The sequence below is a fragment of the Metallococcus carri genome (genome assembly GCF_011440275.1).
GTDB lineage: Bacteria > Actinomycetota > Actinomycetes > Actinomycetales > Dermatophilaceae > Metallococcus > Metallococcus carri.
Genome location: NZ_JAAOIV010000011.1, coordinates 112,375 through 157,331, shown reverse-complemented (window position 1 = coordinate 157,331; position 44,957 = coordinate 112,375). Strand labels below are relative to the sequence as shown.

Sequence of the window (44,957 nt, the reverse complement as noted above, 5' to 3'; positions counted from 1 at the left end):
ACCAAGTGCGCGGCTTCCTGCCGGTACTTCGGGGTGTAACTCTTCCTCTTCGCACCCATGAGGGCATCCTTCCCTGCCAGGCCGAAACCTGACGATCAGGATGTCCACCGAACGGGGTCAACCTCACGCTCTCATGCTTCACGCGGTGGTGGTGTTTGCACAGTAGTTGCAGGTTGGCTGGGGTGGTGTGGCCTCGGGGCCAGGGGGTGACGTGGTCGGCTTCGCAGGCTCGGGCGGGGGTGTCGCAGGTGGGGAATCGGCAGTGTTGGTCTCGGATTTCGAGGAATCTGCGGATCCGGACCCCGGGCCGGTAGGCGTCGCTGCTGGTGTCGTGCAGGACGCCGGTGGTCGGGTCGGTCAGGGCGCGCACGAGGGTGGTGTCCAGGTCGCGGGTCAGGCGGGTGATCACCTCGGCGGGGATGTGCCCGATGCCGGGAATGGTCACATCGCCCAGGGCGCGGGTGCAGGTGGTGCCGGTGGCGCGGACGGGGACGTGGAAGACCAGGGTGGTGGTGACTTCGGCCTGGTTGGTGATCAGGTCGGCCAGGGCGTCCACGCGGTGTTCGGCCAACGGTTTTGGGGTGGTGGACATGTCCCGCAGGTGGTGGGCGTGTTCTTCGATGATGCCGTGCACGGTGGCGGCCAGTTCGCTGGGCAGGGTCGCGGTCATGCTGGTCAGCCCGTGGGTGTGGTGGGGGGTGAACCAGACCCCGAGTTCGCGGCGGCGTTCGCGGGTGGCGGCCTGGCGGGCGGCGCCGGTTTCCCATTTCAGCACCAGGGTGCGGGTGCGGCGGGCGGTTTGCCGGGTGGTCCAGCCGGTGATGCCGGCGCGGATGACGTCGTCTTCGACGACGGCGCAGGTGGCTGGGGAGGCGTTCAATAGTTCGTCACCGACAGCGCGGACTTGAGCCATCCCGACCTGGCCGTGGCCGGCCATCCGCAGCAGGCGTGGGGTGCGTTCGGCGGCGGTGACCGCGTCACTGAGCCGGCCGGAGGCGGTGCGCGGTGACCAGTTCAGCGCGGCGCCCAGGTCGGTGTCGGCGAACTCCTCGGCATGACCCAAGGGATGCTGGACCTCGGTGGTGTCACCGGTGACCGGGTCGATGGACTCTTCAATGGCGGCGTACCGGGCCATCGCGACCACCTGGGTGGCTTCGATCCGGTGCCGCAAGCCTTCACAGTCCCCGGCCAGGGTCGCGAAATCCTCCCGCGCCAGCCCGGTCGCGCCCTCGTCGTTGGCGAGCAGTTCGAAGGCCTCGCTGACCAGCCGGGCCGCGTCCGCGAGCAGACCGGCGGACCGGCTGGCGGGAGCGGTGACCGTGGCGGGCGACATACCTGATTGTATCTGTGTTCGAACGCCTGATTCAAGAGTTTCGGCGATCTTGTGGAGAACGTATTCGCCTGGGAGACAACACAACTGATGCCCATGCACTGTCAGTGCTCAGTGCTATAGAGCGGCCTCTTTCGCTCGTCCGATACGACCCATGGGCGCACACCGGACGTCGTGGCTACGGGTTGCTGGCGGCGAGCTCGACCTCGAAGCCGTCCGAGTTCGCCAAATACGCCGCGTAAGTCTGCGGAGCGCCCGCTACGACCACCTGGCCGCTCTCCCTGCCGAACGGATGACAAAAGGGCTCTGACCTGCGAGAACAGGTCAGAGTTCGCCTGGTCGGGCTGACAGGATTTGAACCTGCGACCCCTTGACCCCCAGTCAAGTGCGCTACCAAACTGCGCCACAGCCCGATGCCCCGGAGGGCGTCAAGAAGCCTAGCCGACCCCGCCGCCGCCGAAGAAATCGGGGGTTCGACGCGCTCAACCATCTAGGGCGAGGGCGTGCAGCTTGCGCACCGTGTCCCAGTTGCGAGCCGTGCCGGTCGCGCCAACCGCCTTCGACCCCAGCGCACGGATGACCTTCGCATCATGTATGCCGCGCGCCGTCCAGGTGTAGACCTCACGCCCGATGACGGCCCACTGCTCGTCGCCGAATTCGCCTGTCTCCAAACGCTTTTGCCCATCCGCCGACAACGGCGCGTCGAGGAAGGTCACCAGATAACACCGCGGATCGGCCGATGCCCCCGGCAGCGGATCCGCCGCGAGGACGGCGCCTAGTTCGGACACCGTCCGAGTGATCACCGGGATGTCCAGCGACCACTCCCCCGCGATCGCCGCCCGCACGTCGGCCGCCACGCGCGACCCCGACCGTCGCGACGACAGCAGGACGTTCCCGCTCTGCAGGAAGGTGCGCACCTCGGCATACCCGAGCTCGGTGAGCAGCTCGCGCAGGCGAGCCATCGGCACCTTGTTGCGCGCCCCGAGGTTGACGCCGCGCAACAACACGACGTGGGTCGGCATCAGCGGCGCCGCTTCTCCCGCACCCGCACCGACATCTCGATCGGCGTTCCCTCGAAGCCGAACTCCTCACGCAACCGGCGCTCCAGGAATCGCCGGTACTGCGCCTCGATGAACCCACTCGCGAACAGCACGAACCGCGGCGGCTGGGTGGACGCCTGAGTCGCGAAGAGGATGCGCGGCTGCTTGCCGCCGCGCACCGGATGCGGGTGTGCCGCAACGACTTCGCCGAAGAACGCGTTGAGCCGTCCGGTCGGGATCCGCTGGTCCCACGAGTCCAGCGAGACCTCCAGCGCCGGCACCAGCCGGTCGACATGGCGACCGGTCAGCGCCGAGATGTTGACCCGCGGCGCCCACTGCACCTGCACGAGTTCGCGTTCGATCTCGCGCTCGAGGTAGTAGCGGCGCTCCTCATCGAGCGTGTCCCACTTGTTGTAGGCGATCACGAGCGCGCGCCCGGACTCGATCACCTGCGAGATCACCCGCAGGTCCTGCTCGGCGATCGCGTGTTCGGCGTCGATCAGGACGACCGCGACCTCGGCCTTCTCGATCGCCGCCTGGGTGCGCAACGAGGCGTAGAAATCGGCGCCGCGCGTCTGGTGCACGCGACGGCGGATGCCCGCGGTGTCCACGAAGCGCCACATCTTGCCGCCGAGCTCGATCAGCTCATCGACCGGGTCGCGCGTCGTCCCGGCGACATTGTCGACCACCACGCGGTCCTCGCGCGCGAGCTTGTTGAGCAGCGAGGACTTGCCGACATTGGGTCGCCCGACGAGGGCGACGCGCCTGGGGCCGCCGCGCGGATAGGCGCCGGCCACCGAAGTGCGCTCAGGCAACACATCCAGCAATGCGTCGAGCACATCGCCCGATCCGCGGCCGTGCAACGCCGACACCGGCCACGGCTGCCCGAGGCCGAGCGACCAGAGCATCGCCGCCTCCGCCTCGCCGCGCAGATCGTCGACCTTGTTGGCCACCAGCACAACCGGCTTGCCCGAGCGCCGCAGCAGCTTCACCACGGCCTCGTCGGTGTCGGTCGCTCCGACCGTCGCGTCCACGACGAAGAGCACCGCGTCGGCGAGTTCGACTGCCACCTCTGCTTGTTCGGCCACGCGCAGGTGTATGCCGGACGCGTCCACCTCCCAGCCGCCGGTGTCCACCAGCGTGAACGGTCGCCCCGACCATTCGGCGTCATAGGCGACTCGGTCGCGCGTCACGCCCGGCACGTCCTCGACCACGGCCTCCCGCCGGCCGAGGATGCGGTTGACGAGCGTGGACTTGCCGACATTGGGCCGCCCGACGACCGCCACCACCGGCCGCACCGACGCCTCGTCGACGCGCTCACCACCGGCACCCTCCTCGCCCAGCAGTGCACGGTCCTCGTCGCTGAGCTCGAAGTCCTCCAGCCCGACCCGGAGCGCCCGCTCCACGGCCTCGTCGTCGCCAGGGGGCGTCGTCTCGTCAGTCATGCCCGCCATTGTCTCCGACCCCGGGCGCGAATCCCTAACCCGTATGCCGAGCGTTCTCGCCCGGGAACGTCAGCCCGGTCCCGCACCCGTATGCCGAGCGTCCTCGCCCGGGAGCGTCAGCCTGGTCCCTCACCCGTATGCCGAGCGTTCTCGCCCGGGAGCGTGAGTCCGGTCTCGCTGATCGCCGCTCGCACCTGCTCAGCAAGGCGCGTGCGCACCAATTCCGTTGCGAGTCGGAGACGTTCGCGACCGGTGACCCCGGCATACGGCGGGAGCTCGAAGGGTTCGCCGAAGACCACCCGGATGGGCGAGCGGGGACGCGGCCAGGAGTTCTTGCCGCGCCGGCCGCGGGTGCCGAGGGTCGCGGCGGGCACGATCGTGGCTCCGGTCTGCAGCGCCAGCCAGGCGGTGCCCTGCTGCGCGGCCGAGACCGCTCCCGCACCGCGCGTGCCTTCGGGGAAGATGCCGACCGCGTGGCCCCGGGTGAGCAACGACCGCGCGTCGGCCAGCGCCTGCCGGTCGCCGGTGTTCTGCGAGATCGGGATCTGGCCCACGCCGCGCAGCAACACGCCGACCACCGAGGTGAAATAGGCACGTTTGACCAGGAAGTGCACCGTGCGCGGCGCCAGGCAGAAGATCACCGGACCATCCAGGAAGCCGGTGTGGTTGGAGACGATCAGCACCGGGCCGGTCGCCGGAACCCGTTCTGGGTGAACGGCTTTGGCTTGATAGACGATCCGGGCGAGGTTGCGTCCGAAGACGTGCCCGGCATCGGCATACCGTCGCTCGAAGTCAGTCACTCCCTGCTCCTCGCGCGATCGCGAGCACTGCCTCCACCGATTCCTCGAAGTTCAATGTCGTGGTGTCCACCGTGACCACACCGTCGGCCGCGGTGTGAAACTGCGAGACGGTCGAGTCGATCCGGTCGCGGTCGACGATCTGGGAGCGCGTCGACTCCGCCTCGACCGCCAACTCCTTGGAGCGCCGCGCCATCCGCGCTTCCTCGGAAGCGGTCATCAGGATGCGCACCTGCGCATCGGGGGCGACGACCGTGGTGATATCGCGTCCTTCGGCCACGACTCCCCCTGTGGCAGAAGCGATTTGCTGCATCAGGGCGTGCTGCTTGTCGCGCATCAGCGCCCGCACCTGCAGGTTGGTCGCCACCTGCGAGACGGCCGCCGTGATCCGCCCCTCACGGATCTGCGCGTCGATCGCGCGGCCGCCGACCGACACCGACGGCGCCGCCGGGTCGGTGCCCATCTCGAGGGGATAGCTCGCCGCCTCCCGGGCCACCGCTGCCTGGTCGCTCAGGTCGATGCCCTGGTCGAGGCACCACCAGGTGAGCGCGCGGTACATCGCACCGGTGTCGAGATAGCCGACGCCCAGCGCGCGAGCCACGGCCTTCGACACGCTCGACTTGCCCGTGCCGGACGGTCCGTCGATCGCGATCATCAACGGCTGGTCACTCATGCACGCTCCATCCCTTGTGCGACAACACTTCTCGAAGGCGTTCGGCCACGGCCGGCAGCACCGACAGCTCGGCCAGGCCGACCTGGGCACCCACGCCGTGCTCGAGTCGGAGGTCCTCCAGGTTGATGCCGGCATCGCCGACATCCTGGAAGAGCCGGGCCAGCGCACCGGCCCGGTCGGGCACCACGGCGATCACCGTGGCGTATGCCGTCGGCGCACTGCCGTGCTTGCCGGGGATCCGCGCGTGTCCGAGTTGCCCGTCGGCGATCGCCTTCGCCACGACGCCCCTGGCACCGTCGGCGCGACTCTCGGCCCCGAGCGCCGACACCGCCTGCCGCACGGCGTCGAGGTCCGCGGCCATCCGGTCGAGCACCGGGGCCACCGCGGCGGCATTGCCCGCGAGGATCTGGGTCCACAACATCGGGTCGCTCTCGGCGATCCGGGTGACATCGCGAACTCCCTGACCGCACAACGCAAGTGCGTCATCGGGCAGGTCACGCAAGCGCGCCGCGACCAGGCTTGCCGCCACCTGCGGCAGATGCGACACGGCCGCCACCGCCTCGTCGTGCTCCTCGGCCCCCATCGTCACCGTCGCCGCCCCAGTGGCCCGCGCGATCTGCTCGACCTCCGCGGCCGCGCGCGGCGAACTCGCCGGCCCCGGGCACACCACCCAGGTGCGCCCTTCGAACAGATCCGCCCGTGCGGCGACCGCACCGGAGCGTTCGCGCCCGGCCATCGGGTGGGAGCCGACATACCGGGTCAGGTCTGCACCCGCCTCGGCGACGTCATCCAGCACCTTGGCCTTCATCGAGGCGACATCGGTGACCACTGCCGACGGGTATGCGGTCAGCTGGTCCACCACGACGGAGGCAGCGACATCCGGTGGCGCAGCGACCACGACGACATCGGGTGCAGCGTCAGCGGCCGAGGCCGGCATACCTGCTCCGAGATCGCGGGCGAGAGCGACCGCGGTCGGCGAAGCGTCACTCAGCGTGACCTGAAAACCCTTGCGGGACAACGCCATACCGATCGACGTGCCGATCAGCCCACATCCGACGACATGGACGCGCGTCCTCATAGACCGGCCGCCTTGTAGAGGCCTCCGACCTCCGCCTTGGTGAGCGGCCGGGTCTTGCCCGGGCGCAGCTCGCCGAGGTTGACCGGGCCGACATCGGTGCGCACGAGCGACTCGACGGGGTGGCCGACCTCCTCCAGCAGCCGCCGCACGACCCGGTTGCGGCCCTCGTGCAACACGATCTGCACCATCACCCAGCCGGGCCGCGAGTCGATCACCTTGAAGCCGTCGACCTTGACAACGCCGTCCTCGAGCTCGACCCCCTCGCGCAGCCGCCGGCCGAGCCCGCGCGCGACCGGCCCCGGCACGACCGCGACATAGGTCTTCGGGACGCCGTATGACGGGTGCTGCAGCCGGTTGGCCAACTCACCGTCGTTGGTGAGCAGCAACAGGCCCTCGGTGTCGGCGTCGAGGCGGCCGACGTGGAACAGCCGCTCCTTGCGCGCACCCAAGAAGTCGGCGACCGACTCGCGGCCCAGCTCGTCGCTCATGGTCGACACGACGCCCAGGGGTTTGTTGAACGCGAGGTAGACGCGCGACTCGTCCAGCACGACGCGCTCGCCGTCGACGTGCACGGTCTGGCGCACCGGGTCGACGCGCACGCCGAGTTCGCGCACCACCTGGCCGTCGACCTGCACCCGGCCCTGGCTGATCAGCACCTCGCAGGCGCGACGGCTGCCGACGCCGGCGGAGGCGAGCAGCTTCTGCAGGCGCACCCCTTCGGGATCGTGCACGTCGTGCGTCTCGGCCCCCTGGGCCGGCGCGGGCTGGTTGGACGGGCGGCGTCGGCCGCCGCGGCGTGGCTGGTTCATCCGTGTCCCTGCTCGATGAGTTCGTCGATGACGTCGGTGTCGGGGAGATAGGGCGCGAGCGCCGGCAGTTCGTCGAGGCTGCTCAGGCCGAGACGCTGCAGGAAATAGGGCGTCGTGCCGTAGAGCATCGCCCCTCCCTCGCCGTCGGCGCCGATCTCGGCGATCAGCCCGCGAGTGGTGAGCGTGCGGATCACGCCGTCGACATTGACCCCGCGCACCGCGCTCACCCGCGACCGCGAGATCGGCTGCCGGTAGGCGATCACCGCGAGGGTCTCGAGTGAGGCCTGGGTCAGCTTGGCCTGCTGGCCGCCCATCAGGAATTTCTCCACCGCCGGGGCATATTCGGGGCGGCTGTACATCCGCCAGCCCCCGTTGATCTCGCGGAGCATGAAGCCGCGGCTGGCGTCGGCATATCCCTGCTCGAGGTCGGTGAGGTGCGCGGTGACGTCGTCGACCTCGAGCTCGAGCGCGTCGGCGAGGTCAAGCGCGGTCACCGGCTGGTCGACGACCATCAGGATCGCCTCGATCGCGCCGCGCGCTCCCCCCGGCATCGCCTCGACGTCGAACGCCTCCGGGTCCTCGACCGGCACATCCAAGGTCGGGTCAGGCATCCTGCGCCTCCTCCTGTATGCCGGCCTCGGCCGGCTCGGTCTGTTCACTCACGTCCACGGGCGGCTCGTCCGGCTCGTCCGGCTCATCGAACTCGGCACCCACATCAATCGGCGCCTGGTCGTCACCGGTCCAGCGAACCGTCAACTCTCCCAACGCTTCTGGCTGCTCGAAGGCGATCGCGGATTCCTTGAACAGCTCCAGCAACGCCAAGAAGCGCGCCACGATCACCAGCGTCGACTCGGCGTCCCGCACCAGCTCCCGGAAGCCCGCGACCCGCTGCTCGCGCAACCGGCCGACGATCACCTCGGCCTGCTCGCGGACGCTGACTTGGGGAGCGTGCAGATGGGTCAGGCCGACGGTCGGCTCCGGCCGCGGGATCATCGCCTTGGCCGCGATCATGGCCAGCTGCTCGGGCGTGATGGTGATGACGAGCTCCGGCAGCAGGTTGGCGAACCGCTCCTCCAGGCCCGCCTGCCGCGCGGTGATGCGCCCGTGGGTCTCCATCCGCTCGGCGAAAGCACCCGCCACCTGCTTGAACGCGCGGTATTGCAGCAAGCGCGCGAAGAGCAGATCGCGCGCCTCGATGAGCGCCAGGTCTTCCTCGTCCTCGGGGCCGGACTGCGGCAGCAAGCGGGCCGCCTTGAGGTCGAGCAGGGTTGCCGCGATCAGCAGGAACTCCGAAGCTTGCCCCAGGTCCCAATCATCCTGCTGCTTCTGCGCCGCCCGGATGTGCGCGATGAACTCGTCGGTGACCTTGGCCAGCGCGATCTCGGTGACATCGAGCTTGTGCTTGGCGATCAGGCCGAGCAGCAGGTCGAACGGCCCGGAGAAGACCTCCAGATGCACCTCGAAGGGCGTGGAGGCGGCGCGCCGGGTGAGCACGCCGCCCGGAGTGGCGTCCTCGGGCGCGACCTCCGCAGCCGGCCCCTCCACGGCGGCACCCCCGTCCGCCGCTGCCGGCTGCTCCGGTGCGGGACCCCCGTCCGCCTCAGGCTGCGTCGCCGCGGGCAATGAGTTCACGAGCCAACTGACGGTAGGACTCGGCCGCGCCATGGCCGGAGGCATAGGAGGTGATCGGCTCGGCGGCCAAGGTCGCATCGGGGAATTTCACGGTGCGGTTGATCGTGGTGTGAAACACCTTGTCACCGAAGTGATCGACGACGGAACGTACGACGTCACGGCTGTGCAGCGTGCGCCCGTCATACATCGTGGCGAGAATGCCGTCGATCTCCAGGCGCGGGTTGAGCCGGTCGGTGACCTTCTCGATCGTCTCGACCAGCAGCGCAACGCCGCGCATCGCGAAGAACTCACACTCCAGCGGGATGATCACGCCGTGGGAGGCGGTGAGCGCGTTGACCGTGAGCAGGCCGAGCGAGGGCTGGCAGTCGATCAGGATGACGTCGTAGTCGTCGGCGACCGGTCGCAGCACCCGCGCCAGCACCATCTCGCGGGCGACCTCGCCGACCAGCTGCACCTCGGCGGCGGACAGGTCGATATTGGCGGGCAGCACGTCGAGGTTGTCGGTCGAGGTGTGCTGGATGACGTCGTGGATGTCGTGACCGCGCTCGACCAGCAGGTTGTAGATCGTGACGTCGAGGTCATTGCTGCGCACACCGAGGCCCACCGAGAGCGCGCCCTGCGGGTCGAAGTCGACCAGCAGCACCTTGCGGCCGTATTCGGCGAGCGCGGCGCCGAGGTTGATCGTGCTGGTCGTCTTGCCGACGCCGCCCTTTTGGTTGCACATCGCGATGATGCGGGCCGGCCCGTGTCCCTGCAGCGGTTTCGGGCTCGGGAAGGACGGCAGGGGGCGGCCGGTCGGGCCGAGTTGCGGCTGCTGGCTCACGGTTCTCCCGGGGTTGACGTCGGTCGGGCTCTCGCCGATCGCGCGTCAGTCTAAAGCCTCGCCTCTGCCGCCGCTGGGGGACGCTTCACCGAGCGCGGGGATGCGAGCTGGCGAAGACCTCGCGCAGCCGTTGCACCGTCACCATCGTGTAGATCTGCGTCGTGGTCACCGATGCGTGCCCGAGCAACTCCTGCACCACCCGCACGTCGGCCCCGCCCTCGAGCAGGTGCGTCGCGAAGCTGTGCCGCAGGGTGTGCGGGCTGAGATGCGCCTTGAGGCCGGCTCGCTCGGCGCAGGTCTGCAGCACCGCCCACACCGACTGCCGCGACAGCCGGCTGCCCCGTTGATTGAGGAAGAGCGCGGGCGTGCCCTTGCCGTTGATCGCGAGCGCGGGTCGCCCCCGCACGAGGTATGCCGTGACCGCCTCCTTGGCGTATCGCCCGAGCGGCAGCACCCGCTCCTTGTCACCCTTGCCGATGACGCGGACGCTGTCGGAATCGAGGTCGACGTCGTCCAGATCGAGCCCGGTGGCCTCGCTGACGCGCGCGCCCACGCCATACAGGATTTCCAGCAATGCCCTGTCCCGCAACGAGATTGCGGTGTCCCCCACGCTTGCTGCCGCGAGCAGACGCTCCACCTCATCGACGGCGATCGCCTTCGGCAGTCGGCGGCCGGGACTCGGCGGCGCGACCCCTGCGGCGGCGTCGGTGCTCGTGTCACCTTCGAGCGCGAGGAACTTGTGGAAGCCCCGGACCGCAACCAAGGTGCGCGCGGCCGAGCTCGCCGCGAGCGGCTGGTGCTCCTCGTCACCGGTGCGCAGCTGGGCCAGGAACTCACTCACCTGCTGCTCACCGATCGCCTCGGCACTGGTGATGCCGCGGGAGGCGAGGAATTCGGCATACCTGCTCAGATCGCGGGTATAGGCGGCGAGCGTGTTGCGGGAAGCACCCTTCTCGACGCGCAGGTGGTCCAGCCAGCCGCGGATCGACCGCTCCAAAGGGGTCACCTCGACAGTGTGCCCGGCCGGTTCCACTCGGACGGTAAGTTCGGCGGCATGTCAGGGGGACTCGTGCTGTATGCCGACCGCCGCGCCCGCCGCACGCGGCAGATCGTTTTCGACGTGGTCGTCGCAGGGTGGTTGCTGCTGTGGTGGTGGGTCGCGGTGCGGGTGCGCCACCAGACCGACGGTTCGCGCGCGAACGCGCTGGGGCTGTCGAAGAACGCCGACGGGATGGCGACGCAGTTGCGGGACGCCGGAGCTCGGCTGCGCAAGGTGCCGCTGGTCGGCGACACGCTGGATACGCCGTTCGTGAAGGCGTCCGGTCAGGCGCACGGCATGGCGCTGTCCGCGCAGGACCTCGCCGGCGGCGTCGACCGGCTCGGGCTGTTGCTCGGTGTGCTGGTGCCTGCCGTGCCGATGACCGTGGCGGTGCTGGTGTGGTGTTATCTGCGGTTGCGGTACGCGCGGGCGGCGGGAGCGGCACGGACCCTGTCCCGGCGGGACGGCGGCCGGGAGTTGCTCGCGCTCCGGGCGCTGCATTCGGCGGCGCCGGAGCGGTTGCTCGCCCTCGGCCCCGACCTCACCGAACGCTGGCGCGCGGGCGACGCCGACACCGTGGGCGCCCTCGCCGACCTCGAACTCGCCCGCCACGACCTCTCCCCGAAACGTCACTAAATCCCCGCGAAACGTCACTTATGCCTCGCGAAACGTCACTAAATCCCCGCGAAACGTCACTTATGCCTCGCGAAACGTCACTAAATCCCCGCGAAACGTCACTTATGCCTCGCGAAACGTCACTAAATCCCCGCGAAACGTCACTTATGCGCCGCGAAACGTCACCAGCGATCTGGTGCCGGATCAGCGGCGAGCGAGCGCTCCCCGACGCCGCTGCTCCACCTCTCGCTCGGTAATAGCCTCGTCGAGGCGCCGCAGCCAGCGCTCGCGCGCCAGCCCGGACAGGTCCGCCTTACGCACCACGATGACCAGCCAGCCTTGGCTTTTCAGCCAGGCCCGTCGTTGCTGGTCGTGGGCGTCACGATCAGGCCCGTGAAACTCCTCTCCGTCGTACTCGACGGCAATCAACAGATGCGGATAGGCGTTGTCCAGAACGTACGTCCCTCCGTTCGGCCGTGGCACCACGTGCTGTGCGACGGGTACGGGCAGGTCCCAGCCGACGATCGCCATACGGCAGAACGATTCACCGGTCGACTCGACCAGTGGATCGGCGATGCCGATGACTGTCCGGGCCTGACGCACACCGCGTCGGCCCGCGAACCGGGCGAGGACTCGGAGGAGCTCAGACTTCGTGACCAGTTCGCGATGCAGAAACTGCTCGACGGTCGCCAGCGCGCCGAACGGGCCCAGGCCACACGCGAGATCGACGGCGGTGCGCGCCGCGGTCGTCACTCGGAGACCGTGAATCGTCGTGATGTGGTCGTCCGGGATGGCGCGGACGCCGCCGTTGACGGCCCCAGCGCGCGGCCGAGCCGTCCCGGGTGGCACGACGCAATCGATCACGCCGCGGTAGATGTCATCCAATCCCCGGTATGCGTCGATCCCGTGGAGGTAGGACGCAGATCTGTCGCAGACGATGACACCCGAGGGCAGCACCAGCCCCAGCGCGGCCGCCCTCGCAGGGATGTCGTTCACGAGAGCCTTGGGCATCAGCAGCCCCCGCGCGACTCGAACCACGCGGCCGTCAGCCAGCGCTTGCTCGATGCTGACCCGACTTGCTCCACGCTGCCGAGCCATCGCTGTGGTCAACGGCCCCTGCCCGATCCAGTCCATGCCCGCAGCCTGCACCGATCGCACGGTGGTCCGCCGACGATCGCGCTCCGGTTGTGGATAACAGGCTGCGCCCTTCCATCCCCGATGACGTCTCGTGAGGATTTAGTGACGTTTCGCGAGGATCTAGCGACGTTTCGCGAGGATCTAGTGACGTTTCGCGGGGATTTACTGACGTTTCGGGGAAAGGGTTGGGTGGAGGTCGGTGGGGTCCGCGGGCAGCCAAGTCGCACGATCCGCAGGGACCTGCTCGCCGGTGCGGATGTCTTTCACCTGATCACCGGTCTGCGCACCGGATGCCGCCTTCACCTGGTCGCTGGACTCCCCAGCTGCACCCTCGCCAGCCGCGCCCTCGCCAGCCGCGCCCTCGCCAGGCGTGCCCACGCCAGCCGCGGCGGGGAACCAGACGAACGGTATGCCGCGCCGGTCGGCGAACTGGATCTGCTTGCCGAACTTCGCCGCTTTCGGAGCCACCAGCGTCGGTATGCCGCGCGCCCTCAGCGCAGCCGCCACCCGCATCGACTCCGGCCTGGTCTGTTCGTCCGTGACCGCCACCAGCACACAGACCGGGGTTTCCCGCGACGCGGTCAACCCCTGTTCGCCGATCAGCAGGCCCAGCAACCGGGACACGCCGATCGAGATGCCGACACCGGGATAGGTGCGTTTGCCGTCGGAGGCGAGCGCGTCATACCGCCCGCCGCCACCGACCGACGGGGTGCCTTCGGGCTGGTCGAGCAGCCGGATCTCGTAGACGGTGCCGGTGTAATAGTCCAGGCCGCGCGCGATCATCAGGTCGGCAAAGAGCAGCCCCGGCGCGTGCTCAGCCGCGGCGTCCATCACCGCCTTCAGCTGCGCGAGCCCCTCATCCAGCGTCGGGTGCGTCACCCCGAGCACCCGCACCCGCTCCACGAAACCGTCGTCCACCGAGTTGATCTGCGCCAGCGCGAGGCACTGCTCGGCCTGCGCCGCGGTGAGCCCCGCCTCGACCAGCATCGACCCCACCGCAGCCGCCGGCAGCTTGTCGAGCTTGTCGACGATCCGCAGCACGGCGGTCACATCGGAGATGCCCAGCCCGCGATAAAACCCCTCGGGGATCTTGCGGTTGTTGACGTGGATCCGGAACGCCGGCACCGGCAGCCGGGAGAACGCATCCGCCACCGCCAAAGGCAGCTCCACTTCGTAGTGGAAGGGCAACTCCCCCACGTCGACGATGTCGATATCGGCCTGGGTGAACTCGCGATAGCGCAGCCGTTGCGGCCGCTCACCACGCCAGGCCGGCTGGATCTGATAGCGCCGGAACGGGAAGTTCAGCTTGCCGGCGTTCTCCAGCACATACCGCGCAAAGGGCACCGTGAGGTCGAAGTGCAGCCCGAACTCCGCCTGTCCGCCCGCATCGGCCAACCGGCGCACGCCATAGATCTCCTTGTCGGCGTCCTCACCATTGCCCGCCAGGCGATCGACCGTCTCGACGGCACGCGTGTTGACCGAGGCGAAGCCGTGCAACTCGAACACCGCGCGCAGCGTGTCGAGGAAGTGTTGCTCGACGATCCGTTCGGCAGGCAGCCATTCCTGAAAGCCACTGATCGGGGTGACCTTGTCGGCCATGAAAGTCCTTACGTATCAAAGGTTTTGCAAATACGGGTTGGTCGCGCGCTCCCGGCCGATTGTGGTGCCGGGCCCGTGTCCGGGCAGCACGAGGGTCGGGTCGGCCATCGGCAGCACCACCTCGCGCAGAGACTTGTTCATCGCGTCCATGGAGCCGCCGGGCAGGTCGGTGCGGCCGATGGAGCCGGCGAAGAGCACGTCGCCCGTGAGCAGCGTCGAGGTGATCTCGACGTCATCGGGCAGGCCCTCCGGCACGTCGTCCAGCGCGAACATCACCGACCCCTCGGTATGCCCTGGCGCGTGATGGACCGATAGGCCGAGCCCGGCCAGGTCGAGCGTCTCGCCGTCGCGCACGTCCACGACCCGCTCCGGTTCGGTCCAGGTGACCTTCTTGCCGAACTGCTGCTCGAACATCGCGAGCAACGCCGGGTCGAGCGAGGACAGCGGGTCCGTCAGCCGGTAGCGGTCATCGCCGTGGATGTATGCCGCGAGCGTCCCCGCGCACACCGGCGTCACCGAGTAGACGTGGTCGACATGGCCATGGGTCAGCAGCACCGCCGACGGCCGCAGCCGCAGCCCGCTCAGCACCTCGCGCAGGTTCTCCTCGATGCCGATGCCGGGGTCGACGACGATGCATTCTTCGCCGGCCGCGGGGGCGAGCACATAACAGTTGGTCCCGAACGCGGCGGCAGGGAAGGACACGGCGAGCACGGTCGCGAGCCTAACGTCCCTTCCCTCCCCACCGAGACCGTGCTGCCTAGACTGGCGGGCGTATGCCGTCAGCCCGGCCCCCCAGCGCCGGTCGCCGAACCGAGGAGTCCCGTGTGCCGAAAGTCGTAGGACGCGCCGCAGCGCTTGCCGCCGTGGTCGCTCTCGGCGTGGCCGGCTGCGGGAAGTCCGACTCCGGCGACGGTGGCCCGGCCGCCACGGCCACGGCATCCGGGTCCGGCTATGCCTGCACCACGCCGCCCAAGGCTCCCGATGAGGCGCAGAGCCAGGCGCTGCCGGACAAGGCGAGCGCCGCGGGCAAGACCTTCGTCGCCACGGTGACGACCAATTGCGGCGACCTGGTGCTCGAGCTCGACGGCGCCAAAGCCCCCCAGACCGTCGCCTCCTTCCAGCAACTCGCCAAGAGTTATTGGAAGGACAGCCCGTGTCACCGGCTGACGACCAGCGGCATCTTCGTCCTGCAGTGCGGTGACCCGACCGGCACCGGCTCGGGCTCCCCCGGTTACGGCTTCGGCATCGAGAACGCACCCGCGAGCGGGCAGTACCCGCGCGGCACCCTCGCGATGGCTCGCACCAACGACCCGAACTCCAACGGTGGCCAGTTCTTCATCGTCTACAAGGACACCGAGCTACCCACCGACGGCGGCGGCTACTCCATCTTCGGCAAGGTCGTTTCCGGTATGCCGATCCTCGACTTCGTGGCCTCCCGCGGCACGCCGAGTGGCGACGGACCACCCGCCCAGCCGCTGTCCATCCTGAAGATCTCCGTCACTGAGAAGAAGGCCTAAGCCATGTCGACCGACGCTCCGAAGCCGACTCCACGCCCCGGCGTGCCGACCCCGGCCGCGATCAAGCCGCATGCGCCCGCCAAGCCGAACCTGCCGGCGAGCGAGACGGTGGTGCCGACGACCCCTGCGGCACAGAGCAATTCGGCGTCCTTCGGCCGGGTGGCCGACGACGGCACGGTCTTCGTGCGCACCCCTGACGGCGAACGCGAGGTCGGGTCCTATCCCGAGGCCACCCACGAGGAGGCGCTCGCCTATTTCGCCCGCAAGTATGACGAGCTCGCTGCGCACGCCACGCTCTTGCTGCAGCGCGTGGTGCAGACCGATCTGTCGACGCATGACGGAAACGAGGCGCTGAAGGCGCTGCGCCAGCAGGTGTCCGAGGCCCATGTCGTCGGCGACCTGGTGGCTCTGGACAACACCGTCGAGCAGATCGCGACCGCTCTCACCGCCAAGGGGCAGGTCGAGGCCGAGCAGAAGGCGGCCGCCCGAGCCGAGGCCGCGACCAAGCGCGAAGCAGTGGTGGCCGAGGCCGAGAGCATCGCCGCGCAGCCGGTCGAGAAGGTCCAGTGGAAGCAGAGCACGGCCCGCATGCGCGAGCTGCTCGATGAGTGGAAAGCCTTGCAGCGCAGCGGTGCTCGCCTGGACAAGGAAACTGAGAACGCTCTGTGGCAGCGGTTCAGCCACGCCCGCAACGGCTTCGACAAGACCCGCCGTGGTCATTTCGCCAAGCTCGACGAGAAGCACGCCGAGGCCAAGGCCACCAAGCAGCGGCTGATCGAGGAGGCCGAGAAGCTCAAGGACTCCACCGACTGGGGTGCCACCGCCGGTGCGTTCAAGCGCCTCATGGGCGAGTGGAAGCGCGCCGGTCGCGCCTCCCGCGCCGACGACGACAAGCTGTGGGCGAAGTTCAAGGCGGCCCAGGACGCCTTCTTCAACGCCAAGGACGAGGTCGTCGCGGCGGAGAACGCGCAGTTCGAGGAGAACCTCAAGGTCAAGGAGAGCCTGCTCAAGGAGGCCCAGGCCCTGCTGCCGGTGAAAAACCTCGGCCAGGCGAAGGCGGCGCTGCGGGAGATCCAGGACCGGTGGGAGGCGGCGGGCAAGGTCCCGCGCAAGGACATCGACCGGATGGAGCGCGGCATGCGCAAGGTCGAGCAGACCATCCGCGACGCCGAGCAGGACAAATGGCGCAAGACCGATCCCGAGCTCGCCGCCCGCGCGAACTCGATGGTCAGCCAGTTGGAGTCGGCGATCGCCGACCTGCAGCAGCAGATCTCCGACGCCGAGGCGAAGGGCGAGGAGCAGAAGGCCGCCAAGCTCAAGGACGATCTCACGGCACGGCAGGCCTGGCTGGACCAGGCCCAGGGCGGGCTGCGTGAGTTCGGGGGCCGTCGGTGACCGAAGCCGCCGACCGGCTGGTCGACTACCTCAACGCTTCTCCGTCGCCGTTCCACGCCTGCGAGACATCGGCAAAACTGTTGGACGACAACGGTTTTGCCCGTCTGCAGGAGTATGCCGAGTGGCCCACCGAGCCGGGCCGCTACTACCTCGTGCGGGGCGGCACGCTGATCGCGTGGAGCACCGAGCACAGCGACGGCCCGGCGACCGGCTTCCGGATCGTCGGCGCCCACACCGACTCCCCCAACCTACGGATCAAGCCGCGCCCCGACCACGACTCGCTCGCCTGGCAGTTGCTCGGCGTCGAGCCGTATGGCGGGCTGATCGTCAACAGCTGGCTCGATCGCGATCTGGGGTTGTCGGGTCGGGTCGCCCTGCGGGACGGCTCCGGCATACGGGAGGAATTGGTGCGCGTGGACGACCCGCTGCTGCGCGTCTCGCGGCTGGCGATCCACCTGGACCGCTCGATGAACGACGGCGAGCAGATCAACCGACAGTTCCAGCTGGAGCCACACTGGGGCCTGGACGGCAGCGCGCCGGCCTTTGCCGACTTCCTCGCCGACACCCTTGGCGTCACGGCCGAGGACGTCCTCGGCTGGGATGTGATGGCGCACGACCTGCAGCCGGCGACGCGGTTCGGCCACCGGGGCGAACTCGTCGCGGGCGCCCGTCAGGACAACCTGGCCACCTCGTGCGCCGGCACCTACGCGCTGATCGAGGCGGTCGACAAGGCTCCGGCCGCGCCGACGACCCAGCTGCTCGTGCTGTTCGACCACGAGGAGATCGGCAGCACCACCGACCGGGGCGCCGCCTCGTCGTTGCTGCCGACCGTGCTCGAGCGGATCACGACCAGCCTCGGCGGCAGCCGCGACGAGCTGCACCGCGCTCTGGCGCGCACGGTCATCGCCTCGGGCGATATGGCGCATGCGACGCACCCGAACTACGTCGACCGGCACGAGCCGCGTCATCTGATCGCGATGAACGGCGGGCCGGTGCTCAAGATCAATGTCAACGGCCGCTATGCCACCGACGCTCCGGGGGCGGCCGCCTTCCGTCTCGCGGGCCAGCAGGCCGGCGTGCCGGTGCAGGATTTCGTCACCCGCTCGGACCTGCCCTGCGGCTCGACCGTCGGCCCGATCACGAGCGCGCTCTCCGGCGCGACGACCGTCGACTTCGGTGCGCCCACCCTGTCGATGCATTCGATCCGCGAACTCACCGGCAGCGAGGACCAGCGGATGTATGCCGCGATCCTCGCCGCCTTCCTGTCCCCCGCCTGAGGTTCGCTCACGCCGGCCCGGGCAGGTGCGCCGACAGCTCGTCGGCCGACCGGATCGCCGGGATCCCGCCCGGCAGCAGCCAGAGCGCAGCGAGCGCACCGCCGATCGCAGCGATGACGAGCGTCGTGCCGGTGCCGGCGACGGCCGCGGACCACCCGCCGAGCAGCGCGCCCACCGGCCGGATGCCGTAGTTGATCGTCATATAGGCACCCGACACCCGCGAGCGCATCGAGTCGTGGGTGACCACGGTCTGGATCGCGTTGTTGTTGATGTCGAAGAGCATCACCCCGAAGCCGGAGACGAATTCCACCGCGGCGAGCACCCCCAGCCGGCCGGCCGCGCCCAGGTCAGCGGCCAGCGGCAGCGCGGCATACGGCAGGCCGAGGGCCACGCAGCCGAGCAGAATCGACCGGCCCGCTCCGATCAGGCGCGTCAACCGGCTGGCCAGCACCGAACCGACCAGCCCGCCGATCGCTCCGCCGCCGAGCGCCAGACCGATCTGCCCGGCCGACAGCGCGAGGTCGCGGGCGGCATACACCAGCAGCACGCCCTGCACCATGAACGAAAACAGGTTGAGCGTCGTGCTGCAGCGCAACGAATGCTGCAAATAGGGATGCCGCAGCAGGTAGGTCAGCCCGGAGCGGATCCGGCGCAGGAAGGGCTCGGGCGTGTCGTGCGCCGCCGCCGGCTCGTCCACCGGCACCGTGCGCAGCAGCACCGCCGAGACCAGGAAGCTCAGCCCGTCGACGAGCACCGTCACCGGCGCGGTGAGCACCTGCACCAGCCCTCCGGCGATCGGCGGACCCACGACGAACGAGATCGACCGCGTGCCGCTGGTCAGGCTGTTCGCCTCGACATAGCGTTCGCGCGGCACCAGCCGGGCGAAGAAGTTCGGGGCGGCGGTGCCGAAGACGACCCCGAGCAGGCCGCGCACGATCGCCACGGCATACAGGAAAGCGAGCGAGAGTGAGTCCAGCGCGAAGACCAGCGGCACGCTCAGCATCGCCGCGCCGCGCAGCAGGTCGGCGACGATCATCGCCTGGCGTTTGGAGCGCAGCCGGTCCACCCAGGTGCCGACGACCAGCCCTGCGGCGGACGGCACCCACGCGGCGGCGGTGAGCCCGGCGACCTGCGGCGCGCTCGCGTCGAGCGCGAGGATCGCGACCATCGGCAGCGCGAGTTCGCTGACCCGGTCCCCGAGGTCGGACACCGCTGACGCGCCCCAGAACCTCCCGAACCGCCCCTGCCGCCACAGCGGGCGGTCAGTCACGCGGCACCTCGCCATAGGGCAGGGCCATCCGGATGATCCGCACGGGGCGGGCGTCCGCGGGAGCCTCGCCGGCCTCTTCGCGCTGGACGTATGCCGACAGCGTCTCCTCCCACGCCCGCTCCAGAGCGGCAGTCTCGTCGGGGGTCAGCGACACCACGGAGTTCCAGCGGCTGGCGACGGCCCGCCACTGCGGCGACAACCGCGGCCGCACCTGCGCGCGCCACCTCGGCACCTGGTCGCGGTCGGCGTCCTCGATCACGTCGGTCAGCACGTTGGCGGCGTCGGGGTCCTCGGTCGCCTCGAACCGGAATCCCCGGCCGACCGCCTCCCACACCCGCTTGCGACCACCCGGCTGCTCGGCGGCGTCCTGCACCAGCCCGTGCTCGGCCAGATGCCGCAGGTGCCAACTCGCCACCGACGGTGAGACGCCGGCGTGTGGGGCCAGCTCGGTCGCGGTGCTCGGGCCCTGGGCCCGCAGCCGCTGCAGGATCGCCAGCCGGGCGGGATGCGCCAGCGCCCGCATCCCCTTGGCGTCGAGCTCGACATCGCCCATCCGGTTGGTCATGAGAGAACACTATCAATAGAACTCTCTCAATAGCCACGGCGAACCCATCACGCCAGGAGAAAAGAGGGTTGGTCAGTCGGCGCGGTGGCCGGACCCGGTCAGGCGATAGACGTCGTACACGCCGTCGACGGTGCGCACCGCCTTGATGATGTGGTCCAGGTGGCCGGAGTCGCCCATCTCAAAGGTGAACTTCGACATCGCGACCCGGTTGCCGGCCGTCGACAGCGTCGCGGACAGGATGTTGACGTGCTGGTCGGACAGCACTCGGGTGATATCGGACAGCAGCCCCTTGCGGTCGAGCGCCTCGACCTGCACCTGCACCATGAAGACGCTGGAGGCCGACGGCGCCCACGCCACCTCGATCAGCCGGTCCGGCTGCTGGCGCAATTGGTCGGCGTTGGTGCAATCGACCCGGTGCACCGACACGCCGTGGCCGGTGGTGACGAAGCCGAGGATCTCATCGCCCGGCATCGGCGTGCAGCAGCGGGCGAGCTTGACCCACACATCGTCGGCGCCGACCACGGTGACGCCGGGGTCGGTCCCGGTGCGGCCCGTGCGCGGGCGCACCGGCGCGGCGCTCGGCGTCTCCTCGTCGTCCTCCTCGACCGTGCCGGTGGCGGCCAGCAGTTGCCGCACGACATGTTCGGCGCTGATGTGGCCGTCGCCGACGGCGGCATACAGCGCGTCAATGTCGTGGTAGTTGAGCTTCGCGGCCACGGTGGACAGCAACTCGGCGGTGGTGAGCTTCTGGATGCCGGCGCCCTGGCGGCGCAGCGCCTTGGCGAGCTGGTCCTTGCCGGACTCGATCGCCTCCTCGCGCCGCTCCTTGGAGAACCACTGGCGGATCTTGTTGCGCGCCCGCGGGCTCTTGACGAAGTTCAGCCAGTCCCGGCTCGGGCCCGCGCCGTCGGCCTTGGAGGTCAGCACCTCCACCACATCGCCGTTCTCCAGCGGCGACTCCAGCGGCACCAGCCGGCCGTTGATCCGCGCGCCGATGGTGTGGTGGCCCACCTCGGTGTGCACCGAGTAGGCGAAGTCCACCGGCGTCGCGCCGACCGGCAGGCCGATCACCTCGCCCTTGGGCGTGAAGACGTAGACCTCCTGGCTGCCGACGTCGAAGCGCAGGTTGTCCAGGAATTCGTCGGGATCGGAGGTCTCGCGCTGCCACTCCAGCAGTTGCCGGAACCAGGCCATCTCATCGATCTGCCCGCCCGGCGCACCCGCCGGTATGCCGGTCGCGGCCGCCTTGGCGTCGTCCTTGTACTTCCAGTGCGCGGCGACACCGTATTCGGCCCGGCGGTGCATCGCGAAGGTGCGGATCTGGATCTCCACCGGCTTGCCCTGCGGGCCGATGACCGTCGTGTGCAAGGACTGGTACATGTTGAGCTTGGGGGTGGCGATGTAGTCCTTGAAGCGCCCGGGCACCGGCGACCACCGCGTGTGCAGGGTGCCGAGCACGGCATAGCAGTCGCGCACCGAGTCAACCAGCACCCGCAGCGCCACCAGGTCGTGGATGTCGGCGAACTCCCGGCCGCGCACGATCATCTTCTGGTAGACGGAGTAGTAGTGCTTCGGCCGGCCGGTCACCGTGGCATTGATCCGCGCCGAGCGCAGGTCGGCCTGCACCTGCTCGCGGACCAGGCCGAGATATTCCTCCCGCGCCGGGGCGCGGTCGGCGACCAGGCGCGCGATCTCGTCATACACCTTGGGATGCAAGGTGGCGAAGCACAGGTCCTCCAGCTCCCATTTGATGGTGTTCATGCCGAGCCGGTGGGCCAGCGGAGCGTAGATCTCCAGGGTTTCGGTGGCCTTGCGCTGCGCGGACTGCACCGAGACGTACTTCCAGGTGCGGGCGTTGTGCAGCCGGTCGGCGAGCTTGATGACCAGCACCCGGATGTCCTTGGCCATCGCCACGACCATCTTGCGCACGGTCTCGGCCTGGGCGGCCTCGCCGTAGGTCATCTTGTCCAGCTTGGTGACGCCGTCGACGAGCAGGGCGATCTCCTCGCCATACTCCGCGCGCAGTTCGCGCAGCGAATAGCCGGTGTCCTCGACGGTGTCGTGCAGCAGGGCCGCGGCGATCACCGGCGGCGTCATACCGAGTTCGGCGAGGATCGTCGCGACGGCGAGCGGATGGGTGATGTAGGGATCGCCGCTCTTGCGCAGCTGGCCCTCGTGCAGCCGCTCGGCGGTCGCATAGGCCCGCTCGATGACCGCCGTGTCGGCCTTGGGGTGCGTGTCGGTGACGGTGCGCAGCAGCGGCTGCAGCACGCGGTTCTCCGGCGGCCGCGGGCTGCCGAAGCGCACCAGCCGGGATCGCACTCCGCGGGCCGCCAGCTGGCCTGGGATGCGATCGCCGTCACTCATGAAGAGAGTCTAGAGCGGCCCTCAGACGGTCGCGACGGCGCTCACGCGATAACCGGACAAGGCGGTGCGCCCACCGAGGGCGCCGATCTCGAGCAGCACCTCGAAGGCCACCACCTGTGCGCCCGCCTCGGCGAGCAGACCCGCCGCCGCCGCGGCCGTGCCGCCGGTGGCCAGCACGTCGTCGACGAGCAACACCCGCGGGCTGTCTGCACACGAGTCGGCCGGGATCTCGATGGTCGCCGTGCCATATTCCAGGTCGTATGACGCCGTGCGCGTCGGCCCGGGCAGCTTGCCCGCCTTGCGGATCGGCAGGAAGCCGACGTCCAGGCGCTGCGCGAGCGGTGCACCCACGATGAAGCCGCGCGCCTCGATGCCAGCGACCAGGTCGAGTTGCCCGTTCCAACGCCCGGCGATCTCATCGAGCACCGCCCCGAACGCCGTCGGGTCGGCGAACAACGGATTGAGGTCCTTGAACAGCACGCCCGGCTCGGGGAAGTCGGGCACCTCGCGCACGTGCGCGAGCAGCACCTCGGCCGACACCGGCTCAGTCCTCGTCGCGCTTGGCCAGCGGGTGGATCTGCCGGGTGCGCGGGCGGTCCGTGCGCGCCTGCGCCGCGGCCTTCTCCCGCGCCGGCTCCATCACCCCGGACGCGGACTCCCCCGGCGTGTGCTCCTCCTCGTCCAGCGCGCTCGCCTGCTTGCGCTGGTATGCCGTGGCCTTGCGCTCGAGGTCCTTCATCGCCGGCTCGCGCGAGCGCAGGCTCACCAGGATCGGCGTGGCGATGAAGATCGAGGAATAGGTGCCCACCGCGATGCCGACGAAGAGCGCCAGCGCCAGGTCGAGCAGCGTGCCCGGACCGAGCAGGAAGATGCCGACCAGCAAGATCGCGGTGATCGGCAGCAGGGCCACCACCGAGGTGTTGATCGAGCGCACCAGCGTCTGGTTGACCGCGTAATTGGCCGCCTGGGCATAACTGCGCCGGCCGGAGGCCATCGCCTCGTCGGTGTTCTCGCGCACCTTGTCGAAGACGACGACGGTGTCGTAGATCGAGTAACCGAGGATGGTGAGGAAGCCGATGACGGTCGCCGGCGACACCTCGATGCCGGTGAGCGCGTAGACGCCGACGGTGAAGAACAGGTCGTGCACCAGCGCGATCAGCGCGGCCAGCGCCATCTTCCAGGTGCGGAAGTAGACCGCGAGCAGCACCGACAACAGCGCGAGGAAGACGAGCAGCGCGACGATCGCCTTCTGCCGCACCTGCTCACCCCAGGACGGACCGATGTATGACGAGGTCACCGTCGTCGGGCTGACCTTGAACTCCTTGGCGAGCGCGGTGCTCACCTGATCGGTGGCATCGGCCGAACCGGACTTGGGCTTTTCGACCTGCACCCGGACGGTGTTGGAGCCGATCTTGGTGACGATGACGTTCTCGCTGGACTTCAGCGCTGTCTGGGTGGCGGTCTTGGCCCGGGTGTCGTAGTCGGCCATATTGCTCACGCCGGGCACGCGGAACTCCGAACCACCGGTGAACTCCAGGCTGAAGTTCAGGCCGCGGCCGAACAGGCCGATGGCGGCGATGACGAGCAGCACCGCGGTGAGGGTGTACCACCGGCGGCGCTTGCCGATGAAGTCGATCTGCCGGCGACCGGAGTAGAGGTCGTTGCCGAACTGTGCGAAGGACGCCATATCAGACCGTGCCTCCCTGCGCCGCCGCCTGCTTGCGGTCGGCGATCGTGACCCGGCCGCGGCCGGCATACGTCGTGCCACGGGCGCCGAGGCGCTCGGGGTCCAGGCCGGACCACTTGTGTCCCCCGCCGAAGAACTTGGTGCGGGCGAGCATCGTCAGCACCGGGTGGGTGAACAGCATCACCACCACCAGGTCGACGAGCGTGGTGAGCCCGAGGGTGAAGGCGAAGGCCTTCACCGTGCTCTCGGACAGCACGTAGAGCACCGCTGCGGCGAGGAAGTTCACCGCGTCGGAGATGATGATCGTGCGCCGGGCGCGCGACCACCCCGTCTCCACCGCGGCCCGCAGTGGCCGCCCGGATCTGACCTCGTCGCGGACACGTTCGAAGTAGACGATGAAGCTGTCGGCGGTGATGCCGATCGCCACAATCAGACCGGTGACACCGGCCATGGTGAGGCGGAAGTTGTTGGCGAAGCCGAGGAAGGTCACCAGGCCGTAGGACATCACGCCGGCCACCAGCAGCGAGGCCACGGTGACCAGGCCGAGGGCGCGGTACTGCAGCAGGGAGTAGAACACCACCAGGAGCAGGCCGATGAGGCCGGCGATGATGCCCTTCTGCAGCTGGTCGATGCCGAGCTGGGGGCTGATCTGATCCGAGCTCAGCTCCTTGAAGGAGAACGGCAGCGCGCCGAACTTCAGCTGGTCGGCGAGGATCTTGGCCTCGGCTTCGGTGAACCCGCCGGTGATCTGGGCACGGCCGTCGGTGATCGGGTCATTGGTGCCCGGTGCGGAGATGATCTGGCCGTCGACAATGATCGCGAAGCGGTTCTGGTCGCCCTGCAGCCCGACCAGGCGCCGAGTGACATTGGCGAACTGCGTCTTGCCCTTGTCGTTGAAGGTCAGGTTGACCGCGATCTCACCGGTCTGGATGCCGGCGCTGTTCGTGGTCTGACCCCAGGTCGCGTCGGTAATGGTGTCGCCGCTGACCTCCGAGGGACCCATCAGGAAGGTCGCGCTCTTGTCCTTGGAGCAGCCGACGCTCGGCTCGTTGGCCGGGGCGCGGGCCGCGACCTCCTGCCAGGTGGAGGCGAGCGGGCCGAGCTTGGGGTTGGTGTTGGAGCAGCTGACCGTCTGCAGCAGCTGCTGGTAGGTCTCCCCGGTTTGGGCCAGGCCGGCGTCGATCCAGATGCGGCTGACCAGCTGGTTGGCCCAGGCCTGGTCGCTGGCATTGGCCGGCTTGCCGGGAGTGGTGCTCGGCGACGCCGAACCGGTGGCACCGGGCAGGGTGGGCGGCCCGCTGGGCGCGGCCGAGGTCGGAGCCGGAGTGGAGCTCGCGGCCGGAGCCGCGCTGCCGGAGCCGCTGCCGGTGGGAGTGCCGGTCGCGGCGGCGAAGGCCGCCGGGAAGGCGTCATTCTTGCCGGTCGAGCTGGGCGCAGCCTTGGCGCTCGAGCTCGGCGCCTTGACCGAGCTCGACGGCTTGGCGCTGGCCGAACCGGACGGCTTGGCCGTGCCGGTGCCCGTGGGCGCGCTCGTCGCGGGTGCACTGGGCGTGGCACCCGGCAGCGTCGGCGCCGGGGTCTGGTCGGCCTGCGGCTGCCCGGTCGCGATCACCGCACGGAACAGCAGCTGCGAGGACTGCGCCAGCGAGTCGAGGATCTGCTTGGAGGGATTGCCGGGGATCGAGACGACGATGTTCTCCGAGCCCAGCGTGGTCACCTCGGCCTCGGCGACGCCGGAACCGTCAACGCGGTTGCGGATGATGTTGACCGCCTGGTTGAGCTGGCCGGCGTTGACCGTCTGGCCCTTGCCGAGCTCCGGCTGCAGGATCACCTGCCGGCCGCCCTCGAGGTCGAGGCCGAGCTTGGGCGTCCACTGGCCCTTCGGGTTGCCCCAGGCGGCGCTCGCCCCGATCCCGGCGAAGAGGGCCGCGATCAGCACGAGCAGCAGGAACAGGGTGCGCCGTGGCTTGGCCGCGGGTGCGCGGCGAGCACGTGTAGCCAAGGGTCAGGCCTTCTGGTCGTCGGACGGGCGGTCGGTCGGCTCGGTCGGCGTGCTGGTGCCGTCCGCGGTGTTCTCGGTGAGCCGGCGCGGCACGATGGCGCGCCGGTCGAACCGCAGTTGGACGCCCGGCGCTGCCTCGATGACACCCTCGGACTCATCGAGTGCGACCAAGGTTCCGAGCAGGCCGGAGGTGGTGCTCACTTGGTCGCCGACCGCGATCTCGCGCTGGGCCGCGGCGAACTGCTTCTGCCGGCGGCGGCTGAACCAGAACATCACCGCCAGCAGCACCAGAGGCAACAGATAAAACAACGGGCTCAGAGTGGACTGCTGACCGCTGCTCGCGGCTGCCAAATGCTGCATTTCTAAAGTCCGTGCCTCACGTCGGGTTCAGATCGTTGCCGTCGGGAGAGTTTAGGTGAGGGAAGCCGCGACCCCAACCACACCCCTGCGGGCTAGGTCTGAAAGCGGCCCTCGCCCTCGCCCAACGGCAGCTGGGCGTAGCCCTGACTCGCCACCGGCGGGGTGAGCCCGAGATGCTCCCAGGCCATCGGCGAGGCGGCGCGCCCGCGCGGGGTGCGGATCAGGTAACCCTCGCGGACCAGATAGGGCTCGGCGACCGTCTCGACGGTGTCCGGTTCCTCGCCGACGGCGACCGCGAGCGTGGTGAGCCCCACCGGTCCCCCGCCGAACCGCCGGCACAGCGCGTCGAGCACGCCACGGTCGAGGCGGTCCAGGCCGCGCTCGTCCACGTCGAACAGTTCGAGCGCCGCCCGGGACGCCTGGTGGTCGACGATCCCCTCGGCGTGCACCTGGGCGTAATCGCGGACCCGGCGCAGCAGCCGGTTGGCGATGCGCGGCGTGCCCCGCGATCGTCCGGCGATCTCCTCGATGCCCTGCCGGGTGGTCTCGACCTCGAGCAGGGTCGCGCTGCGCGCGACGATCCGGGCGAGGTCCTCGGGCGCGTAGTAGTCCAGATGTCCGGTGAAGCCGAACCGGTCGCGCAGCGGCGCCGGCAGCAGCCCGGCCCGGGTGGTCGCGCCGACGACGGTGAAGGGCGGCAGTTCCAGCGGTATGGCGGTCGCGCCCGGCCCCTTGCCGACGACGACGTCGACCCGGAAGTCCTCCATCGCCAGGTAGAGCATCTCCTCGGCCGGGCGCGCCATCCGGTGGATCTCGTCGAGGAAGAGCACCTCCCCCTCGGCGAGGCTGGACAGGATGGCGGCGAGGTCACCGGCGTGCTGGATGGCCGGCCCGGAGGTGATCCGGATCGGCTGCTCGAGCTCGGCGGCGATGATCATCGCCAGGCTGGTCTTGCCCAGGCCCGGTGGTCCGGACAGCAGCACGTGGTCCGGCGGGGCGTCGCGGCGGCGGGCGGCTTCGAGCACCAGACCGAGCTGATCACGCACCCGCGGCTGCCCGGCGAAATCGGCCAGCCGCCGCGGGCGCAGCGCCGCCTCGAAATGCCGCTCGTCGTCGGCACCGCCCGGGTCGACGATCCGGGCGGTCGCGTCATAGGACTCGTCGTCGTAGTCAGTCATCGTCATCAATCATCGACCCGCCTCAACGACCCAGGTCACGCAGCGCCGCCCGCAGCAGCGCCGACACCTCGGTTGGCGCATCCGGCTGCTTCTCGATCCGCGCGACCGCGTCCTGCGCCTGCTTGGCCGACCAGCCCAGCCCCGTCAGCGCCTCGACCACCTGGGTGTTGCGCACCTCGGCGGCGGGCGCGGGCGGCTCGGCGGTCGCCGAGGCGACCGCACCCGGCATACCTGCGACCTTGTCCTTGAGTTCGAGCACGATCCGCTCGGCGCCCTTGCGGCCGATGCCCGGCACCTTGATGAGCGCCACCAGATCGCCGCCGCTGATCGCGGCGCGCAGCGTGTCCGGGTCGTGGACCGACAGCATCGCGAGGGCGATGCGCGGGCCGACGCCGCTCACGGTCTGCACCTGTTCGAACAGATCGCGCTCGGTCGCGCCGCCGAAGCCGTAGAGGGTGAGTGAGTCCTCGCGCACCACGAGCGTGGTGTGCAGGGTGAGTTCGGCGCTGGTGCGGGTGCTGCCCGAGGTGCCGGCGGTGGTGTGCACGAGCAGGCCGACGCCACCCACCTCGATCACGACGTGGTCGAGCCCGGTTGCCAGCACCGTCCCGCGGACCGAGGCGATCATCGGGCGTACCTGCGCACGCTGCGGTCGGCGGTCTGCGGCGTGGGCCGTCGCACCGTGGCTCCGGCGAGCCGCTCGGCCGCCCCGCCCCGCCATACATGACAGATGGCGAGGGCGAGCGCGTCCGCGGCGTCGGCCGGTTTGGGCGCGGTCTGCAGCCGCAGGATCCGGGTGACCATCGAGGTCACTTGGGCCTTGTCGGCGCGGCCGCTGCCGGTGACCGCGGCCTTGATCTCACTCGGCGTGTGCATCGCGAGCGGCAGCCCGCGGCGGGCGGCCGCGAGCATCGGCACGGCGGAGGCTTGAGCGGTGCCCATGATCCCCTTGATGTTGGCCTTGGCGAAGACGCGTTCGACGGCGACGACATCCGGCTCGTGATCGCTCATCCACTGGTCGATCTCGGTCTGCAGGGTCAGCAGGCGCTCGGCCGGGTCGTCGTGCACGGGCGTGCGGATGACGCCGACGGCGACCAGGCGGACCGGGTGGCCGATGCCGCCGTCGACCACGCCGATGCCGCATCGGGTCAGGCCCGGGTCGACGCCGAGAACGCGCACGCTTGGCTCCTCGCACAGATGTTCGGTTTCGTCCAGGACGATAACCGTCCGTCGGCGGCCCTCGCGGCAGGTGCGTCGGCGCGTTGCCGGCTACTCCTCGGTGAGGCGGTGCGCCTCCGGGTCGCCGTGCAGGGGCGGATAACGCCACTGCAGGCTGACCGTGCCCGCCTGCGGGTCGGCAACGAGGTCGATCCGGTGCGGGGTCTGGATCATCCGCAGCTGGGCCACGAACCGGCCCTGCTGCCAGCCGCCCCACGACATGAAGGGCACGCTCGCATCACCCTTCCAGGTGCCGCGAGCCCACTCCCCTCGGCCGACGGGCAGCTCCCAGCGCTGGTCCCCTGCCGCACACTCGAGGGCGTATGCCGAGCCGTTCGCGCGCACCCGCACGGATGTCACCGACCGTGCCGCGTCACCTCCGTCGCGGCTGAGTTCGACTGTGTCCGAACCGGATTCGTCATCGGCGGGTCCCTCAAGGCGCAGGTTGGCAAGGCGCTCGACCAGGGCGCGGTCGGCGGCTTCGCTGCCGGGGCGGTCGAAGGCCGGCAGCAGGTGGGTCCAGGCCTGGTCGAGCACACCCTGCATGTCCATCGTCTCGGCGGTCGTCACGACCAGCGCGTCATGCTGCGGCAGCACGATGCAGAACTGACCGTAGGCGCCGTCGCCGCGATAGCCGTGCGTGGCGATCCAGAACTGGAAGCCATAACCGCTGCCCCAGTCGATGGTCGGCGGCTCCACGCCGGGCCTGCGGTGCGCCGCGTCATTCGGCATCTGCACCCGGCTGGCCTGCTCGATCCAGGCGGGGTCGAGGATCTGCTGCCCCTGCCAGGTGCCCTGCTGCAGCAGGAGTTGACCGAAGCGGGCGACGGCCTCGGTCGACAGGTGCAGCCCGGAGAAGCCCGCGTCGTGCCCGTGACCGTCGGTGAGCCAGGCAGCCTCGGTGATGCCGAGCGGTGCGAACAGCCGCGGCCGCAGATAGTCCAGCACCCGCTGACCGGACGTCTGCTCGATGAGCCGCGCAACCGTATACGTGGCGAACTGGTTATAGGTGAACACCGTGCCGGGTTCGCGCTCGGGCGGCAGCGTGAAGAAATAACGCAGCCAGTCGGTGCCGGCCTCGGGGAAAGGGAAGGCCGGATCGTCGAGGTGACCGGTCGCCATACTCAAGCAGTGCCGCACGCGCAGCTCGCGCCAGTGCTCACCCAGATCGGCCGGCACCAGGTCGGGGAAATGGTCGACGATGCGGTCGTCCAGGCCGAAGCGTCCCTCGCCGATCGCGAGCCCAGCGGCCGCACTGACGAAGCTCTTGCTGAGTGAGTAGAGCAGGTTGGGTCGGTCGAGTTCGTATGGCGCCCAACGGGTTTCGGCGATGACCTCGCCACGGCGCAGGATCATCAGGGTGTGCAGTTCGGTGCCGGACGCCAGGACTGCGTCAACGAAGGCGGCGATGCCCGCGGCGTCGGTGTCGGCACTGCTCGGGGTCGCGCGGGCGAGGTCGGTCATGGCCGCAAACTACCCGGCCGCTGCTAGCGGGTCCGGAAAGATTTCCGCTGCACCACCTGACGAAATCGCCCGATGCACCGTAGTTTGAGTGGCCGGACGGTGCATCGGGGCACCTGCTGCCGAATGAGGTGAGGCGCTTGGACCTTGACGACGGTCGGCGCATGCACCTGTCCCCCTGGTCTCCCCCGGCTCTTCGGCCGCGGGATCCGGCCGCCTCATCGGCGGCCACCCATGTCGCACCACACCGCAGCGCGGACGCCGTGCTGCGCGGTGCTCGAAAGGTTGGAGAGCGACAATGAAGTGGTTGTTGGTGATCCTGGTCATCCTCGTGATCGCCGCGCTGATCTGGTGGTGGATGAACCGCAACAAGGCGCGCGACGGTGTCGCCGGGACCGACGCGGGCCACGACCGTGCCGGCGCCGCAGGTGACCGCGTGGGCGGAACCTCCGGCAGCGCTGGAGCCGCTGGTGTGACGGGCGCTGGTGCGGCTGGTGCTGGTGCGGCGGGTGCTGGCACCCGGCCGTATGACCAGGAGTCCGATATTCGTGCGGGCTCGACCGGTGACGGTGCTGGCGGGTACGACGCCGGTCGACATGACGATGGCGGGTATGCCGCCGGCCCGGCTGGCGACTCCAGCGGCCGGTACGACGCTGCCACCTCCACCGGTGACTCCAGCGAGGCTGGCAGGTATGACGCAGGCACCGCGGGTGACTCCAGCGGCACCCCGGCATACGACACGAACCGGCACAACGACCCCCAGGCCTACGGTGCGGACGCGACGACGGGCACGGCCAATGACCCGCGCCAGAGCTTTGCCGAGCCCGGCACGACGGGGACGACGGCCGCCGACACCGACTGGTCCGGCGACCCGAACACCGCGCCCGCTGGCACCACGGCCGGCAGTTCGCCCGACGGCATGCCCGAGGGCCGCCCGCAGGACGCTCCGTCGTGGGGTGACGGCACCGGCACGTCGACGACCGACTCGGCGTCGACCGGGACGGTCGGCTCGGGCAACACGGGGGCGACCTGGTCGTCCGCCGACGACCGAGCTGACACCTCCACCTCCGGTGGGTATGCCGGCGACAGCGCTTCGACGACTGCGCCCACGTCCGCACCCACGGCTGGAGCTCACGGCTCCGACTCCACGTCGACGCACACGTCCACTGATGCGAATTCCACTGGCAGCACTGCGGATTCGGCCCTCACGGGCTCGTCGGCCGATGCGGGTGCGGGCTCGTCGGCCGATGCGGGCGCGAGCTCGGGTGCGGGTTCGACGTGGTCGGCGAGCGATGACCGAGCCAGTTCCACGACCGGCACGAGCGCGACGACCGGCACCGGCGCAGGGCCGGTGGCTGGCTCATCCGACGCGTCTTCCTCGCCGGGTGCGACCGACGGGGGCGCGGTCGGCTCGGGTTCGTCGGACTCCTCCGGCTCGTCCGGTTGGGGTGGCGCGGCCACTGCTGGTGCGGCTGGCGCGGGCGCCGGTGCGGCCGCCGCAGGTGCCGCACACCGCCACGGCGACGACGGCGCCGAAACTGGATCAACGTCGGCCGGCTACGGCTCCGACAGCGGCACCGGGTCAACGGGTAGCTCGGATGCCGACCGGCATCCCGGCTCCTCCGCGTCGACCAGCTACGGCTCAACCGGCACGGGCACCGGCACCACCGCAGGCGCCGACACCCGCGACACGGGCACCGGCGCGCACGACGGCTCGTCGGCATACGGCTCCGGGTCGACCGCGGGCACTGGCACCGGCGGCTTGGGCGCGACCGGCAACGCGGCTGGTGGTGCGGGGCCGTTCGGTCCCGGGTCCGCCGAGCCGGCTGAGGACGGCTCGGGCCCAGCCGGCTGGGGCATCAAGGGCAACGCCGACTCGATGCTCTACCACACCCAGGAGTCGCCCTCTTACGGGCGCACGAAGGCCGAGGTGTGGTTCGAGACCGAGGACGCGGCCCAGGCTGCCGGCTTCCGGCGCTGGGACCACAAGCGCGGCTGATCCCCGTCCGCAGCACCGGTGGCCCGGCCCTCTCGTGGGGCCGGGCCACCGGTGTGTTCAGCCGGTCTGCGTTGCCAGGCCCGCGCCGAGCGGCGTCCGCGCATAGAGCACCGACCGGCCGCGCCGGGTCGCCGCCACCAGCCCCGAACGCTCCAGGATCTTCAGGTGCTCGTTCGCCGTCGACGGGGTCAGGTCCAGATGGCAGGCCAGCTGCGCGGTCGTCATCGGCAGGTCGAGCAGTTGTATGGCGGCCGCGCGGGTGCGCCCCATCAGTTCGGTCAGCGGCGAGGCCTGCGGATCGGGCGCATCACGCCACAGCATCCCCACGCCTCGCGGCGCGTAGGTCAGCGTCAAGGCATAGTCGGGCACGTTGAACAGCAACAAATCGGGCCAGCCGAAGGCACATGGCACGAGCACCACGCCGTGACCGGACTGGGTCGGGCCGTCCTTGCAGGAGTTCTCGATCGCCAGCCGGTCCTCGTCCATCCGCACCCGCGGATGCAGGGTGCCGAGCACCTTGGTGCCACCGCCGTCGGCGAGCAGGTCGAGACGCCAGGCGATATCGCTGTCGGCGAGCCCGCGCAGCCGGTCCCACACCCGCGACACGGTCAAACTCCAATAGTCGCGCAGCTCGTCAATCGCCTTGTCCCGCAACGCATCCGGGTCATCAAGACCGTCCGTCAAGATCTGCGCCGCAGCTTTGGTCGGCGACGCGGCGAGCAGCGTCTGCAGATCCTCGAGGACGACCTCAACGGGCACCTTCGCCACCGCCGTCAGCTCGGTCTCAAAGGCGTTGGATCGGCGTGATGGCGTCGGGGTGAGGAAGTCGGCCAGGTGACCCGACGGCGGGATGAGTGCGTCCAGCACCGGGAAACTCGCGCCCGCCCCGACGATCCGCTCCCGTGCAGTCGCCCGCCACGGCGCATGTAGCGCTCCCCCGGCTCCGTCACGCAGCACCCGCACGCTCGCCACCGTTTCCCAGAGCGGTGACGTCGCGAAGCGCAACCGCGCCAAATCGGCGGCCGCGACGAAGCGCACCGGGGTCGTCATACGACCGAGGGTAGACGCCGCCCCCGACAGCCTCTTCGATTCGGCCCTGCCCGAATGGTGGCCGCCCCCGCCTGGCCCCGTGCACCGTCGGTCGTATGACGACCTGCGCACCTTCGCTCACCGGCGCACCGCCCGACGGGGGCACCTGGTGGGGGCTTCCCTCCGGCTATTGGGTGCTGTGGACCGCCGTGCTGGTCAACCGGCTGGCGACCTTCATGGTGCCCTTCCTGACGCTCTACCTGACGACCACCCGCGGCCTGCCGGTCACCACCGCCGGGCTGATCGCCTCGCTGCTCGGTGCGGGCGCGATGGTGTCCGGACTCATCGGTGGCTGGTCCGCCGACCGGATCGGGCGCCGTTCCACCCTGCTTGCCGGGTACTTCCTGGCCGCCATCACCCTTGTCGCGCTGGCCCTGGCCACCACACTGCCTGCACTCATCATCGCGGCGATCGCGGTCGGGCTGAGCAGTGACCTGGCCCGGCCGGCGAGCCAGGCCCTGGTGGCCGACGTGGTGCCTGCACCGCTGCGCGCTCGTGCCTATTCGCTGTCGTTCTGGGCCGTCAACATCGGCTTCTCGCTGGCGACGCTGAGCGCCGGTGCACTCAGCCGCTACGGCTTCACCACGCTGCTGCTCATCGACGCATCGTCGGCCGCCATCGCCGGAATCTGGTTGTGGCTCAAGGCTCCTCGCATCGCTCTCCCCCGACCCACCGGCGAACGCGGCGGCTACCTATCGTCGCTGCGCACCGACCGCACGTTGCGGTTGCTCGTCGTCGCGGGCATCGCCTATTCCACCGTCTACCAGCAGGCCTACACCACGCTGCCCCTCACGATGTCGCGCCAGGGGCTGGGACCCGCGGCATACGGGGTGATCATCGCGATCAACGGTCTGGTCATCATCGCGCTGCAACCCTTCGCCGACCGGGTGCTCACGCTCGTGCGCCCGATCCACGCCTACGCCGGCGGCCTGCTCCTGCTTGGCCTCGGTTTCGGTGCGACGGCGCTCGCGGCGTCCGGCTGGTCGCACGCGCTGGTCGTCGTGAGCTGGAGCGTCGGCGAGGTCGTCTGCGCTGCGATGACCGGCGCTCTCTTCGCGGCCATCGCGCCAGCCCACCTGCGCGGTCGCTATATGGCGCTCAGCGGGTGGTGCTTCGCGATCGGTATGGCGGCCGGTCCGGTCCTCGGCACCGCGGTGCTCGCCGTCGCCGGCGCCGGCTGGCTGTGGACCGGGTGCGCCATCACCATGGCCGCGGTCGCCGCCACCACGCTGCTAATCAAGGACCCCCGCATCGGGCAAACCGATTGATAGACAAGGAGATTCGCATGACCTTCCTCGACCTCCATCACCCGGGTGACCCCGTCGTGCTGGTGAACGCCTGGGATGCCGGCAGCGCACGCACGATCGCCGACGCTGGCGCCGCAGCCATCGCCACCGGCAGCTGGTCGGTCGCCGCCGCCCACGGGTATGCCGACGGCGAGCAGCTGCCGCTCGACCTCACCCTGACGGTCGTGCGGGAGATCACCGCCGCGGTCGATCTGCCGGTCACCGTCGACCTGGAGCACGGCTACGGCGAGACGCCGGCGGATGTCGCGCGCTCGGTGGCGGCGGCCGTCGACGCCGGCGCGGTGGGCTGCAATCTTGAGGACGGGCTCGCGGGCGGGGGTCTGCGGGACCTGCCCGAGCAGTGCGACCGGCTCGCCGCGGCACGTGAGGCGGTCGGCGACCACTTCGTCCTCAATGCCCGCACCGACATCTTCCTGAACACCGACCCGGCGACCCACGACCACGCCAAGGTCACCGAGGCGCTCGACCGAGCCGAGGCCTTCACCGCCGCCGGTGCGTCGAGCCTGTTCGTGCCCGGCCTGACCGACGCCGAGCTGATCCGGCGGGTCGTCGCCGGATCGCCACTGCCGGTCAACGTGATGGCCTCCGACCCAGCGGATGTCGACGCCCTCGCCGCGCTCGGGGTGGCCAGGATCAGCTTCGGCCCCGCGCCCTACCTCGCAGCGGTGGCTGCCCTCGGCAGGTTCGCCGCGGCGGCATACGACCGATCGGCGTGAGACCCGGTCAGTCTTCGGCGTCGAGCGCGGCGAGCACCTCGTCCGGCACGTCACCGTTGGCGAAGACGTTCTGCACGTCGTCGCTGTCTTCGAGCGCGTCGATGACGCGGAACATCTTCTTGGCGCCGTCCTTGTCGAGCGGCACCTCGGTCGTCGGGCGCCACTGCGGCTCAGCCGAGTCGTAGTCGACGCCAGCGGCCTGCAGCGCCTGCCGCACGGCGACGAAATCCGTTGCCTCCGAGACGATTTCGAAGCTGTCACCGAGATCGTTGATCTCCTCGGCACCGGCGTCGAGGACGATCTCGAGCAGGTCGTCCTCGTCACGCCCGGCCTTGGGCACGATGACGACACCCTTGCGGTTGAACATGAACGCGACCGAACCGCTGTCCGCCATCGAGCCGCCGTTCTTCTGCAGGGCGGTGCGCACCTCAGCGACGGCGCGGTTCTTGTTGTCGGTCAGCACTTCGATGAGCAGCGCGACGCCACCCGGCGCATAACCCTCGTAGGTCAGCGCGAGGTACTCCGCGCCGCCGGCCTCGGCCCCCGAACCACGCTTGACCGCGCGGTCGATGTTGTCGTTGGGGACACTCGACTTCTTGGCCTTCTGGATCGCGTCGTAGAGCGTCGGGTTGCCGGCCGGGTCACCGCCACCGGAGCGCGCCGCGACCTCGATGTTCTTGATCAGCTTGGCGAACAACTTGCCGCGCTTGGCGTCGATCGCCGCCTTCTTGTGCTTGGTTGTCGCCCACTTGGAGTGACCGCTCATGTCTCCCTCAACGCTGCCGTTCGTGCCGTATGCCGACCGCCCATGCTACCGAGGGCGTCCGCGGCAGCCGTGGCGAGACCCGACACGCACACGTCAGGGGCGGGTCGTTCAATCTTCAATTCCCCCCTCGTGGGTCTCACGGACCGGCCTCGGTCCGCACTAGGTTGTGTGCGCATCCGTCATCACCGTCATCTGGGAGGACGCTTCAATGCCGTTCCTGGACAAGCCGTCATCGGTGGCCAAACCCGGCTACAGCCGATGGCTCATCCCGCCCGCAGCGCTCGCTGTGCACATGTCGATCGGACAGGTCTACGCCTTCTCGGTCTTCAAGACCTCGCTCGTGCACCGCTTCGGCTCCTCGCAGACCGCGGTCGCGTGGGTCTTCTCGCTCGCGATCGTCTGCCTCGGACTGTCCGCCGCCATCGGCGGTCGCTGGGTCGAGCGCAACGGACCCCGCCGAGCCATGCTCGTCTCGGCGATCTTCTGGTTCGCCGGCTTCCTCGTCGGCGCGCTCGGCATCGCGACCGGCCAGTTGATCCTGCTCTATCTCGGGTATGGCGTGCTCGGGGGTATCGGCCTCGGCATCGGTTACATCTCCCCGGTGTCCACGCTGATCAAGTGGTTCCCGGACCGGCCCGGCCTCGCCACCGGTATGGCGATCATGGGCTTCGGTGGCGGCGCGCTCGTCGCAGCCCCGCTGTCGAACCAGTTGCTGCGCACCTATGACAGCGGTTTCGACCCCAACGCCAAGGGCGCGGTCGCATCGACTCACGCCCTGGCGATGACCTTCGTGACGCTCGGCATCATCTACCTGATCTTCATGATGATCGGCGTGGCGCTGATGCGCCTGCCGCAGGGCTATGGCGGCCACGATGACGAGGTCACCCACCAGGCGGGCATGAGCGGCGCGCTCGTGCGGGCCAACGAGGCGATCAAGACGCGGCAGTTCTACCTGCTGTGGATCGTGCTCTTTTGCAATGTGACCGCGGGCATCGGCATCCTCGAGCAGGCCGCGCCGATGATCCAGGACTTCTTCCGCGACGGGAAGACCTCGGCGGTCTCCGCCGCGGTCGCCGCCGGATTCGTCGGCCTGCTGAGCGTGGGCAACATGCTCGGCCGGTTCACCTGGTCCACGACCTCCGACATCATCGGGCGCAAGCCGATGTACATGGTGTTCCTCGGCGTCGGCGCGGTGCTCTACCTGCTGCTCGCCACGGTCGGCCACAGCGCCACCGCGGTCTTCGTGCTCCTCGCGCTGTTCATCATCTCGTTCTACGGCGGCGGGTTCGCGACGGTCCCGGCATACCTCAAGGACCTCTACGGCACCCTCGAGGTCGGCGCGATCCACGGCCGGCTGCTCACCGCCTGGTCGGCCGCGGGCGTCGTCGGACCGCTCATCGTCAACGGCTACCTCGACGCGGCCGGCAAGCCCGGCAACCTCATCGCTGACGACTACAAGCCCGCCCTGTTCACCATGGTCGGTGTGCTCGTTGTTGGCTTCATCGCCAACCTGCTGATCAACCCGGTGAACTCCAAGTACTTCGACCCGATGGCGCACGCCGCGCCCGAGCAGCAAGAGGAGGCGAAGCTCGCATGACCGAGCGAAACCCCGACCCGGTGACCGCACCGAGCACCACCAGCCCCGCGCTGATTGCGCTCGCGTGGATCGTCGTCGCGATCCCGCTGCTCTACGGCCTGTGGCAGGCGATCCTCAAGGCCGCCAAGCTCTTCACCGGCTGAGCATCCGCACGAACATCGCGTGCACCCGGTGGTCGCCGGTGACCTCGGGGTGGAAGGACGTGGCGAGCAGGTTGCCCTGTCGCACCGCGACGGGGTGACCGCTCGCCTGCGCGAGCACCTCGACGCCGTCGCCGGTGCGCTCCACCCACGGCGCCCGGATGAACACCGCGCGCACCGTGCCGACATCGGTCATCTCCAGGTCGGTCTCGTAGGAGTCCACCTGACGGCCAAAAGCGTTGCGGCGCACCGTGATTCGCATGCCGCCCACCGTTTGCTGCTGCGGGTGGCCGTCGAGAATCTCGTCGGCCAGCAGGATCATGCCCGCGCACGAGCCGTATGCCGGCATACCGTCCGCGATCCGCGCGCGCAGCGGCTCCATCAGCTCGAAGGTGCGCAGCAGGCGGTCCATGGTGGTCGACTCGCCGCCGGGCAACACGATGGCGTCCACCTGCGCGAGCTCCTGTGGGCGGCGCACCGGCGCAGCATCGGCCCCTGCCTCGCGTAGCGCGGCGAGGTGCTCACGCACGTCCCCCTGCACCGCCAGGACGCCGATACGGGCCGTCATCGCGCGCCATTTCGGGACAGGGTCGATCTCACAATCAGCAAGCCTACGGCGCGGCCAGAGCCGACCGAGCGGCACGGCGCAGTTCGCGGACAACCCGTTGCACGACAAGGCGTTCCGCGCGAGCCGGGCGGGAGATGGCCACCACCCAGCGCTGCGCCTGGGCGCCCCGGATCGGCAGCGTCACCAAACCCTCGCGCGGGCGGGTGGTGAAGCGCGGCAACAGACCGACGCCTTCGCCAGCGATCACCAACGCCTCCACCAGGCGGTTGTCGCGCACGACATGCCGGATCTCCGCCGGCGCGCCGGTCACCTCTTCCACCTCGTGCAGCACCGAACGGAACGGATAGCCCTCGGGCACGGCGATCCAGCCGACGGCGACCAGATCGCGCGGCCGCACCCAGCGTCGGGTCGCGAGCGGGTGGCCGGCGGCCACCGCGAGGTCGATTGGCTCGCGGGCCAGCACCGTGCAGACCATCCCCTCGGCGCCCTCCGGGCGGCCGCTGACCAGGCTGTGGCCGATCACGATGTCGTGATCGCGGGCAAGCGTCGTATAACCCACCTCCGCGACATCGTCGTCGGTGAGGGAGATCTCGATCGGCTCGTCTCGCAGCGCCCGCAGCAGCCCCGGGATCAGCAACTCCCCCGCACTCGGCAGCACGGCGATACTGACCCGCCCCTCCGGCCGGCCGCGGAACTCGGCCAGCCGCGTCTCGGCACGCGCGATCGCGGTCTCGACCCCGTCCGCTTCGGCTGCGAGCAGCCGCCCGGCGTCGGTCAGCCGCACCCCGCGGCCATCGGGTTCGACCAGACGGCAACGCAATTCGCGCTCAGCGGTCCGCAACTGTTGCGAGACCGCTGACGGTGTGCGGTGGGTCGCCGCGGCCACCGCGCGCACGCTGCCTCGTTCGGCGAGCTCGCGCAGCAAGGTCAGATGCCGCGGGTCCATGTAGGAAGCCTAATCGGTGTGTTCAGATATGGGTGCTGGTCCTTCACAGTTGTGGACGCGACGCTGAGACCATGCCTGTCCGCCATCGACTGCTCGCAATCCTCGTCGCTGCCTGCTGGGGCGTGAACTTCCTGGCGATCCACGCATCGCTGGAGCAGTTCCCGCCCTTCCTGTGCTCGGCGATGCGGTGGACCCTGCTCGCGGTGCCGACGATCCTGTTCGTCCCGCGCCCCAAGGTGCCGGTCCGCTACCTGATGGGCTACGGCATCGGCTTCGGCATCCTGCAGTTCACCTTCCTCTACTGGGGCATGTCAGCCGGTATGCCGACCGGTCTCGCCTCGCTCGTGCTGCAGTGCTCCGCGCCGTTCACGGTGATCCTCGGTGCGGTGTTGCTGCACGAACCCACCAACCGGCGCAAGGCACTCGGTGTCGCCGTCGCGGTCGCGGGCCTGGCGATCGTCGGATCGGCGCGTGCGGGCGGTGCGACCTGGTGGCCCTTCGTGCTCACCGTGCTCGGCGGGCTGGGGTGGGCCCTGGGCAACCTCGCGTCCCGGCTTGCCGCACCCCCGAACCCGTTGCACCTCACGATGTGGATGAGCGTGGTGCCGCCCCTGCCGATGCTCGCGCTGTCGCTGATCGTCGAGGGGCCGCAACGCGACCTGACCGCCTTGCGCACCGCGGCGTCCGCCCCGTGGGCACTCGCCGGCCTCGCCTACACCTGCCTCATCGGCACGGTGCTTGGGAGCGGGTTGTGGACCTGGTTGATGGCCCGCCACCCAGCAAGCACGGTGGCGCCCTACTCGATGCTCGTGCCCGTCGTCGGACTGAGCACCGCGTGGGTAGTGCTGGACGAGCGGCCGTCGGTGGTCGAGCTGGTCGGAGCGGTCGTCGTGGTCGCCGGCGTGCTCTTCGCTTCGACCACTCGGCTGCGTCGCTCACGGGCGAGCCGGTCGATGCCGGCCGCGCTCGGGTCGCCGTCCCAGGGGCCCGCCTAGGATTCACGGGTGACGATCACCGTTCGTGAGCGAGTCGACGCCGACCTGCCCGTCCTCGAAGCGCTCCTCGCCGGACAGCAGCCCACCAGTCGATATCCGTTTCGCTGGCCGCTGCCCTTCCCAGCCGTCGAGTTCTTGCGCCGCGACACCGAGGAGCGCGCCTGGGTGGCCGAGGTCGACGGTGACGTCGCCGGCCACGTCGCCGTCACCACGGTCGTCGACGACGACTTCAGCCGCACCTGGTCCTCTGCCGTCGGGCGCCCGGTCGACGAACTCGGTTGTGTCTCAGTGCTTTTCGCCGGCATCGACTACCAGGGCATGGGCATCGGACGTGCCCTGCTCGACACCGCCGAGGATTACCTGCTCGCCCAGGGGCGCACGCCGGTGCTCGATGTGGTCCAGTCGCACAGCGCCGCCGCGGCCGTCTACGCCCATCGCGGGTGGCGGCTCGTCGGCACCGGGCGACCTGACTGGTTGCCCGACGACGAGCCCGACGTCCACCTGATGGTGCTCGACCGGTGAGCACCGCCAGCGGCATCGTCGTCGCCGGCCACGGCGTCGCGTCCGGGCAAGGCGACCACTCGCCATACCCCGCAGGTGCGATAGCGCTGCAGACGCCACACTTCGCGGCCCGCGGACTCGACCTGTCGCGCTACTGGCCGGGCACGGTCAATGTCGACGTCGCTCCCCTGCTGCCCGTATGGCGTTCCCCTCGCCTCACGCTTGCCGATGTGATGTGGACGAATCTCATTGCGGCAGAGACGTTTTCGTTCTTCGACTGCACCCTGACGCACCAGGGGACGGCATACGACGGGCTCGTCTATCGGCCGCACCCGGAGACCAAGCCGGCCCACCACCAGGCGCTCACCGTGCTCGAACTGCTACTCCCCCGCATCAAGGATCTGGCGTATGGCGCGCGGGTCGACGTGACCGTCCCCGACGAACAGATCGGCTTCACCCGACCCTGAGTTGCTCACAGGTCGATGACTTTGCGAAGCCCAGCATCGATCGCCTCCATCAAATGACGAGGAAGCTGACTTTCGCCATCGTCAAGACCGGAACGATCCACCGTCATCGGCTGGGAAACGTTGACGACCGAGTCCTTCGGCAATCCCGTGGCCAGTGCCGGCAGGAACACGTTGCCCGGATGCCGGGCGAGGGCGGTGTTAGACGTGATCGGCAGAACGACCACGGTAGAGATTCGCGAGGCGTTGTAGCGATCGGACTGCACGATCACCGCCGGTCGTCGCTTCGCGGGCGCACTGCCCTTGGGTTCGCCGAAGTCGACCCAGCAGATCTGGCCCCGCCGGATCACCATTCGTCCGAGGCCTCGACAAGCCTCGCATTCGCCGCGCTGCGCAACTCTGCCGACTCCTCGCCTGGTTGCCCGACAGCATCGATCGCTTCGTCGATCTGCGCTGTCAGGTCCCCACCGCTCAGCGTGTCCGCGTAGCGCTCGGCTGCCTGCCGATAGAACTCCGATCGCGTCATGTTGTGCCTACGCGCTACGTCATCGAAGCGTTCAGCGGCATCGTCCGGGAGGCTGATCGCAGTCTTCATGACAGCCAGGGTATAACTTTTCCACCACAGATTCACCCCGATGGTGGGCGGCGGCGCCGGCGGCTACCAGCCGCGCTCGGCGAACTGGATCGAACGCGCGGGCTCATCGACGTTGATGCCGACCATCGCTTCGCCGAGGCCGCGCGACACCTTGGCAATCACGTCGGGGTCGTCGTAGAACGTCGTCGCCTTGACGATCGCCTCGGCGCGCTGGGCCGGGTTGCCGGACTTGAAGATGCCCGAGCCGACGAAGACGCCCTCGGCGCCGAGCTGCATCATCATCGCCGCGTCGGCCGGGGTCGCAATGCCGCCGGCGGTGAACAGCACCACCGGCAGCTTGCCGAGCTCGGCGACCTCCTTGACCAGCTCGTAGGGCGCCTGCAGCTCCTTGGCCGCGACATACAGCTCGTCCTCGGGCAGCGACTGCAGCCGCCGGATCTCCTGGCGGATCGAGCGCATGTGCGTGGTGGCATTGGAGACATCACCGGTGCCGGCCTCGCCCTTGGAGCGGATCATCGCCGCGCCCTCGGTGATCCGGCGCAGCGCCTCGCCGAGGTTGGTCGCGCCGCACACGAAGGGGACGGTGAACTCCCACTTGTCGATGTGGTTGGCGTAGTCGGCCGGCGTCAGCACCTCCGACTCGTCGATGTAATCGACGCCGAGGCTCTGCAACACCTGCGCCTCGACGAAGTGGCCGATGCGCGCCTTGGCCATCACCGGAATCGAGACCGCCGAGATGATGCCCTCGATCATGTCCGGGTCGCTCATCCGCGACACACCGCCCTGCGCGCGGATGTCGGCCGGCACCCGCTCCAGCGCCATCACCGCGACCGCGCCGGCGTCCTCGGCGATCTTGGCCTGCTCGGCCGTGACGACGTCCATGATGACGCCGCCCTTCAACATCTCGGCCATGCCGCGCTTGACGCGGGCAGTGCCGGTGCGGTTGTCGTTGTCGGTGAGGGTCACGAGGATCGAGCTCCTTGCTGCGTGCGAACGGCGAAGAACCCCACCGTATGCCGCCCATCAGGCCACTAGGTGCCACCATCTAGCGTGTGACTTCTTCCTGCCACGGCAGGTTGTCGCCAGCGACGGCGCAGCACTTGCGATGATGGCGCTCGTGCGCCGACTCATTTATCCCGTGCCGCCCGTGACCTCCATCGCTCCCGGCGTCGAGGTCGTTCAGGCCGCCGCGCCCAGCGGGACCATCGCGCTGCTGCACAAACCGGCGGCGCCAGAGCAGCGCACGGTCGTCTACCTGCATGGCAACGGCAGCGACCTGGCGACCGTCCGCCCCCTCGTGGAGATCATCGGCCGCCGAGGTCTGGGTTTCGCCGCGATCGAATATCCCGGCTACGGCGTGCTGCGTGCAGAGAAGCCGAGCGAGCGGGCCATCTACGCCCGCGTCGCCGACAGCCTCGCCCACCTGCGCGACGCAGGCTGCGAGCCGCAGGACACCGTGCTCGTCGGCGAGTCCCTGGGTTCGGCCGTCGCGACCGAGATGGCCCACCGCGGGCTCGGTGGGCGCCTGGTGCTGCTGTCCGCCTTCACCTCGATGCCGGCCATGTTCAAGAACACCTTCCGCCCCTATCCCGCCCGGCTCGTCCCGGACAAGTTCGACACCCTCGCGAAGGCGAGCGCAATCGGCATACCCACGCTGTTGATCCATGGCGAGACTGACGCGCTGGTGCCGTCAGCGATGAGCGAGCAACTGGAGCACCGGTTCCCGAACGCCCGGCGCGAAATCATCCACGGCCGCGATCACGGCAACCTGTGGGCGCCACCGAGCCGCACGGCCGAGCTGGTGCGCGAGTTCGCGAGCGCGCGGTGACCCGCGACGCCACGGCCGCCGATCTCGAGCTCACCCTCGAGTGGACGTTGACCCCCGAGGGCGGCCTCGCCGGTGAGCTTCGAGCGGTGAATGTCGCCCTCGATGAGGTGCGGCTGCACGGCAAGCCGGTGCTCACCGTGCTCGCGGGCGGCCATGACGTCGAAGTGCCGACGATCGCGACAATGGAACTGCGCATCCCGCCGTATGCCGATCTCGCTCCCCTGGCCGTAGCCGCCGCCTCGGTCTCGTGGAGCGGGCATGCCGGCCCCGACCCGTCGGCGCTCATGCTGCGCCTCGGTGACGCCTATGCGGCGGTCGAGGTGTCCGGGCCGTTGCGGCCGACGCGGCGGGACGTGGGCAACCTGAGCAGCGGCTGGTGGACGACCCGGGACTGAGGTCCCTCAGACGCCGGTGAGATCGGGCCCGTTGTCGTCGAAGTCGACGACCTCCGGCAGGAGCGTGTGCCCGGCCAGCCGGAAGATGCGCACGAGCGGCTTGGTGCGCACCCGCTGCACATCGTGCACGGCGTCATTGTGGAAGCGGTGCGCCAGCTGCACCCGCTGAGCGGTCTGCTGCACCCGGCGCAAGACCTCCGTACCCTGGGCGGTGTCCGCCAACTCGACCACGACCTCCGGCACCAGCACCGCGCGCAAGGTCTCGGACAGCTCGGACTCGATCCGCGCCCGCCGGCGGTCGACGCCGTGGCGCTGCACCTCGGACCGCACCTCGGTGACATCGGATTCGTCCAGGGACGCGGCACATGCCTCGGTGAGCAGCATTGAACTCGCCGGGTCGAGCAAACCGGAGTTGGCCAACTCCAGCCCGGTCTCGGCCCGCCGGACGAGCTGGGCATCCAGGGCCGACACCGATCCTTCGACCCGCGCGTGCAGCCGGTCCAGTCGCGCCGCGGTGTAGGAGAGATACCACGCGATCACCGCAGCCACGGCCACCGCGATCGACACCCAGGTCCACACGCCCATCAGTTACCGCCCCTCCACCACCGGGTCGGGCGCGCGTCGACCGGCACACCGGCCCGCAGCGGGCTCGCCTCGAGCACCGTCTCGTAGACATTCACGATCTCGCCGGCCACCTTGTCCCAGTCGAACCGGCGAGCGCGCTCGGCTCCGCGTCG

The 44,957-nt window shown here is 69.6% G+C and carries 48 protein-coding genes and 1 tRNA gene (1 of these 49 running past the window's edge); 14 read left to right on the top strand and 35 right to left on the bottom strand.

All coding sequences use genetic code 11. From position 1 onward, the window contains the following. The 12 genes from G9U51_RS14690 to xerD form a co-directional block, all read right to left on the bottom strand. Positions 1 to 1,333: HNH endonuclease signature motif containing protein (locus tag G9U51_RS14690; RefSeq protein ID WP_166197824.1), on the bottom strand; the 1,333-nt coding region annotated here is incomplete at its 3' end. 333 nt (positions 1,334 to 1,666) lie between these two features. After that, positions 1,667 to 1,743 (bottom strand) — tRNA-Pro (locus tag G9U51_RS14685). Between the two features lie 69 nt (positions 1,744 to 1,812). Then, the gene (locus G9U51_RS14680) at positions 1,813 to 2,352 is read right to left on the bottom strand and encodes a DUF1697 domain-containing protein (RefSeq protein WP_166197822.1); all 540 of its coding nucleotides are present in this window, start codon (positions 2,350 to 2,352) and stop codon (positions 1,813 to 1,815) included. Continuing rightward, positions 2,352 to 3,815, bottom strand: a complete 1,464-nt coding sequence (gene der / locus G9U51_RS14675) for a ribosome biogenesis GTPase Der (RefSeq protein ID WP_166197819.1) — start codon at positions 3,813 to 3,815, stop codon at positions 2,352 to 2,354. The genes G9U51_RS14680 and der overlap by 1 nt, the downstream gene beginning before the upstream one ends. Positions 3,816 to 3,931: 116 nt before the next feature. After that, positions 3,932 to 4,615 carry a lysophospholipid acyltransferase family protein gene (locus G9U51_RS14670; protein WP_166197817.1) on the bottom strand — a complete coding sequence of 228 codons (684 nt, stop codon included), beginning with the start codon at positions 4,613 to 4,615 and terminating at the stop codon, positions 3,932 to 3,934. Beyond that, positions 4,608 to 5,285, bottom strand: a complete 678-nt coding sequence (gene cmk, locus G9U51_RS14665; protein WP_166197815.1) for a (d)CMP kinase — start codon at positions 5,283 to 5,285, stop codon at positions 4,608 to 4,610. Before cmk ends, G9U51_RS14670 begins: the two co-directional genes overlap by 8 nt. Continuing rightward, positions 5,278 to 6,363 carry a prephenate dehydrogenase gene (locus G9U51_RS14660; RefSeq protein WP_166197812.1) on the bottom strand — a complete coding sequence of 362 codons (1,086 nt, stop codon included), beginning with the start codon at positions 6,361 to 6,363 and terminating at the stop codon, positions 5,278 to 5,280. Before G9U51_RS14660 ends, cmk begins: the two co-directional genes overlap by 8 nt. Further along, positions 6,360 to 7,172 carry a pseudouridine synthase gene (locus tag G9U51_RS14655; protein WP_166197810.1) on the bottom strand — a complete coding sequence of 271 codons (813 nt, stop codon included), beginning with the start codon at positions 7,170 to 7,172 and terminating at the stop codon, positions 6,360 to 6,362. Before G9U51_RS14655 ends, G9U51_RS14660 begins: the two co-directional genes overlap by 4 nt. Next, positions 7,169 to 7,783, bottom strand: coding sequence for an SMC-Scp complex subunit ScpB (scpB, locus tag G9U51_RS14650; protein ID WP_166197808.1), 615 nt, complete (start codon positions 7,781 to 7,783; stop codon positions 7,169 to 7,171). The genes G9U51_RS14655 and scpB overlap by 4 nt, the downstream gene beginning before the upstream one ends. Beyond that, on the bottom strand, positions 7,776 to 8,717 hold the full coding sequence (locus G9U51_RS14645; protein ID WP_456238032.1) for a segregation and condensation protein A: 942 nt from the start codon (positions 8,715 to 8,717) through the stop codon (positions 7,776 to 7,778). Before G9U51_RS14645 ends, scpB begins: the two co-directional genes overlap by 8 nt. 55 nt (positions 8,718 to 8,772) lie before the next feature. After that, positions 8,773 to 9,627 (bottom strand): ParA family protein, encoded by an 855-nt coding sequence (locus tag G9U51_RS14640; RefSeq protein ID WP_328823495.1) that lies wholly within the window; start codon positions 9,625 to 9,627, stop codon positions 8,773 to 8,775. A gap of 85 nt (positions 9,628 to 9,712) precedes the next feature. Further along, positions 9,713 to 10,633, bottom strand: coding sequence for a site-specific tyrosine recombinase XerD (gene xerD / locus G9U51_RS14635; protein ID WP_166197804.1), 921 nt, complete (start codon positions 10,631 to 10,633; stop codon positions 9,713 to 9,715). 48 nt (positions 10,634 to 10,681) lie between these two features. Between xerD and G9U51_RS14630 the strand changes: the two genes are divergently transcribed. After that, a complete protein-coding gene (locus G9U51_RS14630; protein WP_166197802.1) occupies positions 10,682 to 11,302 on the top strand; it encodes a hypothetical protein in 621 nt (206 codons plus the stop codon). A 183-nt stretch (positions 11,303 to 11,485) separates the two neighbouring features. Here the strand turns inward: G9U51_RS14630 and G9U51_RS14625 are convergent, their stop codons facing one another. The 3 genes from G9U51_RS14625 to G9U51_RS14615 all read right to left on the bottom strand — a co-directional run bounded on the left by G9U51_RS14625 (position 11,486) and on the right by G9U51_RS14615 (position 14,728). After that, positions 11,486 to 12,415: a type IV toxin-antitoxin system AbiEi family antitoxin domain-containing protein gene (locus G9U51_RS14625; protein WP_166197800.1), complete on the bottom strand. Its 930-nt coding sequence runs from the start codon at positions 12,413 to 12,415 to the stop codon at positions 11,486 to 11,488. 165 nt (positions 12,416 to 12,580) lie between these two features. Next, on the bottom strand, positions 12,581 to 14,017 hold the full coding sequence (gene hisS / locus G9U51_RS14620) for a histidine--tRNA ligase (RefSeq protein ID WP_166197798.1): 1,437 nt from the start codon (positions 14,015 to 14,017) through the stop codon (positions 12,581 to 12,583). 15 nt (positions 14,018 to 14,032) lie between these two features. Then, entirely contained in the window at positions 14,033 to 14,728 is a 696-nt protein-coding gene (locus G9U51_RS14615; protein ID WP_166197796.1) for an MBL fold metallo-hydrolase, read from the bottom strand. 113 nt (positions 14,729 to 14,841) lie between these two features. Between G9U51_RS14615 and G9U51_RS14610 the strand changes: the two genes are divergently transcribed. The 3 genes from G9U51_RS14610 to G9U51_RS14600 are packed head-to-tail and all read left to right on the top strand — an operon-like array spanning position 14,842 to position 18,206. Continuing rightward, positions 14,842 to 15,534 carry a peptidylprolyl isomerase gene (locus G9U51_RS14610; protein WP_207948359.1) on the top strand — a complete coding sequence of 231 codons (693 nt, stop codon included), beginning with the start codon at positions 14,842 to 14,844 and terminating at the stop codon, positions 15,532 to 15,534. A gap of 3 nt (positions 15,535 to 15,537) precedes the next feature. Next, entirely contained in the window at positions 15,538 to 16,929 is a 1,392-nt protein-coding gene (locus G9U51_RS14605; protein WP_166197792.1) for a DUF349 domain-containing protein, read from the top strand. Continuing rightward, positions 16,926 to 18,206: a M18 family aminopeptidase gene (locus tag G9U51_RS14600; protein WP_166197790.1), complete on the top strand. Its 1,281-nt coding sequence runs from the start codon at positions 16,926 to 16,928 to the stop codon at positions 18,204 to 18,206. The genes G9U51_RS14605 and G9U51_RS14600 overlap by 4 nt, the downstream gene beginning before the upstream one ends. 7 nt (positions 18,207 to 18,213) lie before the next feature. Here the strand turns inward: G9U51_RS14600 and G9U51_RS14595 are convergent, their stop codons facing one another. From G9U51_RS14595 to G9U51_RS14545, 11 genes are all read right to left on the bottom strand, one after another. Then, the gene (locus G9U51_RS14595; RefSeq protein WP_328823494.1) at positions 18,214 to 19,476 is read right to left on the bottom strand and encodes an MFS transporter; all 1,263 of its coding nucleotides are present in this window, start codon (positions 19,474 to 19,476) and stop codon (positions 18,214 to 18,216) included. Continuing rightward, positions 19,469 to 20,041 (bottom strand): helix-turn-helix domain-containing protein, encoded by a 573-nt coding sequence (locus G9U51_RS14590; protein WP_166197786.1) that lies wholly within the window; start codon positions 20,039 to 20,041, stop codon positions 19,469 to 19,471. The genes G9U51_RS14595 and G9U51_RS14590 overlap by 8 nt, the downstream gene beginning before the upstream one ends. 72 nt (positions 20,042 to 20,113) lie before the next feature. Continuing rightward, on the bottom strand, positions 20,114 to 22,408 hold the full coding sequence (locus G9U51_RS14585) for a RelA/SpoT family protein (protein ID WP_166197784.1): 2,295 nt from the start codon (positions 22,406 to 22,408) through the stop codon (positions 20,114 to 20,116). Between the two features lie 21 nt (positions 22,409 to 22,429). Then, positions 22,430 to 22,948, bottom strand: coding sequence for an adenine phosphoribosyltransferase (locus tag G9U51_RS14580; RefSeq protein WP_166197782.1), 519 nt, complete (start codon positions 22,946 to 22,948; stop codon positions 22,430 to 22,432). Between the two features lie 4 nt (positions 22,949 to 22,952). After that, positions 22,953 to 24,095 carry a protein translocase subunit SecF gene (secF, locus tag G9U51_RS14575; RefSeq protein WP_166197780.1) on the bottom strand — a complete coding sequence of 381 codons (1,143 nt, stop codon included), beginning with the start codon at positions 24,093 to 24,095 and terminating at the stop codon, positions 22,953 to 22,955. Position 24,096: 1 nt separating this feature from the next. Continuing rightward, positions 24,097 to 26,097, bottom strand: a complete 2,001-nt coding sequence (secD, locus tag G9U51_RS14570; protein WP_166197778.1) for a protein translocase subunit SecD — start codon at positions 26,095 to 26,097, stop codon at positions 24,097 to 24,099. A gap of 3 nt (positions 26,098 to 26,100) precedes the next feature. Next, a complete protein-coding gene (gene yajC, locus G9U51_RS14565; protein WP_166197776.1) occupies positions 26,101 to 26,457 on the bottom strand; it encodes a preprotein translocase subunit YajC in 357 nt (118 codons plus the stop codon). 92 nt (positions 26,458 to 26,549) lie between these two features. Further along, the gene (gene ruvB, locus G9U51_RS14560) at positions 26,550 to 27,635 is read right to left on the bottom strand and encodes a Holliday junction branch migration DNA helicase RuvB (protein ID WP_407941448.1); all 1,086 of its coding nucleotides are present in this window, start codon (positions 27,633 to 27,635) and stop codon (positions 26,550 to 26,552) included. 22 nt (positions 27,636 to 27,657) lie between these two features. After that, a complete protein-coding gene (ruvA, locus tag G9U51_RS14555) occupies positions 27,658 to 28,263 on the bottom strand; it encodes a Holliday junction branch migration protein RuvA (RefSeq protein ID WP_166197772.1) in 606 nt (201 codons plus the stop codon). Continuing rightward, complete coding sequence (gene ruvC, locus G9U51_RS14550; RefSeq protein WP_166197770.1) at positions 28,260 to 28,814, bottom strand: crossover junction endodeoxyribonuclease RuvC; 555 nt, start codon at positions 28,812 to 28,814, stop codon at positions 28,260 to 28,262. Before ruvC ends, ruvA begins: the two co-directional genes overlap by 4 nt. A gap of 90 nt (positions 28,815 to 28,904) precedes the next feature. After that, positions 28,905 to 30,317 (bottom strand): serine hydrolase domain-containing protein, encoded by a 1,413-nt coding sequence (locus G9U51_RS14545; protein ID WP_166197768.1) that lies wholly within the window; start codon positions 30,315 to 30,317, stop codon positions 28,905 to 28,907. A gap of 295 nt (positions 30,318 to 30,612) precedes the next feature. On the opposite strand from G9U51_RS14545, the gene G9U51_RS17120 reads away from it, so the two are divergent. Further along, entirely contained in the window at positions 30,613 to 32,313 is a 1,701-nt protein-coding gene (locus G9U51_RS17120; RefSeq protein ID WP_171715577.1) for a sunset domain-containing protein, read from the top strand. 57 nt (positions 32,314 to 32,370) lie between these two features. Here G9U51_RS17120 and G9U51_RS14535 read toward each other — a convergent pair whose 3' ends face one another. Further along, positions 32,371 to 33,363 carry a DUF5937 family protein gene (locus G9U51_RS14535; RefSeq protein ID WP_166197766.1) on the bottom strand — a complete coding sequence of 331 codons (993 nt, stop codon included), beginning with the start codon at positions 33,361 to 33,363 and terminating at the stop codon, positions 32,371 to 32,373. A 95-nt stretch (positions 33,364 to 33,458) separates the two neighbouring features. On the opposite strand from G9U51_RS14535, the gene G9U51_RS14530 reads away from it, so the two are divergent. Beyond that, entirely contained in the window at positions 33,459 to 34,670 is a 1,212-nt protein-coding gene (locus G9U51_RS14530) for an MFS transporter (protein ID WP_166197764.1), read from the top strand. Between the two features lie 17 nt (positions 34,671 to 34,687). Next, entirely contained in the window at positions 34,688 to 35,425 is a 738-nt protein-coding gene (locus G9U51_RS14525; protein WP_166197762.1) for an isocitrate lyase/PEP mutase family protein, read from the top strand. Between the two features lie 7 nt (positions 35,426 to 35,432). On the opposite strand, the gene G9U51_RS14520 is transcribed toward G9U51_RS14525, so the two are convergent. Continuing rightward, a complete protein-coding gene (locus G9U51_RS14520) occupies positions 35,433 to 36,191 on the bottom strand; it encodes a YebC/PmpR family DNA-binding transcriptional regulator (protein WP_166197760.1) in 759 nt (252 codons plus the stop codon). Between the two features lie 208 nt (positions 36,192 to 36,399). Here G9U51_RS14520 and G9U51_RS14515 point away from each other — a divergent pair, with 208 nt between their 5' ends. Both G9U51_RS14515 and G9U51_RS14510 read left to right on the top strand, forming a co-directional pair. Continuing rightward, positions 36,400 to 37,788, top strand: a complete 1,389-nt coding sequence (locus G9U51_RS14515) for an OFA family MFS transporter (RefSeq protein WP_166197758.1) — start codon at positions 36,400 to 36,402, stop codon at positions 37,786 to 37,788. Beyond that, positions 37,785 to 37,931 carry an MFS transporter small subunit gene (locus tag G9U51_RS14510; protein ID WP_166197755.1) on the top strand — a complete coding sequence of 49 codons (147 nt, stop codon included), beginning with the start codon at positions 37,785 to 37,787 and terminating at the stop codon, positions 37,929 to 37,931. Before G9U51_RS14515 ends, G9U51_RS14510 begins: the two co-directional genes overlap by 4 nt. Here G9U51_RS14510 and pdxT read toward each other — a convergent pair. Both pdxT and G9U51_RS14500 read right to left on the bottom strand, forming a co-directional pair. Beyond that, complete coding sequence (pdxT, locus tag G9U51_RS14505; protein ID WP_166197753.1) at positions 37,921 to 38,496, bottom strand: pyridoxal 5'-phosphate synthase glutaminase subunit PdxT; 576 nt, start codon at positions 38,494 to 38,496, stop codon at positions 37,921 to 37,923. The genes G9U51_RS14510 and pdxT overlap by 11 nt on opposite strands. 43 nt (positions 38,497 to 38,539) lie before the next feature. Then, positions 38,540 to 39,442, bottom strand: coding sequence for a LysR family transcriptional regulator (locus tag G9U51_RS14500; RefSeq protein WP_166197751.1), 903 nt, complete (start codon positions 39,440 to 39,442; stop codon positions 38,540 to 38,542). A gap of 71 nt (positions 39,443 to 39,513) precedes the next feature. On the opposite strand from G9U51_RS14500, the gene G9U51_RS14495 reads away from it, so the two are divergent. Genes G9U51_RS14495 through G9U51_RS14485 form a run of 3 tightly spaced genes read left to right on the top strand, consistent with a single transcriptional unit; the run spans position 39,514 to position 41,405 of the window. Next, on the top strand, positions 39,514 to 40,437 hold the full coding sequence (locus G9U51_RS14495; RefSeq protein ID WP_166197749.1) for an EamA family transporter: 924 nt from the start codon (positions 39,514 to 39,516) through the stop codon (positions 40,435 to 40,437). Positions 40,438 to 40,446: 9 nt separating this feature from the next. Further along, positions 40,447 to 40,959, top strand: coding sequence for a GNAT family N-acetyltransferase (locus G9U51_RS14490; protein ID WP_328823492.1), 513 nt, complete (start codon positions 40,447 to 40,449; stop codon positions 40,957 to 40,959). After that, a complete protein-coding gene (locus G9U51_RS14485; RefSeq protein ID WP_166197747.1) occupies positions 40,956 to 41,405 on the top strand; it encodes a hypothetical protein in 450 nt (149 codons plus the stop codon). The genes G9U51_RS14490 and G9U51_RS14485 overlap by 4 nt, the downstream gene beginning before the upstream one ends. 5 nt (positions 41,406 to 41,410) lie before the next feature. Here the strand turns inward: G9U51_RS14485 and G9U51_RS14480 are convergent, their stop codons facing one another. From G9U51_RS14480 to pdxS, 3 genes are all read right to left on the bottom strand, one after another. Then, complete coding sequence (locus G9U51_RS14480; RefSeq protein WP_166197745.1) at positions 41,411 to 41,755, bottom strand: type II toxin-antitoxin system PemK/MazF family toxin; 345 nt, start codon at positions 41,753 to 41,755, stop codon at positions 41,411 to 41,413. After that, entirely contained in the window at positions 41,749 to 41,997 is a 249-nt protein-coding gene (locus G9U51_RS14475; protein ID WP_166197743.1) for a CopG family ribbon-helix-helix protein, read from the bottom strand. Before G9U51_RS14475 ends, G9U51_RS14480 begins: the two co-directional genes overlap by 7 nt. Positions 41,998 to 42,060: 63 nt before the next feature. Next, positions 42,061 to 42,909 carry a pyridoxal 5'-phosphate synthase lyase subunit PdxS gene (gene pdxS / locus G9U51_RS14470; RefSeq protein ID WP_207948354.1) on the bottom strand — a complete coding sequence of 283 codons (849 nt, stop codon included), beginning with the start codon at positions 42,907 to 42,909 and terminating at the stop codon, positions 42,061 to 42,063. A gap of 235 nt (positions 42,910 to 43,144) precedes the next feature. On the opposite strand from pdxS, the gene G9U51_RS14465 reads away from it, so the two are divergent. Next, entirely contained in the window at positions 43,145 to 43,825 is a 681-nt protein-coding gene (locus tag G9U51_RS14465) for an alpha/beta hydrolase (protein ID WP_166197741.1), read from the top strand. Next, positions 43,822 to 44,220, top strand: a complete 399-nt coding sequence (locus G9U51_RS14460) for a hypothetical protein (protein ID WP_166197739.1) — start codon at positions 43,822 to 43,824, stop codon at positions 44,218 to 44,220. The genes G9U51_RS14465 and G9U51_RS14460 overlap by 4 nt, the downstream gene beginning before the upstream one ends. A 6-nt stretch (positions 44,221 to 44,226) precedes the next feature. Here the strand turns inward: G9U51_RS14460 and G9U51_RS14455 are convergent, their stop codons facing one another. Together G9U51_RS14455 and G9U51_RS14450 are read right to left on the bottom strand one after the other, a co-directional pair. Continuing rightward, the gene (locus tag G9U51_RS14455; protein WP_166197737.1) at positions 44,227 to 44,805 is read right to left on the bottom strand and encodes a hypothetical protein; all 579 of its coding nucleotides are present in this window, start codon (positions 44,803 to 44,805) and stop codon (positions 44,227 to 44,229) included. Further along, a protein-coding gene (locus tag G9U51_RS14450; protein WP_166197735.1) for a glycosyltransferase family 4 protein crosses the window boundary here: on the bottom strand, positions 44,805 to 44,957 show its final stretch. 1,020 nt of this gene lie beyond the right edge of the window; only the last 153 of its 1,173 coding nucleotides appear in the window; its start codon lies off the right edge, out of view — the gene reads right to left on this strand; the stop codon is at positions 44,805 to 44,807. Before G9U51_RS14450 ends, G9U51_RS14455 begins: the two co-directional genes overlap by 1 nt.

Excerpts from the sequence above, each read along its gene's own strand:
- G9U51_RS14680 (WP_166197822.1), bottom strand. The coding sequence starts at position 2,352 with ATGCCGACCCACGTCGTGTTGTTGCGCGGCGTCAACCTCGGGGCGCGC.
- der (WP_166197819.1), bottom strand. The coding sequence starts at position 3,815 with ATGACTGACGAGACGACGCCCCCTGGCGACGACGAGGCCGTGGAGCGG.
- cmk (WP_166197815.1), bottom strand. The coding sequence starts at position 5,285 with ATGAGTGACCAGCCGTTGATGATCGCGATCGACGGACCGTCCGGCACG.
- G9U51_RS14660 (WP_166197812.1), bottom strand. The coding sequence starts at position 6,363 with ATGAGGACGCGCGTCCATGTCGTCGGATGTGGGCTGATCGGCACGTCG.
- G9U51_RS14655 (WP_166197810.1), bottom strand. The coding sequence starts at position 7,172 with ATGAACCAGCCACGCCGCGGCGGCCGACGCCGCCCGTCCAACCAGCCC.
- scpB (WP_166197808.1), bottom strand. The coding sequence starts at position 7,783 with ATGCCTGACCCGACCTTGGATGTGCCGGTCGAGGACCCGGAGGCGTTC.
- G9U51_RS14630 (WP_166197802.1), top strand. The coding sequence starts at position 10,682 with ATGTCAGGGGGACTCGTGCTGTATGCCGACCGCCGCGCCCGCCGCACG.
- G9U51_RS14625 (WP_166197800.1), bottom strand. The coding sequence starts at position 12,415 with ATGGACTGGATCGGGCAGGGGCCGTTGACCACAGCGATGGCTCGGCAG.
- hisS (WP_166197798.1), bottom strand. The coding sequence starts at position 14,017 with ATGGCCGACAAGGTCACCCCGATCAGTGGCTTTCAGGAATGGCTGCCT.
- G9U51_RS14605 (WP_166197792.1), top strand. The coding sequence starts at position 15,538 with ATGTCGACCGACGCTCCGAAGCCGACTCCACGCCCCGGCGTGCCGACC.
- G9U51_RS14590 (WP_166197786.1), bottom strand. The coding sequence starts at position 20,041 with ATGACCAACCGGATGGGCGATGTCGAGCTCGACGCCAAGGGGATGCGG.
- G9U51_RS14585 (WP_166197784.1), bottom strand. The coding sequence starts at position 22,408 with ATGAGTGACGGCGATCGCATCCCAGGCCAGCTGGCGGCCCGCGGAGTG.
- secF (WP_166197780.1), bottom strand. The coding sequence starts at position 24,095 with ATGGCGTCCTTCGCACAGTTCGGCAACGACCTCTACTCCGGTCGCCGG.
- yajC (WP_166197776.1), bottom strand. The coding sequence starts at position 26,457 with ATGCAGCATTTGGCAGCCGCGAGCAGCGGTCAGCAGTCCACTCTGAGC.
- ruvB (WP_407941448.1), bottom strand. The coding sequence starts at position 27,635 with ATGACTGACTACGACGACGAGTCCTATGACGCGACCGCCCGGATCGTC.
- ruvA (WP_166197772.1), bottom strand. The coding sequence starts at position 28,263 with ATGATCGCCTCGGTCCGCGGGACGGTGCTGGCAACCGGGCTCGACCAC.
- G9U51_RS14545 (WP_166197768.1), bottom strand. The coding sequence starts at position 30,317 with ATGACCGACCTCGCCCGCGCGACCCCGAGCAGTGCCGACACCGACGCC.
- G9U51_RS17120 (WP_171715577.1), top strand. The coding sequence starts at position 30,613 with ATGAAGTGGTTGTTGGTGATCCTGGTCATCCTCGTGATCGCCGCGCTG.
- G9U51_RS14535 (WP_166197766.1), bottom strand. The coding sequence starts at position 33,363 with ATGACGACCCCGGTGCGCTTCGTCGCGGCCGCCGATTTGGCGCGGTTG.
- G9U51_RS14530 (WP_166197764.1), top strand. The coding sequence starts at position 33,459 with ATGACGACCTGCGCACCTTCGCTCACCGGCGCACCGCCCGACGGGGGC.
- G9U51_RS14525 (WP_166197762.1), top strand. The coding sequence starts at position 34,688 with ATGACCTTCCTCGACCTCCATCACCCGGGTGACCCCGTCGTGCTGGTG.
- G9U51_RS14520 (WP_166197760.1), bottom strand. The coding sequence starts at position 36,191 with ATGAGCGGTCACTCCAAGTGGGCGACAACCAAGCACAAGAAGGCGGCG.
- G9U51_RS14515 (WP_166197758.1), top strand. The coding sequence starts at position 36,400 with ATGCCGTTCCTGGACAAGCCGTCATCGGTGGCCAAACCCGGCTACAGC.
- G9U51_RS14510 (WP_166197755.1), top strand. The coding sequence starts at position 37,785 with ATGACCGAGCGAAACCCCGACCCGGTGACCGCACCGAGCACCACCAGC.
- pdxT (WP_166197753.1), bottom strand. The coding sequence starts at position 38,496 with ATGACGGCCCGTATCGGCGTCCTGGCGGTGCAGGGGGACGTGCGTGAG.
- G9U51_RS14500 (WP_166197751.1), bottom strand. The coding sequence starts at position 39,442 with ATGGACCCGCGGCATCTGACCTTGCTGCGCGAGCTCGCCGAACGAGGC.
- G9U51_RS14495 (WP_166197749.1), top strand. The coding sequence starts at position 39,514 with ATGCCTGTCCGCCATCGACTGCTCGCAATCCTCGTCGCTGCCTGCTGG.
- G9U51_RS14480 (WP_166197745.1), bottom strand. The coding sequence starts at position 41,755 with ATGGTGATCCGGCGGGGCCAGATCTGCTGGGTCGACTTCGGCGAACCC.
- G9U51_RS14475 (WP_166197743.1), bottom strand. The coding sequence starts at position 41,997 with ATGAAGACTGCGATCAGCCTCCCGGACGATGCCGCTGAACGCTTCGAT.
- pdxS (WP_207948354.1), bottom strand. The coding sequence starts at position 42,909 with ATGGCCGAGATGTTGAAGGGCGGCGTCATCATGGACGTCGTCACGGCC.
- G9U51_RS14455 (WP_166197737.1), bottom strand. The coding sequence starts at position 44,805 with ATGGGCGTGTGGACCTGGGTGTCGATCGCGGTGGCCGTGGCTGCGGTG.